Annotated in this window: 54 protein-coding genes, 1 tRNA gene and 1 pseudogene (2 of these 56 only partly in view); 29 read left to right on the plus strand and 27 right to left on the minus strand. The window is 38.5% G+C overall.

The features are described from left to right. Positions 1-518 carry the 3' end of a helix-turn-helix domain-containing protein gene (locus tag J576_RS04910; protein ID WP_025467921.1) on the plus strand. 538 nt of this gene lie to the left of the window's left edge, so 518 of the gene's 1056 nt are visible here — the last part of the coding sequence; the start codon falls outside the window, past its left edge; it ends in the stop codon at positions 516-518. Positions 519-550: 32 nt separating this feature from the next. Here J576_RS04910 and J576_RS04915 read toward each other — a convergent pair whose 3' ends face one another. Beyond that, entirely contained in the window at positions 551-1531 is a 981-nt protein-coding gene (locus J576_RS04915; protein ID WP_002051380.1) for a fatty acid desaturase family protein, read from the minus strand. 107 nt (positions 1532-1638) lie between these two features. Beyond that, on the minus strand, positions 1639-2439 hold the full coding sequence (locus tag J576_RS04920) for a PaaX family transcriptional regulator C-terminal domain-containing protein (protein WP_002051306.1): 801 nt from the start codon (positions 2437-2439) through the stop codon (positions 1639-1641). Positions 2440-2783: 344 nt separating this feature from the next. On the opposite strand from J576_RS04920, the gene J576_RS04925 reads away from it, so the two are divergent. From J576_RS04925 to hchA, 4 genes are all read left to right on the plus strand, one after another. Beyond that, positions 2784-3602 carry an undecaprenyl-diphosphate phosphatase gene (locus J576_RS04925; protein ID WP_002051555.1) on the plus strand — a complete coding sequence of 273 codons (819 nt, stop codon included), beginning with the start codon at positions 2784-2786 and terminating at the stop codon, positions 3600-3602. Positions 3603-3760: 158 nt separating this feature from the next. Further along, entirely contained in the window at positions 3761-4654 is an 894-nt protein-coding gene (locus J576_RS04930; RefSeq protein WP_025467922.1) for an AraC family transcriptional regulator, read from the plus strand. 46 nt (positions 4655-4700) lie between these two features. Next, on the plus strand, positions 4701-5699 hold the full coding sequence (locus J576_RS04935; protein WP_002051532.1) for an NAD(P)H-quinone oxidoreductase: 999 nt from the start codon (positions 4701-4703) through the stop codon (positions 5697-5699). A gap of 201 nt (positions 5700-5900) precedes the next feature. Then, positions 5901-6776: a glyoxalase III HchA gene (gene hchA, locus J576_RS04940; protein WP_002051103.1), complete on the plus strand. Its 876-nt coding sequence runs from the start codon at positions 5901-5903 to the stop codon at positions 6774-6776. Positions 6777-6789: 13 nt separating this feature from the next. On the opposite strand, the gene J576_RS04945 is transcribed toward hchA, so the two are convergent. Continuing rightward, a tRNA-Arg gene (locus J576_RS04945) sits at positions 6790-6862 on the minus strand. Positions 6863-7175: 313 nt separating this feature from the next. Here J576_RS04945 and J576_RS04950 point away from each other — a divergent pair. Continuing rightward, positions 7176-7430, plus strand: a complete 255-nt coding sequence (locus J576_RS04950) for a TIGR03643 family protein (RefSeq protein WP_004705831.1) — start codon at positions 7176-7178, stop codon at positions 7428-7430. Positions 7431-7515: 85 nt separating this feature from the next. Here J576_RS04950 and J576_RS19540 read toward each other — a convergent pair whose 3' ends face one another. Further along, on the minus strand, positions 7516-7698 hold the full coding sequence (locus J576_RS19540; protein ID WP_416201988.1) for a DUF2256 domain-containing protein: 183 nt from the start codon (positions 7696-7698) through the stop codon (positions 7516-7518). Next, positions 7661-9184 (minus strand): cryptochrome/photolyase family protein, encoded by a 1524-nt coding sequence (locus tag J576_RS04955; RefSeq protein WP_033855521.1) that lies wholly within the window; start codon positions 9182-9184, stop codon positions 7661-7663. Before J576_RS04955 ends, J576_RS19540 begins: the two co-directional genes overlap by 38 nt. A 288-nt stretch (positions 9185-9472) precedes the next feature. On the opposite strand from J576_RS04955, the gene nudC reads away from it, so the two are divergent. Then, positions 9473-10252: an NAD(+) diphosphatase gene (nudC, locus tag J576_RS04960; RefSeq protein ID WP_002051231.1), complete on the plus strand. Its 780-nt coding sequence runs from the start codon at positions 9473-9475 to the stop codon at positions 10250-10252. Positions 10253-10348: 96 nt separating this feature from the next. On the opposite strand, the gene J576_RS04965 is transcribed toward nudC, so the two are convergent. Then, positions 10349-11704: an amino acid permease gene (locus J576_RS04965; protein WP_004885437.1), complete on the minus strand. Its 1356-nt coding sequence runs from the start codon at positions 11702-11704 to the stop codon at positions 10349-10351. A 379-nt stretch (positions 11705-12083) separates the two neighbouring features. On the opposite strand from J576_RS04965, the gene prpF reads away from it, so the two are divergent. From prpF to J576_RS04980, 3 genes are all read left to right on the plus strand, one after another. Continuing rightward, positions 12084-13271 (plus strand): 2-methylaconitate cis-trans isomerase PrpF, encoded by a 1188-nt coding sequence (gene prpF / locus J576_RS04970; protein ID WP_002051115.1) that lies wholly within the window; start codon positions 12084-12086, stop codon positions 13269-13271. A gap of 159 nt (positions 13272-13430) precedes the next feature. Then, on the plus strand, positions 13431-14342 hold the full coding sequence (locus tag J576_RS04975; protein ID WP_002051424.1) for a polyprenyl synthetase family protein: 912 nt from the start codon (positions 13431-13433) through the stop codon (positions 14340-14342). A 59-nt stretch (positions 14343-14401) separates the two neighbouring features. Beyond that, a complete protein-coding gene (locus J576_RS04980) occupies positions 14402-14770 on the plus strand; it encodes an MmcQ/YjbR family DNA-binding protein (protein WP_002051278.1) in 369 nt (122 codons plus the stop codon). A gap of 69 nt (positions 14771-14839) precedes the next feature. On the opposite strand, the gene J576_RS04985 is transcribed toward J576_RS04980, so the two are convergent. The 4 genes from J576_RS04985 to J576_RS05000 form a co-directional block, all read right to left on the minus strand. Then, complete coding sequence (locus tag J576_RS04985) at positions 14840-15694, minus strand: SPFH domain-containing protein (protein ID WP_002051299.1); 855 nt, start codon at positions 15692-15694, stop codon at positions 14840-14842. A 28-nt stretch (positions 15695-15722) separates the two neighbouring features. Further along, positions 15723-16184 (minus strand): NfeD family protein, encoded by a 462-nt coding sequence (locus J576_RS04990; RefSeq protein WP_002051439.1) that lies wholly within the window; start codon positions 16182-16184, stop codon positions 15723-15725. 105 nt (positions 16185-16289) lie between these two features. Then, positions 16290-17207, minus strand: coding sequence for a patatin-like phospholipase family protein (locus tag J576_RS04995; RefSeq protein WP_002051298.1), 918 nt, complete (start codon positions 17205-17207; stop codon positions 16290-16292). 67 nt (positions 17208-17274) lie between these two features. Continuing rightward, entirely contained in the window at positions 17275-17901 is a 627-nt protein-coding gene (locus J576_RS05000) for a lysophospholipid acyltransferase family protein (protein WP_004885444.1), read from the minus strand. Positions 17902-18028: 127 nt separating this feature from the next. Here J576_RS05000 and J576_RS05005 point away from each other — a divergent pair, with 127 nt between their 5' ends. The 5 genes from J576_RS05005 (at position 18029) to J576_RS05030 (ending at position 25011) form a co-directional block, all read left to right on the plus strand. Further along, positions 18029-19276 carry an MFS transporter gene (locus J576_RS05005; protein ID WP_002051301.1) on the plus strand — a complete coding sequence of 416 codons (1248 nt, stop codon included), beginning with the start codon at positions 18029-18031 and terminating at the stop codon, positions 19274-19276. Positions 19277-19818: 542 nt separating this feature from the next. Then, positions 19819-21129 carry a DcaP family trimeric outer membrane transporter gene (locus tag J576_RS05015; RefSeq protein ID WP_002051240.1) on the plus strand — a complete coding sequence of 437 codons (1311 nt, stop codon included), beginning with the start codon at positions 19819-19821 and terminating at the stop codon, positions 21127-21129. Positions 21130-21312: 183 nt separating this feature from the next. After that, on the plus strand, positions 21313-22962 hold the full coding sequence (locus J576_RS05020) for a phosphoethanolamine transferase (protein WP_031951196.1): 1650 nt from the start codon (positions 21313-21315) through the stop codon (positions 22960-22962). Between the two features lie 14 nt (positions 22963-22976). Continuing rightward, positions 22977-23651 carry a DNA-binding response regulator PmrA gene (locus J576_RS05025; RefSeq protein WP_002051287.1) on the plus strand — a complete coding sequence of 225 codons (675 nt, stop codon included), beginning with the start codon at positions 22977-22979 and terminating at the stop codon, positions 23649-23651. 25 nt (positions 23652-23676) lie between these two features. Next, the gene (locus tag J576_RS05030; protein WP_025467925.1) at positions 23677-25011 is read left to right on the plus strand and encodes a two-component system sensor histidine kinase PmrB; all 1335 of its coding nucleotides are present in this window, start codon (positions 23677-23679) and stop codon (positions 25009-25011) included. Here J576_RS05030 and J576_RS05035 read toward each other — a convergent pair. The 3 genes from J576_RS05035 to J576_RS05045 form a co-directional block, all read right to left on the minus strand. Beyond that, positions 25008-25706 carry a phosphatase PAP2 family protein gene (locus J576_RS05035; protein ID WP_004885453.1) on the minus strand — a complete coding sequence of 233 codons (699 nt, stop codon included), beginning with the start codon at positions 25704-25706 and terminating at the stop codon, positions 25008-25010. The two genes, J576_RS05030 and J576_RS05035, sit on opposite strands and share 4 nt — an antisense overlap. Positions 25707-25965: 259 nt before the next feature. Next, on the minus strand, positions 25966-27153 hold the full coding sequence (locus tag J576_RS05040; protein WP_002051335.1) for an ammonium transporter: 1188 nt from the start codon (positions 27151-27153) through the stop codon (positions 25966-25968). A gap of 306 nt (positions 27154-27459) precedes the next feature. Beyond that, the gene (locus J576_RS05045) at positions 27460-28344 is read right to left on the minus strand and encodes a LysR family transcriptional regulator (RefSeq protein WP_002051515.1); all 885 of its coding nucleotides are present in this window, start codon (positions 28342-28344) and stop codon (positions 27460-27462) included. A 116-nt stretch (positions 28345-28460) separates the two neighbouring features. Here J576_RS05045 and J576_RS05050 point away from each other — a divergent pair, with 116 nt between their 5' ends. The 3 genes from J576_RS05050 to J576_RS05060 all read left to right on the plus strand — a co-directional run bounded on the left by J576_RS05050 (position 28461) and on the right by J576_RS05060 (position 31194). After that, positions 28461-29366 carry an AEC family transporter gene (locus J576_RS05050; RefSeq protein ID WP_002051200.1) on the plus strand — a complete coding sequence of 302 codons (906 nt, stop codon included), beginning with the start codon at positions 28461-28463 and terminating at the stop codon, positions 29364-29366. 95 nt (positions 29367-29461) lie between these two features. Next, entirely contained in the window at positions 29462-30478 is a 1017-nt protein-coding gene (locus J576_RS05055; RefSeq protein ID WP_002051526.1) for a hypothetical protein, read from the plus strand. A 137-nt stretch (positions 30479-30615) separates the two neighbouring features. After that, the gene (locus J576_RS05060) at positions 30616-31194 is read left to right on the plus strand and encodes a methyltransferase domain-containing protein (protein WP_002051270.1); all 579 of its coding nucleotides are present in this window, start codon (positions 30616-30618) and stop codon (positions 31192-31194) included. Between the two features lie 65 nt (positions 31195-31259). Here the strand turns inward: J576_RS05060 and J576_RS05065 are convergent, their stop codons facing one another. Then, positions 31260-34157 carry a valine--tRNA ligase gene (locus J576_RS05065; protein WP_002051174.1) on the minus strand — a complete coding sequence of 966 codons (2898 nt, stop codon included), beginning with the start codon at positions 34155-34157 and terminating at the stop codon, positions 31260-31262. A 196-nt stretch (positions 34158-34353) separates the two neighbouring features. Between J576_RS05065 and J576_RS05070 the strand changes: the two genes are divergently transcribed. Genes J576_RS05070 through J576_RS05080 form a run of 3 tightly spaced genes read left to right on the plus strand, consistent with a single transcriptional unit; the run spans position 34354 to position 36352 of the window. Then, positions 34354-35031 carry a hypothetical protein gene (locus tag J576_RS05070; RefSeq protein WP_002051408.1) on the plus strand — a complete coding sequence of 226 codons (678 nt, stop codon included), beginning with the start codon at positions 34354-34356 and terminating at the stop codon, positions 35029-35031. 25 nt (positions 35032-35056) lie between these two features. Further along, positions 35057-35863: an SDR family NAD(P)-dependent oxidoreductase gene (locus tag J576_RS05075; protein ID WP_002051112.1), complete on the plus strand. Its 807-nt coding sequence runs from the start codon at positions 35057-35059 to the stop codon at positions 35861-35863. A 54-nt stretch (positions 35864-35917) separates the two neighbouring features. Next, entirely contained in the window at positions 35918-36352 is a 435-nt protein-coding gene (locus J576_RS05080) for a nuclear transport factor 2 family protein (RefSeq protein WP_002051296.1), read from the plus strand. On the opposite strand, the gene J576_RS05085 is transcribed toward J576_RS05080, so the two are convergent. From J576_RS05085 to J576_RS19555, 9 genes and pseudogenes are all read right to left on the minus strand, one after another. Then, on the minus strand, positions 36349-36783 hold the full coding sequence (locus J576_RS05085; RefSeq protein ID WP_002051467.1) for a YbjQ family protein: 435 nt from the start codon (positions 36781-36783) through the stop codon (positions 36349-36351). The two genes, J576_RS05080 and J576_RS05085, sit on opposite strands and share 4 nt — an antisense overlap. 7 nt (positions 36784-36790) lie before the next feature. Beyond that, on the minus strand, positions 36791-37141 hold the full coding sequence (locus tag J576_RS05090; protein ID WP_002051367.1) for a YbjQ family protein: 351 nt from the start codon (positions 37139-37141) through the stop codon (positions 36791-36793). Positions 37142-37250: 109 nt separating this feature from the next. Next, positions 37251-38705: a multidrug efflux RND transporter outer membrane channel subunit AdeK gene (gene adeK, locus J576_RS05095; RefSeq protein ID WP_002051147.1), complete on the minus strand. Its 1455-nt coding sequence runs from the start codon at positions 38703-38705 to the stop codon at positions 37251-37253. Then, positions 38705-41881 (minus strand): multidrug efflux RND transporter permease subunit AdeJ, encoded by a 3177-nt coding sequence (adeJ, locus tag J576_RS05100; RefSeq protein WP_002051282.1) that lies wholly within the window; start codon positions 41879-41881, stop codon positions 38705-38707. Before adeJ ends, adeK begins: the two co-directional genes overlap by 1 nt. A 12-nt stretch (positions 41882-41893) precedes the next feature. Further along, complete coding sequence (gene adeI / locus J576_RS05105; RefSeq protein ID WP_002051558.1) at positions 41894-43144, minus strand: multidrug efflux RND transporter periplasmic adaptor subunit AdeI; 1251 nt, start codon at positions 43142-43144, stop codon at positions 41894-41896. Positions 43145-43168: 24 nt separating this feature from the next. Next, complete coding sequence (locus tag J576_RS05110; protein WP_002051172.1) at positions 43169-43795, minus strand: phosphatase PAP2 family protein; 627 nt, start codon at positions 43793-43795, stop codon at positions 43169-43171. A gap of 184 nt (positions 43796-43979) precedes the next feature. After that, the gene (locus tag J576_RS05115; protein WP_002051352.1) at positions 43980-46040 is read right to left on the minus strand and encodes a site-specific recombinase; all 2061 of its coding nucleotides are present in this window, start codon (positions 46038-46040) and stop codon (positions 43980-43982) included. 14 nt (positions 46041-46054) lie between these two features. Beyond that, positions 46055-47032 (minus strand): All-trans-nonaprenyl-diphosphate synthase, encoded by a 978-nt coding sequence (gene sdsA, locus J576_RS05120; protein WP_002051259.1) that lies wholly within the window; start codon positions 47030-47032, stop codon positions 46055-46057. 46 nt (positions 47033-47078) lie between these two features. After that, positions 47079-47378 (minus strand): annotated as a pseudogene (locus J576_RS19555) (hypothetical protein). Between the two features lie 96 nt (positions 47379-47474). Here J576_RS19555 and rplU point away from each other — a divergent pair. The 7 genes from rplU to J576_RS05155 all read left to right on the plus strand — a co-directional run bounded on the left by rplU (position 47475) and on the right by J576_RS05155 (position 53300). After that, complete coding sequence (rplU, locus tag J576_RS05125; RefSeq protein WP_000271409.1) at positions 47475-47786, plus strand: 50S ribosomal protein L21; 312 nt, start codon at positions 47475-47477, stop codon at positions 47784-47786. 18 nt (positions 47787-47804) lie between these two features. Continuing rightward, positions 47805-48062, plus strand: coding sequence for a 50S ribosomal protein L27 (gene rpmA / locus J576_RS05130; RefSeq protein WP_000201632.1), 258 nt, complete (start codon positions 47805-47807; stop codon positions 48060-48062). 240 nt (positions 48063-48302) lie between these two features. Beyond that, a complete protein-coding gene (gene lolA, locus J576_RS05135) occupies positions 48303-48998 on the plus strand; it encodes an outer membrane lipoprotein periplasmic chaperone LolA (RefSeq protein ID WP_002051355.1) in 696 nt (231 codons plus the stop codon). Between the two features lie 132 nt (positions 48999-49130). Beyond that, positions 49131-49919 (plus strand): RsiV family protein, encoded by a 789-nt coding sequence (locus J576_RS05140; RefSeq protein WP_002051437.1) that lies wholly within the window; start codon positions 49131-49133, stop codon positions 49917-49919. A gap of 118 nt (positions 49920-50037) precedes the next feature. After that, positions 50038-51309 carry a serine--tRNA ligase gene (gene serS / locus J576_RS05145; RefSeq protein WP_002051529.1) on the plus strand — a complete coding sequence of 424 codons (1272 nt, stop codon included), beginning with the start codon at positions 50038-50040 and terminating at the stop codon, positions 51307-51309. A gap of 67 nt (positions 51310-51376) precedes the next feature. Then, positions 51377-52750 (plus strand): siroheme synthase CysG, encoded by a 1374-nt coding sequence (gene cysG / locus J576_RS05150; protein ID WP_002051284.1) that lies wholly within the window; start codon positions 51377-51379, stop codon positions 52748-52750. 76 nt (positions 52751-52826) lie between these two features. Next, entirely contained in the window at positions 52827-53300 is a 474-nt protein-coding gene (locus tag J576_RS05155) for a tRNA (cytidine(34)-2'-O)-methyltransferase (RefSeq protein ID WP_002051239.1), read from the plus strand. 59 nt (positions 53301-53359) lie between these two features. Here J576_RS05155 and J576_RS05160 read toward each other — a convergent pair whose 3' ends face one another. Further along, entirely contained in the window at positions 53360-53740 is a 381-nt protein-coding gene (locus tag J576_RS05160; RefSeq protein ID WP_002051473.1) for a winged helix-turn-helix transcriptional regulator, read from the minus strand. Positions 53741-53855: 115 nt separating this feature from the next. Between J576_RS05160 and J576_RS05165 the strand changes: the two genes are divergently transcribed. Continuing rightward, complete coding sequence (locus J576_RS05165; RefSeq protein WP_002051305.1) at positions 53856-54416, plus strand: flavodoxin family protein; 561 nt, start codon at positions 53856-53858, stop codon at positions 54414-54416. Positions 54417-54453: 37 nt separating this feature from the next. Here J576_RS05165 and J576_RS05170 read toward each other — a convergent pair whose 3' ends face one another. The 3 genes from J576_RS05170 to J576_RS05180 form a co-directional block, all read right to left on the minus strand. Beyond that, complete coding sequence (locus tag J576_RS05170) at positions 54454-55839, minus strand: APC family permease (RefSeq protein ID WP_002051356.1); 1386 nt, start codon at positions 55837-55839, stop codon at positions 54454-54456. Positions 55840-56104: 265 nt separating this feature from the next. Further along, positions 56105-57289, minus strand: a complete 1185-nt coding sequence (locus J576_RS05175) for an iron-containing alcohol dehydrogenase (protein ID WP_002051212.1) — start codon at positions 57287-57289, stop codon at positions 56105-56107. 1 nt (position 57290) lies between these two features. Next, positions 57291-57671: the 3' portion of a hypothetical protein gene (locus J576_RS05180; protein WP_002051257.1), read on the minus strand. Its footprint extends 153 nt past the window's final position; only the last 381 of its 534 coding nucleotides appear in the window; its start codon lies beyond the right edge, outside the window; its stop codon occupies positions 57291-57293.

The following is a 57671-nucleotide window of genomic DNA, read 5'->3' on the forward strand; positions in this document are numbered from 1 at the left end:
GTGTAGATTGTTTATTTAATGAAAAACAGAATGTCTGGATTTTTCCAAAAGAATATTTATCGCAGCCTATCCTAACGGCCGACCCGATGCTTGCACCTTTACTGAAAGCACAGTGTAAAAAAGATCTCGATAAATTGAAGTTACGCAGCGGATGGAAAGCAGAAGTTAGCCAAGTCATAAAAAAATTATTGATCAATAATCAGGGAGAAATATTAAAAGTTAAACAAGTCGCTCAAATGATGAATATGTCAGAACGTAGCTTACAGCGGTACTTGGCAACCGATAATACAAGTTTCTCAGCATTAGTTAATTTAACTCGAAAGCAATATGCACATCATCTTTTAGAAAATAGTTCGACATCAATTGAAACTGTGGCTTTAAGTTTAGGTTATGCAGATACATCCCATTTCACTCGCGCTTTTAAACGCTGGATGGGAGTGACACCTAAGTATTATCGAACTCAGCTAAAACTAAAAAATTTAGATATAAGTGAATCATCAAGAAGACCACAAAATTGAAAGTGATCTTCTAATATGCCTTAAATTGATGATTATGGTTTCGATGAAAGTGAGTGAATCACTTCAAAATAGCTAGGCGGGACTGGAACATGCCCTCGTTTTCTTAAAACTTTGTGCATACGCGGTAATTTAAAATATGGTACAGAAGCCATTAAATGGTGTTCCATATGGTAGTTTACGTGGATTGGTGCAACAAAACTTCTCGCAATCCATCCAGCTTTGGTTGTTCGAGTATTGGTTAAAGCAGTATTACTGGTTTGCATACCAGCATGTTCTGCCATAGAGCGAATACGTAAAAAAAGTGGAAATGGGGTTAAGTAAGCTAGAGGCCATAACCAATAAAAATGTTGTTGACCAAATGCTTTTAAAACGCCATAAAGTGCTAAATTCGTTGCAATAGCACCTGTACTGTTTTTTGCAATACTCTTTGCATAGTCAACGAAATTTTTATGACTGCGGTCTAGCCAGATTTGATCATTGGCAACAGTCCATTTCATGACATCCAGATCCATTAAAACTCGACCTAAGCTAAACTTTAAGCCAGTCATACCTGTTAAGTCGCGTAAGAATTTACGAGTCAGAGACTTTTTACTGACAGGAAAACCAGCAACTAAAGAAAGATCTGGGTCATCTGGAGTAGAGGTTTTTGCATGGTGACGAACATGGTGTACACGATATTTTTGAAGATCATTCCAAATGGGGCGGGCGCATAGCCATTCACCTACGAAATCATTTATTTTTTTATTTTTGAATAAACTTTTGTGAGATGCGTCGTGCATTAAAATTGCGAGGCATAACTGACGACCAGCCAAGATTGCTAAGGCAAGCATACATGCTAATAATTTACCCCAACTCGGTAAATAATCCCACATCATGATTAAGCTGGCGAATGTTCCGCCAATAACAGCCCATGTGCTGGCAACCGCCCAAGCACCATATGCATCTGAAGGTTCTGTAAGCTCTTGTATTTCTTCTTTGCTAAATAGGTCCGTAACACTTACCTGCGTATTCATTGTTATTCTCCCAAATTAGAGTTCGGTATCTATATTTTTATATTACAAATATAGTCATAAAAAATTAAAAAGTGAAATATTTGTTTGTAAAAAAATAAATCAGATGATTATAGATTTAGTTCTTGTTCATATATTTTTTTCCAAAGTTTTTGGCCGATCGCGTCTAATTGCTGTACATCTTGAGCAAATTGATTACGTGCAGACTCACTTACAAATGGTGCTGGTAATAGGGGATCATTCATGAGTAAAGCAATCGTTTCCCTACCTAAAAGAAGGGCTTTAACTGCGGCATCATTCAAGGAGAGATGAGTATAGTTTTCAAGCCAGTGTGTGATATCTCGACTATACATTTCATAATTTTTTTCGAGTTGTTTGGTATCCCATAAAGAAAAAATTTGCTTAAGCGTTGAGGGTTCGAAATGCTGAATAATACAAATTTTTGCTTCTTTCTCTAGCCCAGCTAAAACAAGCTCCTCACAGGTTTTTTCAAAACTATAAGCTAAATTGTCTGGGCGGATGTAAATACCAGTTTCTAATTCTTTAAAACCAAATTGGCGCAGTACACGTTCACGTTTTTTAAGAGCAGTTCGGTCTATACGGCCCAGTGTGCCTGTAAATACAGCAAGATAATGTTGCTGCCATTCTTTAGTTTGTTTAATACCATTTTTACGATTGAGTATTACTTTTGCCCAATCTTTCGTAGAAGGTGAAAGTTGATAAATTCCGCGTTCTACGCTTTCAATCATACCTTCATTTAATAAACGGGTTGTCGCAACTCGAATACCGTTTTCACTTAAGTTAAACAGTTTGGCAGCCACCAAAATTTGTTTAATCGTAAGTTGAGGGTAAGCAGAGGAAAGAAAGAGATCGATAATCAGATGACGTGCGTTGATTTTAGTATTTTTCATTCTGTTTAAATTTTAAATATAAATGACATATGCTTGAAATAATATCATGTTTGTTTGATGTTTTAAGATGGTTTCTTGGCTTGCTTAAGTTTAAGAGCTTTTATTTATAACTAGAAGACGATTTGTTTTTGATTAGATTTTATCTTTTTACGATAGTTAACCTAAGTTTGTCATAATGATGTGATACATTATTGCACTTTAAATAATCGGTCTTTAATTAAAGGCAATAACCAAAATGCTAGAAATGATCTGATATTGAACATGAGCTTGGCCAAAATGTTGGTTCGTTCATGATATAAAACAAATTTTTAGACCTTTCTAGTGATTAACTTTTTGAGCAAGTGATGGAAAATTTTGAAGTTATAAAAGCACTATTTCTAGGGTTTGTTGAAGGTTTAACTGAATTTTTACCAATTTCCAGTACTGGCCATTTGATTTTATTTGGTCATATTATCGATTTCCATTCAGATGGTGGTCGTGTATTCGAAGTAGTGATCCAGTTAGGTGCTATTTTGGCAGTATGCTGGTTATATCGACAAAAAATTATTAACTTGATTAAAGGCTTCTTTAGTGGCGATGTAGAGTCGCGTCATTTTGCTTTTAGTGTATTAATTGCTTTTTTCCCAGCAGTGATTATTGGTGTTTTAGCCGTCGATTTTATTAAAAGCGTTTTGTTTAGCCCAATTGTGGTTGCGATTGCCCTCATTGTTGGTGCACTGATTATTTTCTGGGTTGAATCTAGACAGTTTGAGCATAAAACACTAGATGCGACAAAAATCACGTTTAAGCAGGCACTTTTAGTCGGTCTTGCTCAATGTGTTGCGATGATTCCGGGAACTTCTCGTTCAGGTGCGACAATTGTAGGCGGGATGTTTGCAGGTTTATCACGTAAAGCCGCAACAGAATTTTCGTTCTTCCTTGCAATGCCGACCATGTTAGGGGCAGCGACATTTGACTTAATTAAAAATGCTGATGTGTTGACCTCAGACAATATGATTAATATTGGTGTTGGTTTTGTTGCAGCATTTATTGCAGCTTTATTTGTAGTAAAGGCACTGGTACTTTTTGTTGAACGTCACACTCTACGCGTATTTGCTTGGTACCGTATTGTGCTCGGTGTCATTATTTTGATTGCAGCAATGTTCTTTAACTTATCTGCTTAATCATCAGATTGAATGTAAAAACCTAGAATCTTCTAGGTTTTTTTATGCCTAAAAATAGCTTTAACTTGCTTATTTATACAAAGTACTACCAAGAAACGCTTTTTCCTTTTAGTTTGATTGATATAGTAAATCTTAAATAGCCTGTAAAAAATAAAGCAATGCAACAGAATGATCTGATGAAAAGTTTGGTAGAGGCTTTTTTATATTTAGCTCCTCAAGAAGGGCTATATCCCACCTATATTTCAAATATCACTCTTATGAGGGTTGATCATTCCACACAGCCTGTTGCTGTATTACAAGAGCCTTCAATTGTTTTAGTCATACAAGGCGTAAAGCGTGGTTATATCGGAAAAGAAACTTTTCAGTTTCAACAAGGCCAGTGTTTACTCATCTCGATTGCTATTCCTTTTGACTGCGATACATGGGTTGAAAATGAACCGATGCTGGCAATTGCAATTAAGTTTGAAGCGCAAATGATGGCTGATTTAGCCACTAAAATGAACAAAGAGCAGCATTTATCTATAGATGAACTTGAAAAAAGAGATATAAAGCTCAGTTGTGGTTTAAATATTATAGAAATGAACTCTGTTATATCTGAAGTTGCTTTACGTTTGTTGCATTTACTTCGTTCTAAACAAGACACCGCAATATTAGGAGAGCAGATAAAACGAGAACTCATTTATCGGGTTTTGCAGGCGGGGAGCCGTGATTTAATCGAAAATCTTTCGGCTATGATAAGTCGAAATAGTGTGATTTATACAATTTGTGAAATTATTCAAAGAGATTACTATCACAATTTAACGGTTCAGGAACTTGCTAAACAAGCAGGAATGAGTGTCTCTCTTTTTCATCAAGCGTTTAAGAAAGTCACGAACTATTCTCCATTACAGTACATTAAGATTACTCGATTACATAAAGCACGTGATTTAATCCTAAATAATCAAATGGGTGTTGCGGAAGCTGCCTATCAGGTAGGGTATGTAAGTGCCTCACAGTTTAGTCGAGAGTTCAAACGGCTGTTTGGAGTTCCCCCTAAATCTTCAATGAATTAAAGTAAATCAATACATTTAAAATATAAACCAAACATGGAGCATATCAATGAGTCTTCCAACAACCATGAAAATTGTTGAAATTACGGTTCCTGGCGGACCTGAGGTCTTAAAACTTCAAGATTCAGATGTTCCAGTTCCTCAAGCAGATGAAGTGTTAATTGAGGTAAAAGCTGCTGGAATTAACCGCCCAGACGTATTGCAGCGTATGGGCTTATACCCAATGCCAAAAGGTGTTACGCAAATTCCGGGTCTTGAAGTCGCTGGGGTCGTAGTTGCTGTAGGTGATCAAGTGCAACACTTCAAAGTTGGAGACAAGGTTTGTGCTTTAACCAACGGTGGTGGTTATGCAGAGTATTGTACTGTCACTGCAACGCAAGTACTTCCCATACCTGAAAATCTAACATTTACTCAAGCTGCTGCAATTCCGGAAACATTCTTTACAGTTTGGGCAAATCTGTTTGATATCGGCCGTTTAAAAGAAAATGAAACAGCACTGATTCATGGTGGGGCAAGTGGTATTGGGACCACCGCTTTAGCGATTTGCCATGCTTTAGGGATTAAAACTTTTGCTACAGTTGGAAGTGAAGATAAAGTTGAAGCACTCTCTAATTTAACAACTGCAATTAACTATAAAACCCAAGATTTTGAGCAAGAAATTTTGAAACACACCCAAGACCAAGGTGTTGATGTGATTTTGGATATTGTGGGTGGTTCGTATTTCTCGAAAAACTTAAATCTATTAAAGCGTGATGGTCGACTGGTCATTATTGGTTTTATGGGAGGGCGAATTGCAAAAGAATTTGATTTACAAAAACTGATTTTAAAACGTGCAACGATTACTGGCTCAACCATGCGAGCACGTAATAGCCAAGAAAAAGCACAGATTGCTCAGTCCTTACATGAACATGTATGGCCGCTCTTAGCTCAAGGCAAGTGTTTACCGCAAATCTATAAAACCTATGATTTTTCAGATGTACAAAGTGCCCATGCATGTATGGAGCAAGGTGACCATATTGGAAAGATCGTTTTAGAAATCAATACCTAATTTAATCTGTGACAGTTTAGGTGAACGGCATGTTTGCCTAAACTGAAATTTATAATTATTAATTGTGCCTATTTCTATATAAAAATTGCCAAATTCTATTGGCGTGTTGCATCAGTTTCTTGATCTAAATATACATGTACTAAGAAATAATAACTGGCTTAAAGCTGTTATTTCGTTCTTCAATTCTAAAGGATGGTAACAATGAATACCCCAGCATCAAATGATAAAAATCCAACTCCAGATTTGGCTGAAGATAATGCGTTCTTCCCATCACCATATTCACTGAGTCAATATACTTCTCCTAAAACAGATTACGATGGCACAACCTATCCAACGCCGTATGCGGGCAATAAAAAGGTTTTAATGATTGCAACTGATGAACGCTATATCCAGATGCAAAACGGTAAGTTCTTTTCTACTGGAAACCATCCAGTAGAAATGCTTTTGCCAATGTTCCATTTAGATAATGCCGGATTTGAAATTGATGTTGCGACACTTTCCGGTAATCCAGCCAAACTTGAAATGTGGGCAATGCCAAAGCAAGAGCAGGTGGTATTAGATACTTTCCATAAATATGCAGATAAACTAAAAAATCCACTAAAACTTGCCGATATTTTAGAAAATGTAGTAGGGGAAAACTCACCATATGCAGCTGTATTTATTCCGGGTGGGCATGGTGTTTTAGCTAAGATTCCACATAGCTTAGATGTCAAAAAAGTTCTGAAATGGGCAGTTGAACAAGACAAATTTATTATTACGTTATGTCATGGTCCAGCTTCGTTATTGGCTGCGGCAGTAGATGAACAACCTGAGAATTATATTTTTAAAGATTATCAAATTTGTGTATTCCCTGATTCATTAGATAAGGGGGCAAATATTGATATCGGTTATATGCCGGGAACTTTACCGTGGTTAGTCGGTGAGAACCTTGAAAAATTCGGTGTAAAGATTCTGAACACTGGTATTACAGGTCAATGTCATAGAGATCGTAAATTATTAACGGGGGATAGTCCGCTTGCTTCTAACAATTTGGGCAAGCTTGCAGCTGAAACATTGTTGGCTGAAGTGAAGGATTAATTTATTCAATATGTGCGCCCTGCGGGACTCGAACCCACGTCGGTCGCTTAGGAGGCAACTGCTCTATCCAGTTAAGCTAAGGGCGCATAATTTTATGATTATAAACAAAAAAGCTATTGCTAAGGCAATGGCTTTTTTCATGTTTTAGGTACTAAAAATTTTGTCATAGTGGTTAATAAAAAGTTAAACCAATCAAAGGTTTTATAATTATTCATGTCTTATATAAAAAATAGAGTTTATAAAGCTAAAAAATCACAAAAAATTCATGTTTGCCTTTTTATGATCTGAAGCAAAACACGAAAACATTCAAGGCAAGCGATCGGGTAAGTGAAGCTATTTTCAGAAGGTTGTTTGTTAAAGAATCAGATTTGGCTACAACATAATTTAAAAGGGCATAACATGAAAAAAATTGATGAACAGGACCTATCTAGAATTATTGAAATGGCATGGGAAGATCGAACCCCATTTGAAGCAATTGAGCGAGAGTATGGCTTACGTGAAAGTGAAGTTATTCGTTTAATGAGATATAACTTAAAATCGAGCAGTTTTAAACTCTGGCGTAAGCGTATGGCAGGGCGTAAAACCAAGCATCAGCAATTACGTTCACCAGAAGTTGAAAGAGCTTACTGTTCTCGTCAGTATAAATATGCTTAAGACCATCAAATATAATCCATTGAAAGACAACTGATTCAACAATGAAGAGTAGTGTTGAATCAGTTAAAACAACCCGGTGAAATATTTACTTATTCGAGCGAGCCTGTCGTTTACATCTTTCAGAGCAATATTTTACTTCTTCCCAGCAACGCTCCCATTTCTTTCGCCAGTTAAAAGAGCGTTGACAAGAAACACATATTTTCTGGGGCAGATGCTGTTTTTTCATGATCTTAAAGCTCATCAAGTTGATGAATAAGTAACTTTGCATGCTTCATGACAGAAGCTTTATCTTTCATACGATCAAGGTTTTTGTAGACCATCGACATTCTGGGATTCTGACGAAATATGGGCTCATACTGGCTCATAAAATACCAATACAAACTGTTAAATGGACAACTGTCTGGTTCAGTTTTGGTTTTGACGTTATATGTACAGTGCTGACAATAATTTGACATTTTATATATGTAATTACCTGATGCAGCATAGGGTTTACTTGCCATGATGCTGCCATCTGCATACATGGCCATGCCTAACGTATTCGGTAATTCGACCCATTCATAAGCATCTACATAGACAGCTAAATACCATTCGCAAATTTCTGATGGCTTTACACCTGCTAAAAGCGCAAAGTTGCCTGTAATCATTAAGCGCTGAATATGGTGGGCATAGCCATGTTCAAAGGTATTTCTGAAACACTCGGCCATACATGCCATTTTTGTGTTACCCGTCCAGTAATATTGTGGCAGCGGCGTGGTGGCATGAAGGGTATTTTGATTGCTATAGTCAGGCATAGATAACCAATAGATTCCACGCACATATTCCCGCCATCCTAAAATCTGTCGAATAAATCCTTCTACTGCATTTAAGGGGGCCTGTCCGTTGTAATAGGCTGTTTGAGCAGCGTCACATATCTCTTTAGGTAATAATAATCCACAATTTAAATAAGGCGAGGGCAGACTATGAAACATAAAGTCTGAACCATAAACCATAGCATCTTGATAATCGCCAAAGTGGGGTAGGTTGTTAGAAATAAAATCATCTAAAGCAAGCAAGGCATTTTGACGGGTAGTTGCCCATTGAAAGGAATTGATATTGCCGATATGTTGAGAAAATTCTTTCTCGACCAGTCGAATAACATCTATATCAATTTGATCATGCTCAAACGCTAATTTTGGTGGCAAAGGTGGATCGCCTGACCATGCTTTTCGATTGGCTTGATCAAAGTTCCATTGCCCGCCTATGGGTTGTTGGTCATACATTAAATATTGAGTTTGCTTGCGCATTTCTCGGTAAAAGTATTCCATTCTTAGCGTTTTATATTTCTTTGCCCATTGCTTGAATTGTTCTACGGTACAAAAGAAGCGATCATCTTCTAAACAAATAACAGATAGTTTTAGTGAGTTAGCCCATGAACTTTCGATTTCATGCTGCAAACGATATTCACCACATTGGGTAATGACGAGAGCATTTGCCGAGAAGTGTTGCTGCTGCAAAGCAATAAAGTCGACTAACTTTTTTATATGACTTTCGCGCTTAAATGTGTGATAACGGATTTTCCAGCCCTGTGCTTTTAATTCTTTTGCAAAGTGCCGCATTGCACTAAAAATTAGCGCTATTTTTTGTGGATGATGGGCAACATAAGATGTTTCCTCAAGCACTTCAGCCATCAAAATAATGTCTTCATTTCGGTTTAAATACTTGAGCGTTGCGAGTTGGTGATTTAATTGATCACCCAGAATTAAACCAAATCGCATATTTTTGCTTCATGAGATGGAACTAAAACTAGTCTAAATTTTCAGAGATCAATTTTATGTGAAGCAGTGCTTCTAAGTTCATCACTGGTCAGTTAGCTATAAAGTCATAGATATAACTTAAAAACATAGCATGCGTGAATAAAATGTGATTTTAATCAAAAAGATACAAATTAAATAAATTGAAAATGTTTGTCAGTATGCGTAAGATTTTTGAAAAATATGTTTTAAGTCTGATCCTTTTGAAGGAGCTATAGAGGCCGTCGAAAGGTTCTTCACTCGAGTATATAAATGGATACCGACAACCTTTCTATTGCTTATATTTTTCAGCAGCAACAACTTTTGGTTGATGCGAATTTTAATCTGCCTTGCCTTAAACAGCAGGAACATGATTTACATATACAAGCAGACCCTCAAGTAATAGCAAGAGATTTCCAAGAAGGTGAACCTATACCAAATGGATATCAATTCATATCTATTCGCCAACTCTTGCAGTATTGGACTAAACCGCAATTTGAACAAGCGAGTCGTGCTTTTCAGTTACTCGAGTGGCGTCGTAATCATCAGTTTTGTAGCCGTTGCGGACATAAAACCCAGCAGCATAAGACCGAATATTCTATGACTTGTCCTCTATGTAATTTCAGTCAATATCCTAGAGTTAACCCTTGTGTGATTACTATTATTACACGTGGAGAGAACGAGATTTTGCTGGCTAAAAGTGCCAGAAATACGAGCCAGATGTACAGTTTAATCGCTGGCTTTGTAGAGGTAGGGGAAACCTTAGAAGATGCTGTGCGACGTGAAACATTAGAAGAGGTTGGATTACACATTAAGAATATTCAGTATTTGGCGAGTCAACCATGGCCATTTCCGAGTAACCTAATGTTGGCCTTTAAAGCCGAATATGAAGCGGGCGAAATTGAAATTCAGGAGAAAGAGCTCAGTGATGCTCAGTTTTTCAAATTTGATCAGTTACCCGAAATACCATTTAAAGGTAGTATTGCGCATGCAATGATTATGCACGCTATTCATGGCACACCTGTGGCTGATGATACGAAACATTGGCTCTAAACAGATATCACTATAAAACTTTAATCTTATCGTCTTACACAAAAAAGCCATTGTCTAGACAATGGCTTTTTTGTGTTTTAAGTACAAGCGTTCAGATTATTGTTCTTTAGCATTAAGTACTTTAAATAAAATAAACATAAGAACGATCCAGATCGGAATCATCATCACAGACTCTTTAAAGCCTTGGCTCCACATGATGTAGAGGACAACAGCAATAAAACCTAAAACCAAATAGTTACTAAATGGTGCCCAAAGTGCAGGGAAGTGAGTTTTTTGACCGAGTTTTTTCATTGCTGATTTAAACTTAAGGTGAGTCATACTGATCATCGCCCAGTTTAATACCAATGCGCCAACTACAATGTACATTAAGTGGCTTAGTGCGTTTTCAGGTACAAAGTAATTTAAAAGAACACAGCCAAAAATGAGTAATGCAGATAATAAAACTGCTGGTACAGGTACACCTTGTTTATTTACTTTCTTGAAAATTTTTGGCGCATTACCTTGTTGAGCTAAACCGTAAAGCATACGGCTATTGGCAAACATCCCACTGTTATAAACAGAAAGGGCAGCGGTTAAAATAATAAAGTTAAGTAAGTGTGCAGCCCAACCAATACCCATTTGACTAAAAATCATAACAAATGGACTTTTATCGAGACCGCCAAGGTCTAATTGGTTCCATGGCACTAAAGAAAGTAAAATTGCCAATGAACCGATATAGAAAATCAAGATACGGAAAACAACTTGGTTAATTGCTTTTGGAATGGTTTTTTTCGGATCTTTTGCTTCTGCCGCAGCCATACCAATCAGTTCAATACCACCAAAGGCGAACATCAAGAAAGCCAACATGTAGAACAGGCCACTAAAGCCATTTGGAAAGAATCCACCATGTGTCCAAAGGTTGCTAAATGAAATGCTTGAACCTACATCTGCTGTAAATAGCAAATACAGTCCAAAAACAATCATTGAGATAACCGCAACAACTTTAATAATAGCGAGCCAGAATTCGGACTCACCATAAAATTTGACGTTTGTTAGGTTAATTGCCGTAATCACGACAAAGAAAAATAAGACAGAAGTCCACGCTGGAATATGAGGCCACCAATAATTAATATATTTGGCTACCGCAGTAAGTTCGCTCATCGCGACCAGAACGTAGAGTATCCAATAATTCCATCCAGCTAAAAATCCGGGAAATTTACCCCAATATTTATAAGCAAAATGGCTGAACGATCCTGCAACAGGTTCTTCAACAATCATTTCTCCCAGGTGGCGCATAATTAAAAAAGCAATTAAGCCACCAATGGCATATCCTAAAATAATGGATGGTCCCGCAGATTGAATCACTTGCGCCGAGCCTAAAAATAATCCGGTACCAATTGCTCCACCCATAGCAATTAATTGGATATGTCGATTTTTTAGTCCTCGTTGCAGTGTAGAAGATTCGTTGGTCAAAGGTCTTCACTCACTATGAATAAGTAAATTATTCTAATAGATGGATTTATTTTAGCCTAGACTACAAATTAACAAGCAGTGACTGAAAAGTAACACTAAAAAATATTTAAAATCATTAACTTGCTTTTAATAATTCAAAAATGATTGAAAAATATTCTAAAAATATATTTTTTGATAGACTCTTTTTTTCATGATTTTGCTGAATTCGGTCATTGCGAGCATTAATCTAAATTCTCAAAATAAGTCTGCGTCAATACGATTGATGTATAAAAGCATAACGCTATCTCTAGATCATAAAACGATTTAAGATGAAGTGGATGACTAAACAAGTCTGTTTGTTTCGAGATATAAAAACACAATAGTAAGGATAACAGTTGATATGAGCTCAGTACCGCAAATTAAAATTCCAGCAACTTACATGCGTGGTGGAACCAGTAAAGGCGTATTTTTTAAACTTGATGATTTGCCGGAAAGAGCTCAGGTGGCAGGTCAAGCAAGAGATCAACTCTTACTACGTGTCATTGGTAGCCCAGATCCTTATGGAAAGCAAATTGATGGAATGGGTGGAGCGACTTCAAGTACCAGTAAAACCGTTATTCTCGCTAAAAGCACACAGCCAGATCACGATGTAGACTATTTATTTGGACAGGTTTCAATAGATCAGCCTTTTGTGGACTGGAGTGGTAACTGTGGTAATTTAACTGCTGCGGTTGGCTCATTTGCGATTTCAAATGGTTTGGTCGATGCAAATCGAATTCCTGAAAATGGCCTCTGTACTGTTCGAATTTGGCAAAAAAATATTCAAAAAACCATTATTGCTCATGTACCTATCACCAATGGTCAAGTTCAAGAAACTGGTGACTTCGAACTGGATGGAGTGACTTTCCCTGCTGCTGAAGTTCAAATTGAGTTTTTAGACCCAGCCGATGATGGTGAAGAGGGCGGTGATATGTTCCCGACAGGGAATATTGTTGACCAATTAGATGTGCCTGAGATTGGCAGTTTTCAAGCCACATTTATTAATGCCGGTATTCCAACCATTTTCTTAAATGCAGAAGATTTAGGATACCAAGGTACAGAACTGCAAGATCATATTAATGGTGACGCAGCAGCACTAGCACGTTTTGAAAAAATTCGTGCATATGGGGCGGTACAGATGGGTTTAATTAAAGATATTTCAGAAGCAGCTGCACGTCAGCACACACCAAAAATTGCTTTTGTTTCTAAGCCGAAAAATTACACAGCTTCAAGCGGTAAAAACGTTTCAGAAAATGATGTCGACTTACTGGTTCGTGCGTTGTCGATGGGTAAATTACACCATGCCATGATGGGAACAGCAGCGGTAGCAATTGGTACGGCTGCTGCTATTCCGGGCACATTGGTAAATTTAGCAGCTGGTGGTGGCGAGCGTGAAGCAGTGCGTTTTGGACATCCATCGGGAACATTACGTGTGGGTGCTCAAGCTGAACTTACAAATGGTCAATGGGTAGTGAAAAAAGCCATTATGAGCCGTAGTGCACGTGTCTTAATGGAAGGTTGGGTACGCGTTCCGGGTGACAGTTTCTAAAAGTCATTTAAATGAAAAGTCTCTCTACCATGGAGAGGCTTTTTTACTTCTGACATCCATAACTCATCACGCACTTTTTACAGTGAATCGTGTATGATGTAGCACATGAATGTTTCATCACATTCAATAAAATTTCTCTACTGATTTTACGAGGCGACTGTGTCATCACTCTCTCAAGTTAATGCGGATGTTTTAAAACAAGCTCAACAACGTATTCAACAAGATTTATTGACAACACTCGCCGCATTTTCAATTCCTGAACCTTTAAAAAGCGCAGTACACCATGCAGTTATGCTTGGTGGAAAACGTGTGCGCCCAGCTTTGTGTTACGCTACAGCTTCTTTACAAGACAATCCAAATTTTGCTGCGGCTCGCCGTGCTGCAGTTGCGGTTGAACTTATTCATTGCTACTCGCTAGCGCATGATGATTTGCCTTGTATGGACAATGATTTACTTCGTCGTGGTCAGCCAACTTGCCATGTAGCATTTGGTGAAGATACCGCTTTACTTGCAGGCGATATTTTACAGTCGATGGCTTTTGAAGTTTTAGGGAGTCGTTTGTTTGATGAACAAGGACAGGGAACTGATACTGCAATTGTCTTAAAGCAAATTCAAATTTTAGCAACAGCCAGCTCTAAAATGGTTTGTGGACAGGTGTTAGACCTACAAGCTGAAGCTAAACAAATTTCTCAAGATGAACTAGAAAATATCCATCGTAATAAAACGGGAGCGCTTATTCAGGCTGCCATTATGATGGGTGCAGTGACAATTTTCTTTGGAACAGATCAGGCAATTCCGAAATTGCGTCAATACGGACAAGCGATTGGACTGGCTTTTCAGGTGCAAGATGATATTTTGGACATTACCTCAAGCACTGAAACTTTAGGTAAAACTGCGGGTAAGGATGAACAAGTACAAAAGTCGACTTATCCTGCTTTAATGGGACTTGAGCAAGCACAGATTTATGCAAAAGAGTTGCATGACCAAGCTTTTGAGGCTTTAGCGCATTTTGGTGAAAATGCAAAAGAATTAGTTGAGATTTCACAATTCCTTTTAGCACGTACCAACTAATATAAAATCAAATTAATAATCCTGCTTGTATTCATATTCAATGAATAAAGGAGATAAGAATGAATGGTGATCAGCTCCATCAATTTGCAATAGAGCTTGCGTGTAATCTTCCTTTTAGTGAGCAAAGCCAACCCTTTGGACCAGAATGCGACGTCTTTAAAATTTTAGAAAAGGTGTTTTTATTAGTAGGGGAAGGAACGGGCACAAAAATGATTACTGTTAAATGTGATCCATATAAAAGTCAGGAATATCAGGAGCTTTATTCATTTATTATTCCGGGTTACCACATGAATAAAAAACACTGGATTTCCATTACTCCACATAAAAACTTAACTCGGGATTTGCTTCAAGATTTGATTCGCGATTCTTATGACTTGGTTGTAAAAAAGCTCCCTTTGAAAGATCAGAAAAGATTAAACAACCAATAATACTCAATATAAAAACGGCGACCATCAGGTCGCCGTTTTTATTTCAATGACTTATTGAAAGCAGTTAAATTAATTATGCTTTCCCATAATGCCACGGATTGTATTTAAAACATCGGCAGGTAATACAACAGTTTTGGCATTACTCGATTTAGCCATGTCTTGCATTGCTTTAACGTACTGTTCACCTAATAGATAAGCGACAGGTGTTTCTTTATCGCCGACTGCGCTTGTTACCATTTCAATCGCTTTTTGAGATGCTTCTGCTAAGACAACTTGTGCTTCTGCATCACGGCGAGATGCTTCTAAACGACCATCTGCTTCTAAAATTGCAGCTTGCTTTTCACCGTCAGCTCTAGTCACTGTAGCACGACGTTGACGTTCAGCAGCAGCTTGAGCTTCCATAGCAGCTTGCATGGTTGAAGATGGCTGAATATCTTGAATTTCTACAGTTTTTAAAGTGATACCCCAATCCGAAATATCATCAGAAATTGCAGCTTTTAGTTTAGCTTTAATGTGATCTCGAGATGATAAAGCATCATCTAGATCCATTTCACCCACAATAGAACGTAATGAAGTCTGTACAAGGTTTTGAATGGCCCATGTATAGTTTTCAATACCGTACACTGCTTTTTCAGGGGTTGTTAAATTGATATAAGCTACTGCATTCATAAGCAATACAGCATTGTCACGGGTAATCACTTCTTGAGATGGAATATCAAGCACAATATCTTTAGTCGTGACTTTATAAGCTACGTCATCAATATAAGGAATAACGAAGTTCAACCCTGGATTAAGCGTGGAATGATATTTCCCTAAACGCTGAACAATCCATTTATAACCTTGAGGAACAATACGTACCCCTTTAAAAATAGTAACTGCTACAAAAGCCAAAAAGGCTAAAACAATAATGGTACCAACTGGCATGAAAATAACCTCTCTTTATCTTTAATGTTTATGAAGTACTGTGGGGCTGGACAATTAAGTCATTGCCCGAAATATCAATGACACGGACTCGATCACCGACTTTCACAGGGCTAGTGCTGCGACAGTTCCATTCATCGGCCCCTAAAATAGGCATAGGGAAACGGACAATAATTTGGTCATGAGCAAGTCTGGTTTGAATCACCATACCAATTTGTCCAATGGTCGCCTCACGAGGTAAACCTGCTTTAGTTCTATCAATCGACAAGGGTTTAATAAATTTGAACCAAAGAATGGTGCATAACACCGATAAAATAATCCACAATACAATTTGGGTTGTAAGGCTAATATCTGGAAATAACCAATAGAGAAAGCAAACCATAATGGCTGCAATACCAAACCAGAGAGCGGCAAAAGCAGGGATAATCAGCTCAGAAAGAATAAGTAAGATACCCAATACAAACCAGTGCCAAGGTTCTACAACAAACTCCATAGATCTGCTCTTTTATATATCTTTATGATGGGTAAAAGTGATCTCATATCACTTTTACCACTGTAGCAGATGATAGTAAGTGTGGATAGAAAAAAACCACCTCAATTAAAATTTAGGACGTGGAGCTGGCTTAAATGCGGCTGGAGATTTTTTGAAATTCGCTATTGCAGTTTCAATTTGACGAATTTGGCCTTGAGCAGCTTTCTCACCCTCTAAAATAGCTTCATTACTTGATTTTAAATCGAGTGTACCTAAGTGCCCAACTTTAGGTTGGATGACTACGTTTGCTAGTTTTAACTCTTCATTAATACTTTGTTGACCCATAATATTAATGGTTTGATCAAGTAATCCCCACATATTCGCTGGGCGATTTCCTGCTGGACGTGCTGAAATATCAACCGCAATCACAATATCTGCACCCATATCACGTGCTGTTTTTACAGGAATTGGGCTAACTAATCCGCCATCTACGTACTTTTGATTGCCAATAGTGGCAGGGACAAACACGTTTGGAATACTACAAGACGCACGTACTGCTTGACCTGCATTACCTTTAATAAAGTCAGCTTTTTGACCATTATCAAGACGGGTTGCTACTGCTGCAAAACGAATTGGGAATTTCTCAATAGGCTTATTGCCCACGTTACGGTTCACATAATCTTGTAGCTTTTGCCCAAGAATAATACCTTGGCGATTAAGCGTTAAATCACGAATATCCGATTCTTGTAATTTAAGTGCAAGATTTTGGAGCTGATAAGGTGTTTGCCCACTGGCATAGATACTTCCTACAAAACTACCGGCACTTGTACCCGTAACAATTTTAGGTTTAATACCATGTGATTCTAAGACCTTGATAACACCAATATGTGAAAATCCTTTTGCTCCACCGCCGCCTAAGGCAAGTGCAATAATTGGTTCGCGTGCTTTAACTGAAGTGGTCGGTGTTGGTGTTTTGCTGAATTTATCACAGCCGAATAGGGCTAAAGAGATAAATCCGATACTGGCAAATTGAGCAATTTTCATCTTTGAAAAACAATCTATAGCAAGATAAATTAAGATGGCCCATCAGACCAGATTCGCTCAATTTTTGCTAGGTTTTTTTCACAAGATTTTGTAAAGGTTCTGCAAGCCAATTACGATTTTTCGGTGATATTTTTCCATCATAACGCTCAAAAATTTTGGCGAGATCTTCATCATAATTTCCGCTAGGAGTTAAATAGCCTAAGCAGTGAATAGTCTTGCGATCATAATCAAAAGAGAACATCACAATCGGGATATTAGCCTTTGCAGCAATATGGTAAAAGCCACTCTTCATTTTTTTTGCTTTCTTACGTGTGCCTTCTGGCGCCATTCCAATCCAGATTTTGTCATAATCCTGAATGGTTGCAACCACCTGTTCAGTCAGTCCATTGGCAGAGTCACGTTTTACCGGAATAACACCTGCCCAATCTAAAACACGTTTAAAAGGAGGCTTAAATAAGCTGTCTTTACCTAGTACTGTAATTTGAATGCCAAGCCCAAAAATAGCTAAAAAACCATACCAGCCATCAATATTGGATGTATGAGGAGAAATAATCGCTACAGCCTTGGGAAAGTTAGGAACTTCACCTTCTATGGTCCAGCCTTGAGCCAAAAAAAGTTTTTTAAATAATGCTCGACTTAAAGCATTACCACGTTGAGGGACCTGTGGAGGTAGTTTAGGGAAATGTTGTTCCATATTTTTAAGTTTTAAATCATCCTTTGTTTTATCTTAATCTTTTGAAATCTATGCTTCATTGGCAAAATGTAAGACTACGCATGGTATTTCATGTTATTACCGCACAAAGAAATAAAAGTAGGTATATATGTTTCGACAGCAAAATCTTTATCTTTTGCTATTTTCCTTATATTGGGCGCAAGGTTTACCTGTGGGTTTTATGACCCATGCTTTGCCCGTAATATTAAGAGCTCAAGGTGTATCACTCGCGCATATTGGTGGTTTTGGGCTGCTTATGTTGCCTTGGTCAATCAAAATATTTTGGGCACCGTGGGTGGATCGACACGCAATTTCCCATTTAGGTCATTATCGTAGCTGGATTTTACCCACTCAGCTTTTGACGGTGGCAGTACTTTGTATTTTATCTTTTTTTCCTATTCAGACTTTAGATCAGCCTTTGTACTTATTTATATTTTTTATTGCACTGTTATTTATGAACTCGACGGGCGCAACTCAAGATATTGCAACCGATGCTTTAGCTGTCAATTTATTACAACATGATCAGCAACATTGGGGAAATACATTTCAAGTTGTAGGCTCTCGGCTTGGTTTTATTGTAGGTGGGGGAGCTGTGTTATGGTGTTTAGATTGGTTGTCATGGCAGCCAACTTTTTTATTATTAGCTGCTTTAGTATTTATCAATACTCTACCTGTTTTACTATTCAAAGAACCTCCTCATACTTCTCATTCTGACAATCAATCTAGCCAGCCAAATTTATTGATAAAAATTAAGTCTTATTTGAGTTATTTTTCTCAAAATAAAGAACTTCGTTCTTGGTTAATGGTACTCATCACTTTTAAAGTGGCAGATGGCTTAGCTGGGCCTTTACTCAAACCCTTAATGGTTGATATGGGATTAAGTTTTACCCAAATAGGTGTTTATATCACTATGCTAGGCGCTGTAGCTGCTTTAGTGGGAGCATTTATTGCAGGATGGGTATTAAAGTATTTTTCTAGAACAAATACATTAATTAGTTTTTCAATATTAAAAATCATGAGTTTAGGTGCGTATGTTTACTTGGCCTATGCTTATGAGCAAAAGATAAAAATAAATGCATGGCTTATTTATACTATAAATGCTTTAGAAGATGCCTTTGCCGCCATGCTACTCGTTGTAATGTTAACCTTAGTCATGCATTACAGCCGAAAGAACTACGCAGGCACTGATTTTACTTTCCAAGTTTCGGTCATGGCGACAGTAAGTGGTGGTCTTTATACCTTGAGTGGTGTTATTGGAGATGCGCTTGGTTATTACCATTATTTGATATGTATTGTCAGTGTCGGAGTACTCTTTTTAATTCCTATGTACATATGGAAAGGAACAAAGACTGTATAAAAAATGACATTAAGTTGATGAAATAAAGAGACTTAAATTAGGTTGAGTCGTGCTGAAAAATTGTACTTATGCCTTTAGTCATTCTTTTAAAAATGTATATTTTTAGCTATTCAAATGGTTTATTAATTGTGCCATCTTGTTTGGGTAGCAAATGGAAGCTAGAAGGAGAAAAAGGGATGCGAATAACAAGAAAAATCATGTGAAACCATCAGGACAGCAAAAGAATCTTTAATTAGATTGTATATTAGCCTAAAGTCTAAAAAAGAATAATGAAATAATGATTTAATCATTCTATAAGATAAGAGAGTTGTGTAGGATTCGTTACAACATGAAGTCAAGGTAAAAGTTCTGTAAGCAAAAGTCTGTTTTAATTCTTTTGATTTGGAAATTTTAATCTTACCCAGCGTTAAAATTGGTTTTGATTGCGGTAATAAAATTAATGCAATCAAATTTGGAGGATAGTTGGTTTTTTTGTGCTCAATGGTCACACGAATCAACTTGGCATGGACAAGCAACATAAAATATATTTTTAGGAGTTTTTGATGGATCTATTCCTTAATCGTAAATCGTTTGTTGTTAAAAGTTTAGCTATTACAGTAACAGCTTTAATGATGAGTGGGGCAAATGCGGCAACCTCTGAAAAAGAGGAAATTCAAAAACTTCGTCAAGAAGTTGAAGCTTTAAAAGCATTAGTTAAAGAACAGCGCCAAGTTCAACAGCAACAGCAACAAGTACAGCAACAACAGCAAGTACAGTTAGCTGAAGTTAAAGCACAGCCTCAGCCTGTTGCTGCACCAGCTTCTCCATTAGCAGGTTTTAAATCTAAAGCTGGTGCTGATGTGAACCTTTATGGTTTTGTTCGTGGTGATGCTAACTACATTATCGAAGGTGCGGATGACGACTTTAATGCTGTAAATAAAGTAGGTGGTACAGGTGGTACAGCTAGCACACAGGATAAATTACGTGCGACAGCTAAAACTACACGTCTTGGTTTAGATTTTAATACACCTGTGGGCGATGCTAAAGTAGGCGGTAAAATCGAAGTTGACTTTGGTGGAACAAACGATGCATTCCGTATTCGTCATGCTTATGTAACATATAATGACTGGTTGTTTGGTCAAACGACATCTAACTTCTTATCAACTCATGCACCAGAAATGATCGATTTCTCGACAAACATTGGTGGCGGTACGAAACGTGTTCCTCAAGTACGTTATAGCTATAAATTAGCACCTGCAACTCAATTGTTTGTTTCTGCTGAAAAAGCTGATAGTTCATCATCTGCTACAGGTGATAGCCTTAAATATCGTCTACCTGCATTAACTGCTAAAATCACCCAAGGTTATGCAGAGGGTAAAGGTTCTGCATCAGCTCGTGTTTTAGTAGAAAACTACAAATCACAGCTTGCTGATGATAATAAAACTGGCTGGGGTATTGCTGCAGGTACAGACTTCAAAGTTTCTGATCCTTTAAAAGTATTTGCTGATGTTTCATATGTAGTAGGTGATAGTACTTATTTATATGGTAGTAATGCTGCGTATGCTGTAGCTGCTAATAAAGATATTGAGCAAAATAAATTTGTTGCTGTACAAGTAGGTGGTACTTATAAAATCTTGCCTAACTTGCGTTCAACTTTAGCGTACGGTGCACAGTTTGCAGATGATGGTACAGATTTTGCCCGCTTAAATGCATCTGCTAACGAAAAAGTTCAACAAGCATGGATTAACTTTATCTATTCGCCTGTTAAACCAATTGATTTAGGTCTTGAATATATCAATGGTAAGCGTGAAACGTTTGCTGGCCAGTCTTACAAAGATAACCGTATTGGTTTAATGGCTAAGTATAGCTTCTAATTTTTCAAAGATTTAAGTCTGAAAAAGTCGAGGTTCAAGTGAATCTCGACTTTTTATTTGTAGTTGAGTTAAATGACACTAAGCGCTTAAAAATGGTTTATACCGATCATTCTAGTATTTAAGTCATTTTTAAGTTTCAATTTTTACATTAGAAGATCATAAAAAAGGTCGTAGTAACCAGAGATGCTGAGTTTTTTTTCTAAATTAAGAAATAAGCAGATTTCCCTGTTTATGTTCAACGTCATTATAGCCATTTGGTTAGGTGCAATTCTAAATATTGGTTTTTATAAGAAAGTTCACCTGTTAACACCATATTTAGGTATAAAAGCAACCTTATTCTTAGCAGCTACTGTAGTGATTGTTGTTGCTACCTATTATGCAGCTTTACAAATTTTAAACTGGAAATGGACCGCCAAAATTTTTGCCATTCTGTTAGTATTCATTGGTGGGTTTAGCTCGTATTTTGTAAATACTTTAGGTGTCATTATTTCACCTGACCAGATTCAAAACATTGCTCAAACAGATGTCGCAGAAGCCACAGATTTACTCTCTTTGCGTTTTGTGCTCTGGACGATTTTCTTTGTTGTTTTACCTATATTTTTGATTACTCAGGTAAAACTCAAATCAGAAAAAATACTTCCGCTTTTGCTTAAAAAAGTCCTTTCCATCGCCCTTGCATTTGCCGTTGTGGGCGGATTGTTGTTTGCTTACTATGTTGATTTTGCAGCAATATTTAGAGAACATCGTGATTTAAAAGGGATGATCTCTCCTCAAAACACTATTTCTTCGGTGATGTCTTATTATCGTAAAAAAGCGCCTAAGAAAAATCTTCCTCTTGTGAAGTATGGTGAAGATGCCCATCAAGTTCAGCAAACTCAAAAAGATTTACCTAAACTCATGGTACTTGTAGTGGGCGAAACTGCACGTGCAGAAAGTTTCTCGCTCAATGGGTATGCTAAAAATACAAACCCAGAGCTTTCTAAACAAGATATTTTAAATTTCTCTCAAGTGAGTTCATGTGGTACGGCAACAGCAGTTTCTGTGCCATGTATGTTCTCTGGTATGCCACGTGCTGATTATGATGAGCAATTGGCAAGCCATCGTGAAGGCTTACTAGATATTGCAAAACGCGCAGGCTATCAAGTGACTTGGATTGATAACAACTCGGGTTGTAAAGGTGCATGTGATCGTGTTGAACAATACCAGATTCCAGAAGACTTAAAGCAAAAATGGTGTAAAGATGGTGAATGTCTTGATGGTATTCTCATTGATAGCTTAAAGCAGTATTTGTCCTCTATTCCGAAAGACGATAAACGTCCACGTTTAGTTGTATTACATCAGATGGGTAGCCATGGGCCAGCATATTACAAACGGGCACCTGAGGGATATCAACCATTTAAACCAACTTGTGATACTAATGCGATACAGGGTTGTTCACCAGCTGAGCTATTAAATAGTTATGATAATACAATCGTGTATACAGACCATGTATTAAGCCAAATGATCAATACTTTAAAAGAAGTATCGAATTATCAAACAGGTTTATGGTATTTATCTGATCATGGAGAGTCGACAGGTGAGCATGGTATGTATTTGCATGGTTCGCCTTACTCAATCGCACCGAGCCAACAAACACATATTCCAATGATTATGTGGTTCTCTGATGGCTGGAAACAACATAATCTTGCTCAAGTAAATTGTTTAAACCAACAAACTAAACAAAAGTTAAGTCAGGATAATCTATTCCCAAGTTTGTTAAGTTTATTGGATGTACAAACTCAGGTCATCAACCCTCAACTGGACATGTTGCACTCCTGTGCCCATGTAAACTAAAGCGAGCCTAGAACATGACAAAAATCTTGATGATTGAAGATGATTTTATGATTGCAGAATCAACAACGACGTTGCTGCAATATCATCAATTTGAGGTGGAATGGGTCAATAACGGTTTAGATGGTTTGGCCCAATTAGCAAAGAATAAGTTTGATCTCATTCTTTTAGACTTGGGATTGCCAATGATGGATGGTATGCAAGTTTTAAAGCAGATTCGTCAAAGAGCAGCAACACCAGTCTTGATTATCTCTGCACGTGACCAACTGCAAAACCGTGTTGATGGTCTGAATTTGGGAGCAGATGATTACTTAATTAAGCCTTATGAGTTTGATGAATTACTCGCTCGTATTCATGCTTTATTACGCCGTAGTGGCGTAGAGGCTCAACTTGCAAGCCAAGATCAACTACTAGAAAGCGGTGATCTGGTTTTAAATGTTGAACAGCACATTGCAACGTTTAAAGGGCAACGTATTGATTTATCGAATCGTGAATGGGCAATCTTGATTCCGCTTATGAGTCATCCAAATAAAATTTTCTCAAAAGCTAATTTGGAAGATAAGTTATATGACTTTGATAGTGATGTGACCAGCAACACGATTGAGGTATATGTCCATCATTTAAGGGCTAAGTTGGGTAAAGACTTTATTCGAACTATCCGAGGACTGGGTTACCGTTTAGGGCAATCATAATTTAAGATTTCGGGACTTCATGAACGTGCATTATTCATTAAAAAAACGACTGATTTGGGGCACCTCAATTTTCAGTGTCATCTTAGGTTGTATTTTAATTTTTAGTGCTTATAAGGTTGCACTTCAGGAAGTCGATGAAATTCTAGATACTCAAATGCAGTATTTAGCGGAAAGAACGGCTGAGTATCCCTTAAAAACAGTAAGTAGTAAGTTTGATTTACATCGGACTTACCACGAAGAAGATTTATTTTTAGATATTTGGGCTTATAAAGACCAAGCGAATTTATCTCATCATCTACATTTACTGGTTCCTCCAGTGCAACAAGCTGGTTTTTATTCACATAAAACCGCTGAAGGTGTAGTCCGAACATATGTTTTACCGTTGAAAGACTACCAAATTCAGGTCAGTCAACAAGAGCGAGTTCGTGAAGCTTTCGCATGGGAGCTTGCCGGCAGCATGTTCATTCCTTATTTAATTATTTTACCTTTTGCGATATTTGCCTTGGCTGCCATTATTAGTCGTGGTTTAAAACCAATAGATGATTTTAAAAATGAGTTAATGGAGCGTGATTCTGAGGAGTTAACACCAATTGAGGTGCATAATTATCCTCAAGAGCTTTTGCCTACCATTGATGAAATGAACCGTCTGTTTGACCGTATTTCTAAAGCACAAAATGAACAGAAGCAATTCATTGCTGATGCTGCTCATGAACTAAGAACACCTGTTACTGCATTGAACTTACAAACCAAGATTTTGTTAAGCCAGTTTCCTGAGCATGAATCGTTGCAAAATTTAAGCAAAGGTTTAGCTCGTATTCAGCATTTAGTGACGCAGCTTTTAGCGTTGGCAAAGCAAGATGTAACTTTAAGTATGGTTGAACCTACTGGCTATTTCCAGCTCAATGATGTGGCTTTAAATTGCGTTGAGCAGTTGGTTAATTTAGCCATGCAAAAAGAAATTGATTTAGGCTTTGTTAGAAATGACCCTGTCGAGATGCATAGTATTGAACCTACCGTACATTCGATTATTTTTAACTTAATTGATAATGCAATTAAATATACACCACATCAGGGGGTAATTAACATTTCAGTTTATACCGACCCAGATAATTTTGCTTGTATTCAAATCGAAGATAGTGGCGCAGGTATAGATCCTGAAAATTACGATAAGGTGCTTAAACGTTTTTATCGAGTACACCATCATCTTGAAGTGGGAAGTGGTTTAGGTTTATCAATTGTAGATCGTGCAACTCAAAGACTTGGTGGAACTCTAACTCTCGATAAAAGTTTAGAACTTGGTGGTCTTTCAGTTTTAGTGAAGTTACCTAAGGTTTTACATTTACATGAAACAAGAGCTTAACTAAGCTCTTGTTTTAATTGTTTTTCGAACTCAAAGCGATGAATACAAATCGCATAAAAGAAAATGTTCACTGCCCAAACAACCCAACCTGTCCATAAGTTATGACTTAGGAAATGTGCTCCTCGCATCATTTGTGCCCAACCCATCATAAATCCTAATAAAATGCCTGAAAATAAATAAAAATAAGCTCGTTTTGGTTGTTCAAGACGATAAACAAAATAACCGGTCATTATGATAAATCCAGCACTGGCATGACCACCTGGAAAACAATGACCATGTTTTGCTGTAAAGTCCCAAATATAGCCACCTAAACTATTAGGATGAACCATATTCCAAGGGCAGGCATGAGCAGATTGTGATTTTAATAAACCAACAACACCGCTACCAATCATGCTGACAAAAAACATATAACCATATTGCCAGCGATAGATTTTTAACTTTTCTACTTTAAATGAAGCAAGCCACAGACCAAAAAAGATGACATAAACCGCAGTGATAATGTCTTTTACGATTTGATGATTAAGCCTTTCGAGATACCAATTTTCCCGATTAAAAAATTGACCAGTTGAATCAATCCAAGGTTGGATGAGGTACATATCAATTTTTCCTCCCACTGGGAATACAAATAAAAGTATAAAAAAGCTGATAGCAAGAAAAATAAGCTGAAGCTGAAAAAAATGTTTTTGTTGATTCATTGTGTTTTAACATCAATTTAAGCGTGAATTGAAGGCATTACATAAAATAAAACTTAAATTGTTCTTAAACTAAACAGGATTTCATCTTTAAATCTTAGAAAAATATTCAATTTAATATATTTTTCAATATATTAAATTGAATGTATGGAAAACTAAAAGTGTAGTTTTTAATCAAGGAAAGTTATTTTTAAACTAAAAGGTTTTATTTGTACAAGGCATATGAAGCAGTATATTTAAATCCTGCTTCATAATCATTGAATTAAAACATGCCTTCTTCAGAGTTGGCAGAGATTTTATGAATAGACAAATCTGCACCACGAAACTCATCTTCTTGAGATAAACGAATACCAATGGTCGCTTTAAGGATGCCATAAACAATAAAACCGCCAGCAAGTGCAATAGCAATCGCGAGTACTGTACCAATGAGCTGTGAGGCAAATGATACACCGCCTAAACCACCTAGCCATTTTTGACCAAATAGTCCCACTGCAATACCGCCGAATGCACCGCAAACGCCATGTAAAGGCCATACACCTAGTACATCATCTACTTTGAGTTTATTTTGAGTATAGGTAAAGAGGTATACGAACATGGCACCAGCTATACCACCAATAACAAGTGCACTCACGGGATGAACAATGTCAGACCCAGCACAAATAGCAACTAAACCGGCAAGTGGACCATTATGTAAGAAACCTGGGTCATTTTTCCCAATTGCATTTGCTGTAATCGTTCCGCCAACCATTGCCATAAGTGAATTAATAGCAACTAGCCCAGAAATAGCATCAAGACGTTGAGCACTCATTACATTAAAGCCAAACCAGCCCACAATTAAAATCCATGAACCAAGTGCTAAAAATGGAATTGAAGAAGGAGGGTGAGCACTTACGCGACCATCTTTCTTATAACGACCAGAGCGAGCACCTAATAAAATAACCGCAGCGAGTGCAATCCAGCCACCCATTGCATGGACTACAACTGAACCAGCAAAGTCGTGAAAAGCTGCGCCAAAAGTTGTTTCTAACCATTTTTGTAAACCATAGTTACCATTCCAGACCATACCTTCAAAAAAAGGATAGACCAGACCAACTAAAGCGAGCGTTGCTATTGCTTGTGAACGCATTTTGGCGCGTTCTGCAATACCACCTGAAATAATTGCAGGAATTGCCGCAGCAAAAGTCAGTAAAAAGAAGCAGCGCATTAAGTTGTAACCATGATCACTTGCGAGGCTTGTACCATCATGGAAGAAATGCTGGCCATAAGAAATGTAATAACCAACAAAGAAATATGCGATTGCGGAGAGGGCAAAGTCAGTCAGAATTTTACTAAGCGCGTTCACCTGATTTTTGTGGCGAACTGTACCAAGTTCCAAGAATGCAAAACCTGCGTGCATGGCAAGAACCAAAACTGCACCAAGTAACAAGAAAAATAGATCTACATTTTGCATAGCATGCTCGAAAAAAGTGCTAAATTCCATTTTGGAACAAATCTGGGTCTGTAAATTGCACCAAAATAGATTTAAGGAATCTAAAAACCTAAGTTTGTCGAAACAAACTCAATTGCATAAAAGTGAATATGCAATAAGCGCACCAATTTGGATTGTGAAATTAGTTTTTGGCGATAAATGGTGCGTTAATTTGCTTAAAATAGGCTGTTATGGCACATTTTTATGATAAAAGTCATCTAATTTGTTTATAAATTGACCTAAAAGAGTTCGTTATTAAAATATAAAACGAATTAAATTCTGACTAAATTATTTATTAAACCAAACCTCTTGAGCAATTTGTATGAATGCTTTTACGGCTGGACTGATGTGTTTCTTATTTTTTACTGCAAGACCAATAGAACGTTTAAGGTTCGGTTTAAATGGGCGTTTAACTACGTTTGGATAAAGTGAGAGTAGCTCTTTGGTGATCACCATATCAGAGACTATTGAGATTCCTAACTGGTTGTGTACCATACTAACGATACTTAGAATTTGGGAAACATAAAATTTGATATCTGGTTTCACATTAAAGTTTTTTAAAATTAATTCGACCTGATGTCGACTACCAGCCATTGTCATAATAAAAGGGCAGTTTTCTAGTTGGGCTGGATCAATATAGAGTTGCTGCGCCAGCGGGTAACCACTCGGAATTAAGGCAACAAAACGATCTTCGATTAAAGGGAATGTATCGAATCGCTCATCTGGCATAATTAAAAAACCAACCTCTATGCGCCGTTCCAATAACCACTGAGCAACTTCTTTATCTTCACCTTCATCAATATAAATTTCGATTTTAGGATAGCGCTGCCGAAAGGTTTCTAAAATTTCAGGCAGTAGATAAATAGAGGATGATGCCCCAAAAGAACCAATTCGTAATGTTCCTTCATTTAAACCGTGGATGGCAGCCACTTCTTTTTCTAAGGTATTGGAAATACTCAATAACTCTTTTACATGGGTCAATAACTGCTGACCTGTCGTGGTGAGTTCAATATCGCTTTGAGTTCTTGAAATGAGGTTAATACCCCATTGTTGTTCTAATGATTTAAGCGCATGGGAAACTGCCGACTGTGAAATGCCCAACTTTTCAGCGGTCGCAGTGAAACTTTTTAGTTCAGCAATGAGTGCGAAAATTTCAAGTTGGGTAAAGGTCATGTTGTATTTGTTATGAGTAAAAACTCATTTTATCATGAGTTTTCATTATCTTTAATATATGAGTAAGCCAAGCTAATTGCCAAAGCAGCAAGCCCTAACAAAACTCGAGTAAAGAAATGAATAGCATTGTTTTATCTCTTTTTCCTTTAGTTGCATTAATTGCATCGGGATACTTATTTAAAAAATATCATTTTTTCAGCGATGAGTTTTGGGTTGGGACAGAGAAGCTTAATTACTATATTTTGTTTCCCGCTTTGCTTTTCAGTACGCTATCGACCGCAAAAATTGACTTACAAAGCTTGAGTACAGCCATTATTGCGATGTTGATTGTGGTCTTAGCTGTAACCGCCTTTTTATACATACTCCGAATGTTTTGGCATATACCGTCTGCACGTTTTGGTGTGCATGTACAAAGTATGGTTCGCTTTAATACTTATATTGGTTTGGCCTTAGTGACTTCACTTTTTAAAAGTGAAGGAATGGCAATACTGGCAATTTTATTGGCACTTTGCATTCCACTGGTAAATGTTATTTCGGTGCTTGCTTTAACTTCTAAAGAACATATGGCAATTAAACCTGTTTTGATTGCACTGCTTAAAAACCCTTTAATTGCATCATGTGTGGTCGGTGCAGCAGTTAATGCACTTCACATCCCGATTTGGGACGGCTTTACTCAGTTTATTAAGCTTTTTTCTGTTTCGAGTTTGCCATTAGGTTTGTTATGTGTTGGCACAGCTTTGCAGTTTATGCAAATTAAAAAAGACATTGTGGTATTGGCAGCAGACACGTTTGCTCGACTTTTAGCAGTACCTGCTTTGGCTTACGCGGTCTGCATGTGGTTTGGTTTACCAAGCTTACAAACACAAATTTTAGTCATTTTCTTTGCGCTACCGACTGCTTCTGCTTCATACATTTTAACCAAAGTTTTGGGTGGCGATAGTCAGCTTATGGCAGCCGTGATTAGCTTTCAAACTCTATGTGCTGCCGTGACTTTACCACTAGTGATTTGGTGGATTTCTTAAGATATAAATTTTTGGCCTCTTAACACTTAAAGAATGCTTGGCTACCTTCCTCATCTGATTATTGCTACACTTTTTTCTTTTTCAGGTGGATGAGTATGTCCTTTGATCTCAAAGTGAGCTTGCAGCAAAGGTCTGAACCGTCTGCACAGCAGAAAAAATTGAATCGCCTGATTGATAAAATAGAGCAGCAAAAAGTTAGCCTGAGCACTTGGCAAAATGCAAAAGCTGAGATTCAACAGCACATACGGCAAAAACTGATGCCTGTGTATAGCGATTTGCATGCAGTGCTATTTCAACAGTTAGAGCAACTTTGGAATATGCTGCATAGCCATGAGTTTTCTAAAGCAGATATGCAACAACTAGATGGAAAAATTGTCCAGCTTGCACAAATGTTGAAGCGATCCAAAATGCTATCTACTGAACAATTGGATTTAGTGAAGCAGATCGATACCTTTTATCAGCAACATACTCAAGATTCGGTAAAAAAGAATAAAAAAACTCAGCCAATAAAATCTGAATACCAAGAAAGCGTTGATCAGGGTTCAGAGTTTGAAGAAGACTTTGAACAATATGCTGCCGAGCAACAACAAGCGCGTGAACAAGCCAAACGGCAAAGACAGCAGCAGAAACGTGAACAAGCTGAGCAAATGGCAGCGCAGTCGTTAAAAACAGTTTATTTAAAAATTGCCGCGATGATTCACCCAGACCGTGAGCAAGATGAAACTAAAAAATTAGAAAAAACCGAGCTGTTTCAACAGGCAAGTCAGGCCTACGAAAAGCAGGATTTGTTTTATTTACTCAAACTCCAGTTACAGCTTGAACAGAATAAAGGGCTAGGTGCTAAAGACTTATCTGCCGAGCAATTGAGGTTTTATAAACTGGCTTTAGATGCACAAAGTCAGCAGCTTGAAAGTCAAATAGCTGAGATTTTAGATTCTTTTCAGTTAGTGAAGAACGTGAAAGCAGAGCATGTACACATTAGTGATGTTTATAAAGCTGTCGATGCCGACTGTGCTGAGCTAAAGCAGCAGTTGAAATGGGAGAAAGAACGTTTAAAGTATATGAAAAAGGTGAGTGGGGTAGAAATGTTGTTGGGGCATGGGGTGCTTTAATTAGCTTCTAGGCTTTATATGCAGCCATGAGGCTACCGATGATTTGATAAGGAATAAATTCTGAAATAAGAAATCGTTGAGGTTATATTCTTTATAAAATATAGTGTGGAAATTATAAAAATTAAAAGATCGGATTTATGAATGAAAAATTTATTCAATTATCAAAAGAACTTAAACATAGACCTATTTTAGAGAAGGCTTTAGGTTATTTTCCTAACTTACCTTTAGTTGCTATCGATTGTGGCTGTGGCGCTGGCAATGAATCTGCTTATCTACTCTCAAAGGGATTTAATGTTCATGCTTTTGATATTTCAATTGATGCGCAAAAAGTTTGTACTGAGCGATTCAAAGATGACTCTAAATTTATTTTCTATCATGAATCTTTTGAAGACTTTAATTTCCCGTCTGCAAGCTTAATTATTGCTTCATCAAGTCTATTCTTTTGCGATCCAAGTTATTTTTATAGCGTAATTAAACGAATGATAAATGCTCTTTCTGAAGGCGGAATTCTGATAGTTGATTTATTGGGGACTCAAGATGAATGGGTTACTAGAGAACCTGCAAAATTTATAGGTTTTACTTATCAAGATATAGCCGACTTATTTTTATGTGACTTTAATTTATTGTTTCATAAAGAAATGAATGAAAATTTACCTTTATTAAATGGTTGCATAAAATCATGGCATCTCCATATGCTGATTCTACAAAAAAAGTAATTTTGAAATATAGAAAAACCCAGAACCTGTTTGCACAGATTCTGGGTTCGTTTAACTAAAAAAGCTTAAAGCGCAGCAATTTGCTCCATATTCGCTTTAACTTTATCTAACTGCGCAGCAAACTCAGCAAGTTTCGCTTTTTCACCTTCAACAACCGCTGCTGGTGCTTTAGATACAAAGCCTTCATTTGCAAGTTTATTTGCAATTTGATCATGTTGCTTTTGGATTTTATCCAAGTCTTTTTGCAAACGAGCAAGCTCAGCTTTAGGGTCAATTAAGCCTTTCATTGGTACAAATACTGATGCATGACCTACAACACTTGAAGAAGAAAGCGGTGGTTCTTGGTCTTTACCTAAGAACTCAATGCTTTCGACTTTAGCCAATGCTTTGAACAACGCTTCAATACGAGTAATTTGCTCACGTTCAGCATCAGAAATGTTTTGAAGTAATACTGGTAATAAACGCGCATTACCTAAGCCCATTTCACCGCGAATATTACGAACCGCACCAATCAAACCTTGAAGCCATTGCATATCTGCTTCAGCTTGTTCATTGATTTTTGCTTGCTCAGGAATAGGGTATTGAGCAGTCATAATCGTTGGGCCGCCTTGACCAAGCATTGGTGCAAGTGTTTGCCAGATTTCTTCTGTCAAATACGGCATTAACGGATGAGCCAAACGTAATGAAGCTTCCATCACAGCAAGCAGTACACGGCGTACTTCAGCTTTACGCTCTTCTGAAACTTCTGCATCGTTAAGAACCGGTTTAGTTAACTCAACGTACCAGTCACAGTATTCATTCCAGATAAAGTCATAAATTGCTTGAGCAGCAAGGTCTAAACGATAAGTTGCAAACGCTTGGTGTACAGCAGCTTCTGCTTTTTGCAGACGGCTGATAATCCATTGTTCTGGAAGTTCCCAAAGATCAGGACGAGCTTGTTGACCAACGGTTTGGCCTTCAACATTCATCAGAACGAAACGTGTTGCATTCCAAATTTTGTTACAGAAGTTACGGTAACCTTCAACACGTTTTAAGTCGAACTTGATGTCACGACCAGTGTTTGCAAGGGCACAGAACGTGAAACGAACTGCGTCAGTACCATAAGCATTAATGCCTTCTGGGAATTCTTTACGCGTTGATTTTTCAATCTTCGCAGCATCTTTCGGGTTCATTAGGCCAGTCGTACGTTTTGCAACTAAGCTTTCTAAATCAATACCGTCAATCAAGTCTAATGGGTCAAGTACGTTACCTTTAGACTTCGACATTTTTTGACCTTCACCATCACGTACCAAGCCGTGAACGTAAACAGTCTTAAATGGAATTTGAGATGAACCATCTTCATTTTTCATGAAGTGCATGGTCATCATGATCATGCGGGCAACCCAGAAGAAAATGATGTCAAAACCAGTCACTAACACATCTGTTGGATGGAAGGTTTTAAGGAAATCATTTGTGGCATCTTTTTGTGCGTCGCCAGTCCAACCTAATGTTGAGAATGTCCAAAGTGCAGATGAGAACCATGTATCAAGTACGTCTTCGTCTTGTTTAAGTTCAACGTCAGCAGCGATGTTATTTTTCGCGCGTACTTCTTCTTCGTTACGGCCAACATAGATGTTGCCATTTGCATCGTACCAAGCTGGAATACGGTGACCCCACCAAAGTTGACGTGAAATACACCAGTCTTGAATGTCACGCATCCACGCCATGTACATGTTGCTGTACTGCTCTGGAACAAACTTAATACGGCCATCTTGAACTGCTTCAATTGCAGGCTCAGCAAGCGGCGCAATTTTTACGTACCATTGGTCAGTCAGTAACGGCTCAATGATTACGCCTGAACGGTCGCCACGTGGCGCTTTTAAGTCATACGGTTGGATTTGATCTAACCAGCCTTCAGCTTCCGCTTGAGCAACTAACTTTTTACGTGCTTCAAAACGTTCTAAACCAGCGTATTCCGCAGGTGCAGTAATAGTTTTAGAAATCTGTTCGCCAGCTTTTGCAATATATTCAAACTCACCTAAAACTTCGGCATTTTTGTTGAAGATATTGATGATTGGCAAGCTATTGCGTTTACCTAACTCATAGTCGTTAAAGTCGTGAGCAGGCGTGATTTTTACACAGCCAGTACCGAAGTCTTTTTCAACGTAGTCATCGGCAACGATTGGAATTAAACGACCAGTAATTGGCAATACAATATTTTTACCAACAAGGTGTGCATAACGCTCATCTTCAGGGTGAACAGCAACAGCAGTATCACCAAGTAATGTTTCAGGACGAGTCGTTGCAACTACAAGATAGTCTTTGCCATCTTGAGTTTTAACTGATTTGTCTTCAAAGAAATATTTAAAGTGCCAAAGTGAGCCTTTTTCTTCTTTGCTTTCTACTTCAAGGTCAGAAAGAGCAGTTTGAAGTTTAGGGTCCCAGTTTACAAGACGCTTACCACGGTAAATTAAACCGTCTTCGTGCAAACGAACGAATACTTCTTTAACTGCGTTTGATAAACCTTCATCCATCGTGAAGCGTTCACGTGACCAGTCCACAGACGAACCTAAACGACGAATTTGTTTGGTAATTGTGCCGCCAGATTGTTCTTTCCATTCCCAAACTTTTTCGATGAACTTTTCACGGCCTAAGTCGTGACGAGTTACACCTTGTAAGCCAAGTTGACGCTCAACAACCATTTGAGTTGCAATACCAGCATGGTCTGTACCTGGTTGCCACAAAGTGTTTTTACCCATCATGCGGTTATAACGGGTGAGGGCATCCATAATGGCATTGTTAAAGCCATGGCCCATGTGCAAACTACCAGTGACGTTTGGTGGTGGAATCATGATACAGAATGATTCACCGTGACCAGAAGGTTTGAAGTAACCTTGTTCTTCCCACGTTTTGTACCACTTCTTTTCGATCTCGGTTGGATCGTATGTGGTTGCAATATTTTGAGCGGTTTGAGCGTCAGTCATAGTAGCTTAGATCGAATATGCATAAAAAATTGCATCTATTGTAGCAAAAAAATGCCTCGAAATTAATGTGCTGAAAACAGATAAACGGTTTTGTATTTTTTTCAAAAAACGGTAGATTTATGAAGCATGGATCACAATTTAATCGTGTAGCGGCACGGCAGAAAAATTACAAAAGAATTGATAAGGGATGCGATATATGAGCTACAAAGTTTTTTTAAAGATTTCCGATTCAACCTATACCCAATTTGCTTCAATTCGAGAGAAATTACACGCAGGGGTAAAAGAAAGCCAATCTAAAGCATTAGGTAGTGTTCTTTCCGATTTATCTTGTGAAATTATTGAGCAAGTTTTCTCAGTATTGTTAAAGGATGAGCAAGACAACTCTACCATGACTGAAAAACAGCGCCATGAGTCCGAGAAAGTTCTTCAACAAATTTTAGATACTTTCCGAAAATATATGCCTTGGTCAGTCTCTTTTTTCGGCAATGAACGGCTATTACCTTTAGTTGATTATATGACATCACTTATGAAAGAACGTGAGCAAGATGTTTATATTACTTACCCAATCACACCACAACTTGTGCAACAGGCCCAAACACTGACTGAACAAATACGTGCGGGCAATATGCAAAGCGTAGAAGAAGCTTTTCAGACCTTGATTCAAATTGTGGATTTAGGTGTAACAAGCCTAGTACGTGAACCTAAAAAACGTTTAAAATTTAATTTGGTTGTCGACAAAACCCTAAATGGGGTCATTAATATGACAACGCATTTGGGCTATAAACGTTTGGAAAAATTGGGGACGCAGGTTGATCAGACCACAGCAACTCATTATATCAATCACTTTTTGGCCTTCATGCATCAAGCAGCATAATTTAAAAAGATAATAGGAAGTCAAAATGGCCAAACTTGATACTTTGCAAAATAAAGTGGTGTGGATTACTGGAGCATCTTCCGGTTTAGGTAAAGCTTTAGCTGGTGAGTTTGCTTTGCAAGGGGCTCAAGTGATTTTAACTTCGCGTCGCTTTGAAGAGTTAGAAGAAGTTCGCGTTGGTTTACTCCATCCGGATCAGCACTTATCGGTAGTTGCAGACATTACCAATCAAGAGCAAGTTCAAGAGGCTTATGAGCAGATTTTAAAAGCAAAAGGACGAATTGACTGGCTTATTAATAATGCAGGTTTAAGTCAACGTGCTCTTATTCAGGACACCACAATGGCAACAGAACGCGCCATTATGGAAGTCGATTATTTCTCACAAGTGGCACTAACTAAAACTGTGCTGCCGATTATGCTTAAACAAAAGTCTGGCCGAGTCGTATTTGTGTCGAGTGTGGCAGGCCTTCTAGGTACGCAATACCGTGCAAGTTATTCGGCTGCTAAAGCTGCTATTCACATGTGGGCCAACAGTTTACGTGCCGAAGTTGCCGATCAGGGTGTTGAAGTTTCGGTTATTTTCCCGGGCTTTGTAAAAACTAATGTTTCGTTTAATGCGTTAAATGGCGCAGGGCAACCTCAAGGCCATCAAGACGAAGCAATCGAAAATGGACTAGAAGCCGATGTTTTTGCAGAACATTCAGTTAAGGCTTTAATGCAAGGACAAGAATATATTGTGGTAGGTGGTACTAAAGAAAAATTAGGTGTGATGGTTTCCCGTATGTCGCCGAAATTACTCTATAAAATGATTCGAAAAACAAAAGTGAAATAAAAAAGAGATTTTGCCGTGGTAAATTGATGGAAAAACCCACATAGAAGGTTCACCATGGATCAAGACTATCATCGTATCTTAGACGTTGTTACGCGTTTTCAATTGGTCTTTGACCAGAAAAATTGGGATGCGTTTGATGAGTTGTTAGCCGATCAACTTGAGGTGGACTATTTCCAGTTTAGAGGAGAACCTTTATGTGTGGTGTCTTGTCATGAATTTAAAGGTTCGCGGCAACAGGCTTTGTCGCATTTACGACTACAGCACAATTTGAGTAATCCTCTTGTTCGGATTGAACAAGACCGAGCATGGTTAGAGTGTAATTATCAAATTTACCGTTTTTCTGAAAATGATTATTTTCATTCTTTTGGTCGCTATTATTTTACTTTGGCAAAACAACAGGACAAATGGAAAATTACCGGAATTTGCCAACATTTAACCAAAAATATTGGCAATCCACGTATTCACTTTTCTGCTATGGGGCAGTGCTAGTCTTTGACTGCTGTACCATAAGCAAAAACTTCAATCATTCCGCCTTGCATACCGAGTTCGGTTGTACTCAACCGAACTCCCATAATATGGTTAGCACCCACATTATGGGCTTGCTGTTTTAAACGAATAATCGCTTCACGGCGAGCTCGTTCAACAATGCTTTCATAACTGGTCAGCCGACCCCCTAAAACATTTTTTATAGAAGCCAGCACATATTTAAAGTAGTCGTGAGAAATGACTACATTACTGCTAATAAAATGGCCTAATTGATCACTCGTTGCAAAACGATTGGTATCAATTCTGATATGTGCAAATTGTTGCTCTTTTTCTAGAAGTTCATTTAAATGTTTTCGTTCAATATGGCGGCCAAAAGCCCAACCAATACTGAAGAGAATGAGAAAAATAACAAGCTGAAAAATAAGATTGTCCATTTTCTACCTATGCATTAAATGGATCGGGTAGATGAGGTGCTTGGGGCTGCACAACGACTGCTGTGCCATATACAAATAACTCGGAAGCACCTTGGGCAATGTTTGAAGTTGAAAAACGAATGCCAACAATTGCGTTAGCACCAAGTTGCTGTGCCTTAGCAATCATGCGATCCATTGCTTCTTGGCGGGATTCTTCTAAAAGTTCGGTGTAGCCTGTGAGTTCTCCACCTACAATATTTTTTAAACTTGCCATGAGGTCACGGCCTACATGTTTACTACGAACAGTGCTGCCATATACAACATCAAGTTGTTTTAAAATTTGATGGCCTGGAACGCTTTCTAAATTACTTAATAACATTGTTTTTTATCAATCAAAATTTATTAAGGTTTCAAGATAAAAAATATTCACATTGGTTGCAATAAAAAAGCCCACCGAAGTGAGCTTTTATAAGAATGTGATTTAAAGCTTATTGCTTTTTCAGTTCAGCACTTGATGGTTGATGTACCACTGTATCTGAAGTGTTTGCTTTTAAACCGCCACCTAGAGTTTTATATAACTCGATTTGGTTGTTTAAGTTTGCTTGTTGAAGCAATAACAAACCTTGTTCAGCTGAATAAGATGAACGTTGTGCATCAAGAACTGTCAAGTAACTATCAATACCTGCACGGAAGCGGGCATTTGAAAGTGTGTAGTTGCGGTTAGTTGCTTCTACTAAACGTTGTTGAGCTGTTAAACGTTCACCAATGTTGGCACGTGTCGCAAGTGCATCATTAACTTCACGGAATGCAGACTGAACTGATTTTTCATAATCAGACAATGCAATTTTCTGATCGGTTTCAGAAATTTTTACATTGGCACGACGAGTACCCCAGTCAAAGATTGGTAAATCTAAGCTTGGACCAATTGACCATGCAAAACCACCAGACTTAAATAGATCACTTAAGTCAGTTGATGCATAACCTGCTGAACCCGTTAAGCTAATGGTTGGGAATAAACGTGCTTTTGCTGCACCAATATTCGCACCCGCAGCGCTTAAGTTATATTCGGCCGCTTTTACATCTGGACGGTTATTTAACAAATCACTTGGTAAACCAGCAGTGAATACATTTTGCTGAGCAATACGTTTCACAGGCTGTGTCGGTAACAAGTTTTGTGCAACTGGTTGGCCTACAAGTAAGTTCAACAAGTTTTGTGCTTGAGCAATTTGAGTTTTGTAGTTCGCTACATCGTTACGCGCAGTTTCTACAGAAATCTGTGCCTGACGTAATGGAACTTCACTGTCGATACCTACATCAAAACGTTTTTTGTTGAGATTGTAAGAATCTTGCTGCGCTTTAAGTGTTTGCTCTGCAAGTCTTAAATTCGCCGTTGCAAACGAATAGTTTAACCATGCTTGAGCAACTTGACTGATTAAACTGATTTGAGTCGAATCACGTGCACTTTGTGTTGAAAGGTAATTATCTAAAGCAGCGTCTTTTAGACTACGAACACGGCCCCAGAAATCAAGCTCATAAGCAGTTACGCCCAAACCTACTTGGTAAGTAGAGTAGGGGTTATTCGGGTCACGACTTGGCGTAACCTGACGAATTGCACTACCACTTGCTCCGATTGTTGGAAGCTGGTTGTTCTTCGTAATCTGATACTGCTCTTGAGCACGTTCAATATTGAGCGTTGCTTTACGTAAATCACGGTTATTCGCAAGAGCCAAGTCGATTACTTCAAGCAAACGTGGGTCAGCAAAGAACTGTTTGTAGCCCTGTTCAGCAATAGATGTACCAGAAGCGCTGTTATATGCATAGCTCTGTGGAATATCGGTTTTCACGACTGGTTCTGGGCCGCGCATGCTTTGACAAGCTGCCAAAGCAAGCGCAAGTGCAGATACCGCAATGCTACGACCTGAAATAGACCATACTTTTTGCATCACGATTTATGCTCCTGAGTGTTTATGGTTTTTGGTTTGTACTTAAAGATACTACGAATCCACACATAGAATACAGGGATAAAGAAGATACCTAAGAATGTCGCGCTGAGTACGCCACCAAGTACACCGAAGCCTACCGAGTGCTGACTTCCTGCACCAGCACCTGTTGAAAGTGCAAGCGGAAGTACACCAAAACCGAAGGCAAGGGTTGTCATGATAATTGGACGTAAACGCATTTTTGCAGCATGTAAGGTTGCGTCAAGTAGATCTTCACCTTTCTCTTGCAGCTCTTTTGCGAACTCAACAATCAAGATCGCATTTTTTGCAGAAAGACCAATTACCGCAATAATCGCTACCTGGAAGTAAATGTTATTCGAGAGATTTGGATCTCCTTTAATAATCATACCCAAGTAAGTCAATACGATCGCACCAATGACACCAAGCGGTACCACAAGTAAAACCGAGAACGGAATTGACCAGCTTTCATACAATGCAGCCAAGCAAAGGAATACGATTAACAATGAAAGCGCATATAAGAATGGCGCTTGAGCACCAGACTCACGTTCTTCAAGTGATAAGCCTGTCCATTCATAGTCGAAACCTTGTAAGCCCATAGATGGTAACTTACCAATAATTTCTTCCATTGCTTTCATGGCATCACCAGAGCTCACGCCAGGTGCAGGTGTACCTTGAATGTTAACCGATGATACGCCGTTATAACGTTCAAGACGTGGAGAACCATATGTCCATTTGCCAGTAGCAAATGCGGAGAATGGAACCATCTCACCTTTGTTATTACGTACATACCACTTGTTTAAGTCTTCAGGCATCATACGGCTACCCGCATCACCCTGAACATAAACTTTTTTCACACGACCGCGGTCAACGAAATCGTTAATGTATGAACCACCCCAAGCAATACGCATTGTATTGTTGATGTCAGCAATGCTAACACCCATAGCACCAGCTTGAGCCTGATCTACATTAATTTGATATTGAGGCGTATCTTCTTGGCCATTTGGACGTACACCCATGAGGCGTTTATCTTGCGATGCCAAGCCTAAAATAGTGTTACGTGCTGCAATTAGTTTCTCATGGCCTTGACCACTTGAATCTTTAAGCTGCAAGTTAAATCCGGCAGTTACACCCAATTCAGGCATTGCAGGAAGCTGTAACGGCATAACATATGATGCATCTTTAATGATCATGTTTAATGCCATACCACGCTTAATTAATGCGCCGATTTGAGTTTCCGGTGAAGTACGTTTGCTCCAGTCTTTCAACTTAACGAAGCCAATACCAGCGTTTTGACCCACACCTGTGAATGAGAAACCAGAAACAGTGAAAATTGATTCTACTGTGTCTTTTTCATTCATAAAGAAGTTTGTCATGGTGTCAATCACTTTACCTGTACGGTCAAGCGTTGCATTTGGTGGTAATTGAACAAGTGTCATTACAACACCCTGATCTTCTTCTGGTAAGAATGAAGATGGGAGTTTTTGGAACAAGAAGACTAAAAGGGCAACTACAACAGCGTACAGCACGCCAGAGAAGATTTTGCCTTTAAGCATGCGGCTAACACCATTTTGGTAGCTGTGCGACATGCGGTCAAAACCATTGTTAAAGCTTCTAAAGAAACGAGCGAAGATATTATTGCTTGGTGCTTTATTTGGATCATGCTGTTTTAGAATAGTCGCACAAAGTGCAGGTGTGAACGTCAACGCTACAATTAACGACAGTACCATTGCAGTTACAAGGGTAATCGAGAACTGGCGGTAAATTACACCTGTTGTACCACCAAAGAAGGCCATTGGTACGAATACCGCTGTCAATACACTGGTAATACCCACTAACGCACCAGAAATCTGCTGCATTGAGCGTGAAGTAGCCGTAACCGGATCAGTATGATCTTCACTCATTACACGTTCAACGTTTTCCACTACAACAATAGCGTCATCGACCAGAAGACCGATTGCCAATACCATAGCGAACATGGTTAAGGTGTTAATTGAGAAGCCAAAAATATTAATAACAGCAAATGTACCTAATACAACCACTGGAACTGCAAGCGTTGGAATAATCGTTGCGCGCCAGTTTTGTAAAAATAGGAACATGACAATGAATACCAAAATCACGGCTTCAATTAATGTGTGTACTACACTTTCAATTGAAAGACGGATAAATGGAGTCGTGTCATAAGCTAGTTTATCTTGTAAACCTGCTGGATAGTTCTTACGTAATTCAGATAAACGTTGTTCAACAGCAGCTGCCGTATCCAGTGCGTTAGCACCTGTAGCAATTTTAATTGCAAGACCACCTGCTGGTTTACCATTAAATTTCGAGTCGAACTGATAGTTATCCGAACCTAACTCTACGCGAGCTACATCTTTTAAACGAACTTCAGCACCAGATGCTGTGTTCTTTAAAAAGATATTTCTAAACTGCTCAGGAGTCTGTAACAAACTTTGAGCATTCACTGTTGCGTTAAGTACTTGACCTTGTACAGCAGGCGCACCACCTAACTGACCTACAGCAACTTGCGAGTTTTGTGCTTGAAGCGCAGTTGCAATATCACTAGGAGTGAGTTGGTAACTTGTTAACTTGGCTGGATCGAGCCAAATACGCATTGCATATGAACCACCAAAGACCTGAACTTCACCAACACCAGCAACACGGCTAAGCGGCTCTTTAATTGAAGAGTTTACGTAGTCTTTAATGTCTGAGTCTGAAAGGCTGTTATCTGGTGAATAAAATGCAATAACTTGTAGGAAGCTTGCACCAGATTTAGTAACTGTTACACCTTGACGTTGTACATCTTCAGGTAGAAGCGCAGTTGCAGATTGCAATTTATTCTGAACCTGAACTTGTGCGATATCAGGGTCAACACCTTGTTCAAAGTTTAATTGAATAGATGCTTGTCCGTTACCAGCACTGTTAGAAGAAATATAACGTAAACCATCGAGACCATTCATTTGTTGTTCAATGATCTGGGTTACGGTGTTTTCAACTGTTTCAGCCGATGCACCAGGATAAGTCGCAGCAATGGTGACTGTCGGTGGTGCAATCGTTGGATACTGTGCAATAGGCATTTTTGTTAGCGTGAGAATACCCGCCAACATAATGACTAATGCAATCACCCACGCAAATATGGGGCGATGAATAAAAAATTGTGCCATTCAATCTACCCCTTATGCATTTGAAGCTGCTTTCTGTTCTGCTTGAGGTTTACCTGATTGAGCCGGTTTCGCAGCATTTGGCGCTGCACCTTGAGGATTTGCTGGTTGAGCTTGATAAGGTTTTGCTGTTACTTGTTGCCCTTCTTTGACTTTGGCAACGCCATCAACAATGACTTTATCGCCAGCTTTTAAGCCGTTAGTCACAATCCAGTTTTGTCCTTGAACACCTGAGGTTTCAATTGGACGACTCTCAACAGCCCCTTTGGCATTAACAAGCATTGCTACAGCTTGACCTGTAGGTAAACGTGTAACCGCAGCTTGAGGAATCAGATAAGCGTTTGGAACAACACCCTGAACAATTTGTGCAGTGGTATACATACCCGGAAGCAATAAATGATTCGGGTTAGAGAATACGGCACGTAAAGTAATTGTTCCTGTATCTTGGTTTACAGAAGCGTCAGAGAAAGCAAGTTGGCCTTCGATCGGGTAGGTAGAACCATCTTCAAGCTTTAATTTTACTTTCGTATTGTTACTGTTGTTCAAACTGCCTTTACTTAATTGTTGACGTAAACGTAACAACTCAGCGCTAGACTGATTAATATCAACATAAATTGGATCTAACTGTTGAATCGTCACTAACGCATTAGTCTGATTTGCAGTAACTAAAGCCCCAGCCGTTACTGATGAACGTCCAGATTGTCCAGAAATAGGAGAGCGAATTGTAGAATAACCAAGATCTACATTTGCATTTGTTACTTGAGCCTTAGCTGCTGCAACTTGTGCTTCTGCAACATTAACTTGACCAAGTAAGTCATCATATTCCTGTTTAGACACAGCATTACTAGAAACAAGTTGTTTATAACGATTTAACTTGGTACGTAGTGAAGCTAGATTTGCCTGTTGTTGTAGGAGTGATGCTTTTGCATTTTCTAACGTTGCACGGTTCGTTCTAGAGTCGAGCTCATAGAGTGCCTGACCTTCACGAACATAACTTCCTTCAGCAAATAAGCGCTTTAAAATCACGCCACTTGTTTGAGGACGAACTTCAGAAATTTGATATGCTGAAGTACGGCCTGAAAGCTCAACGCTTTGTTCAACACTTTGTGGTTGAGCAACAATAACACCTACTTCTGCAGGCGGCATTTTCTGAGCAGCAGCAGCTTGCTGTTTCTCATCGGAGCCTTTGCTACAACCAACAAGTGCGATACTTGTTGCTAATGCGCAAGCAGTAAGGGCTGGTGCCCAAAGCTTAGCCGACATCATTGTTCCACCTCGTTTAGATAAAATCTAAAAATATATTTGTTTTCTACTTAACCTACTTTGTGTTTGTAATAACCAGAGCCAAAGCAGTGCAATCCAAATAAAACCAATGCCCCAACCAGCGAGTACGTCTGTTGGGAAATGAACTCCTGCATATATTCTTGAAAGCCCCATACACACAAACCAAAGACAGGAGATCAAAACAATATAAGGAGAGTTAATGTTGTGCTTACGGCATAACATAATCATTGCCAGACAAGCTAGTGTTGATGCATAAACACTATGTGCACTTGGGAACGATGCACCATAACTTTCAACAATATGATATGCCTCAGGAGGTCTAGGCCGGTTAACACACCATTTGAGCAGCCAACCAATGGTGATACTGCCAAAAACTCCCAAGCTAATGAAAATAACAGTAATATATTTTTTATACCATGCTAAATATACACATATTAGAAAGGATAAAAAACATACAAAAGGCATGCCGCCTATGCGTGCAAGAAAGGTGGTTATAGTATTAAGATAATCTAAACGATGGTGACTCAATGTTTGAACGGTGAGCAAGTCCAAAGATTGAAGACTTGGCACAAATAGACCAAGAATACCTAATCCTAAAAAAACGCAACCAATACAAAGCAATAGATAGGGCATATACACACCTTTGCTTATTCATGTAGTTTTCTGCTACTGAACGCCGTTGAAAGTGTACTTGCCAGTACACTTTTTTTCAAGCCTGATAGATCATCGTAAATTCATTTTGAAATTTTTTTAACATTTGGAAAAACAATCACAACAAAATTGACGGATATCACATTTTGTGTACAAAGCAAAACAGTTAGTGTTCTGCTTTTTTTCCACTATTGGCTTGGGCATTTTCTTCTAATTCTAAAGGCTGTTTTGGAGGCCAGAAGAAGTCGCTCGGACGTGTAAGAAAATGGGTCATGACCAGTTTAGCCAAAGGTTTCCATTGTTCAAAGCGAACTCGGCGTGCGCGTAAAGCCACAATAATCGTTAAAGTGAAACTCACAAATAAGTTCGTAAGACCGATACAGAGTACGCCTAAAAACGAAACAATAATCAAGCCAATATCTGGACTACCGTTTATGGTCATTAAACCTTGAATAAAGTTTGCTGATGCAAAGGCAATATGTCGAATATCTAGAGGTAAACCTAAAATAAAACCTATTGTTCCCATACTTCCTAGCATGACACCAAATAGAAAGTTACCCGCAAGTGCACCTAAATTACGTTCAATATATTCTGCAAAACGATTAAGACGTTCTTGTCCAAATAAATTGCGTAGTCGGCGATGAGCTTTTAAACGCGGTCCTACTTTTCGGTAAACTGCCATGTTATCGAAGTAACCAGCAATCAGGCCTGATAAAAACAAGCAGACTCCCGCAATTGCTGCGTGAGGAACAGCTAATGACGTAAAAGGATTTAAGCTATGTAATAAATAGGTTGCTTTGGTATGGGTTAATAAGGGCTCATCAAGATAGAACTGCCAAGCAAAGGTAATGAGGGCAGCGGTAGGAATCGCAATCGAGATATTCCCCAAAATAGCAATAAACTGAGTTCGAATAATATTGATAATAAGCGCTGCTAATTCTGCAATTTGTGCAGTTTTAGAACCTTTACGTTGCTGTACAGTTGCAGCGAGTGCAGCAGCGGTCATTGCTGGCTGTTTTGTTGCAACGGTAAAGTGCAATACGTGAATCAAAATAAAGCCAAGTGAATAGTTCATACTGAACGTAAAGGCTTGCATGAGTGGCGCCATCGTCATTCGTGCAGCAAGAATCTTTAATGTTGCCATACAGGCGATAATGACACCTGCACCGGCAGCGGCTTTATACATTCCCCAAAAGCCTTTAGTGTCTGTACTTACATAGTGCTCACCTGTACGGCTAGCATTTTCTGTGACTTGAAAGGCAATAAGCTCACTAGTCGTGCTAAGTAAAGAACGGACGCTTTTTTCACTATAATGAGCTTTAGTTAAGTCCGAAATTAAGTTTCCTAAAGAAACGTAACGTCCTTCGCTGTTATCAACAACCAAATAGAGCAATAATTCAATACGGTCTAAACATTGTTCAAGTAAGGACAATAGATATGTCAAACTTAAACTAACACCAATTCTTTTTGTGGCTCGACGTATCTTTAAAACGACATCCCGACATTGTTCCAACATTACAAATGCTTGAGATGCATCTGGAGGTACAGTTACCACAGTGTCATCTTGAGAAATATCTTGTTTTTTATATTTTTCGATAAACTCAATAATTTCACGGTTCTGTACTAAAAACGGCGACTCATATTCAGTTAGCTCAGGCTGAGCATTAATAAATTCAGGATAAAGCCCAATACCACTAATACGATAAGATAGAACCGTAATAGCCTTGATCATTTCTCGCTGAATGGCATGTTTTTCTTCAACATTACTATTACTTTGCCCAATTAGACCGAATAAGGTTGCCCAATCCTTGTCATCAACATTGTTTAACCAGATTGAATCACTTTCTAAATAGAAAATTTTTCCAATCAAAATTTTGAGTTGGCTTGCATCTTCAATAAGCGGTAGAAAATGGCCGCCAAGTCTTTGCCCAAGCTGGTTCCAGAAACCATCTAAAGACAAAATACCGCTATCTGCATATAAGCTCACTTGCTTATATTGATTAATTAAACGTAATAAAAAGGTTTGTAAAAGGGCAGGAGCGGTAGGAGTAAGTAATAAGCTGTCAATAAATGCTTGTATTTTTTGCTCTATCTCATTCGTATCGTGAGGATCGGATGGCCGTAAGGCATTGACTAAGTCAATGAGGATATTTTCGTCGATAACAGCTTGAGGGTTTTCAAGCTGTTTCTGGATTTTTAAAAAATGATCTGAAAAATTTATATGCATAGGCAAAATAATATCTACTGTATTCGATGTAATGCAAGCCGAGTGAGGTTAATCAATGCTTGGCGATAAGGTGTATCAGGCAAGATTGATAAGGCTTGCAGTGCTGCTTCTGTTTCTTCTTGGGCACGGCGCTGGCAATAATCTAAAGCACCAGACTTTTGCACAATTTCAATTACTCTGGTTAATTGGTCAACCCCACCTGTCGCAATACTACGACGAATAATAGCGTGCTCTTCACCAGTTGAATGTGCTAATGCTGAAATTAACGGTAAAGTCGGTTTACCTTCCATTAAATCATCACCAATATTTTTACCTAATGTTTCAGCATCTGAAGTGTAGTCTAAAATATCGTCAATAATTTGGAATGCATTTCCGAAATGACCGGCAAATAATCTTAAAGGTTCACGATAAGCTTCTTGTCCCGCCAAAATGGCAGCACCTTCAGTTGCAAGTTCAAATAAACGAGAAGTTTTCCCGTGAATAATTTTTAAATATGTTTCTTCGGTTGTATCTGGTTGATGCTGAGATTGAAGCTGTAATACCTCACCTTCTGCAATTTCACATGTACCTGTTGAGAAGTCTTTTAATAAGGTCATGTTGTTTAAATCAACCAATAAGTCAAAAGCACGGGCAATAAGGAAGTCACCCACTAGCACGGCAGTTTGATTATTCCATGTTGCGTTGGCAGTAGGGCGGCCACGGCGAAGACCTGATTCATCGACTACATCATCATGCACTAAAGTTGCGGTATGAAGCATTTCAATAATGGCAGCCAGACGCTGTGCATTTTGCATGTTGTCCAGACCACAAGCTCGTGCTGCAAGTAAGCACATGATTGGGCGCATACGTTTGCCGCCAGCTTCAACAACATGCTTACTGACCGACATGACCAAGCCGACTTTTGAGCTAATTCCTTCATTAATCAAGTGATCCATCGCAGCAAAGTCTGTAGCAACAGGAGCGAGAATGTCTTGCTTAAAATCGATGACCATATGAAGAAAAACCCCGTATTGGTGATAAGTGGCGTTAGTGTATCAATTAAAAGTGCATTAAACAGGGAAACAAGCAATTGATATGAATCATTTGTAGGTTCATGAAGAGTTCTTTGTTCTTTATTTCGGCAAAACGGTGTGTTTCCGACAAAACAATAAATTTTAATAACGTCAACATGAATACAGCTTGTTCTTGTTGCAAGTTGTGTTTGGAACTGTATTTTAAATTTCATTCAGAATCAATGAAAAGTACTAAATTCGAATTTAAGCTGTTTTTATTATGTAAGAATAGCGGTCTCTATTGCCCAGATAAAGATAAAGCACTTGTCGTTTGATCAAATTTCACTTAAAATCTGTCGCCTTGTATAACCCCAGTGGCGTTCGTTTTAAGATCGATATATCCCTTTATCGGCACGACGACACGGGCTGATTGGAGTACGTTATGTACGCAGTAATCCAAAGCGGTGGTAAACAGCACCGTGTAGTTGAGGGTGAAACCCTTAAAGTTGAATTATTGAAGGCTGAATCTGGCGCAACTATTACATTTGATGATGTATTAATGGTTGTAAACGGTGACAACATTCAAATCGGTGCTCCAGTTGTAGCTGGCGCTAAAGTAACTGCAGAAGTGATTGGTCATGGTCGTCACGACAAAATCCGCATTATCAAAATGCGTCGTCGTAAACACTACCGTAAGCAACAAGGTCACCGTCAATGGTTCACTGAGTTGAAAATTACTGGTATTTCAGGCTAATCACGAGGAGTAAGAGACATGGCAACTAAAAAAGCCGGTGGATCGACGAAGAACGGTCGTGATTCAAACCCAAAAATGTTAGGTGTTAAAGTTTACGGTGGTCAAACTGTAACTGCTGGTAACATCATCGTTCGTCAACGTGGTACAGAATTCCACGCTGGTGCAAATGTTGGTATGGGCCGTGACCATACTTTATTTGCTACTGCTGACGGCGTAGTAAAATTCGAAGTGAAAGGTCAATTTGGCCGTCGCTACGTAAAAGTTGAAACTGTTTAAGTTTTAGCTTAAGAAAAAGCCCACATTTTGTGGGCTTTTTTTATGGAATTTCATTAATTTTATCTTCATCATGATGAATGAAATTCTACAAACTATATGAACAACATAACAAAATATCTTATTTTCTCAATGATTAGCACAGAGTTTGTCGGTTAATATGAGTCTTGAATGAAGAGCTTGTTTGGCTGAGTTAAATTAAAAGCGAACAAGTTATCTTACAGCAACTAAAAAGGTGATGACATGAATATGCTTCGTAAAACCATGTGTGCTATTACACTCAGCGCCTCAGTGCTTGCTCCTGTAATGAGTACTACAGCGTTTGCTGCACCAGTAGCAGCACCGGAGCAACAGGCAATTGGGAACCTGGTAAATCAGTTATCAGGATTACAGCGTTTAACTGCTGATTTTGAACAAACAACCAAAGCAAATACAAAAGCTGTAGCACAGAAAAAAGGTCTAGGTGCTCAGCATATGAACCAGACATTTAAAGGTTCAATGAAAGTTGAACGTCCGGGGAAATTTTATTGGGAAACTGTGAGCCCGTCCAAACAAACTATTGTGACAAGTGGTAAAACAGTATGGATTTATGATCCTGATTTACAGCAAGCTGTACGTCAAAGCTTAGATTCGCAAGTAGCCGATACTCCAGCTTTATTGCTCTCTGGTAATACTAGTCAAATCATGAAGTCTTACCGAGTGACTCAGCCAGATAAATCTAAATTATATTTCACTTTATTCCCGAAAAAAGAAGATGGAGCTTTCCAAAGCTTAACTATTAGTTTTGGTGCCAACAAAGCACCTACGTTAATGGTATTACAAGATTCTTTAGGTCAAACCACTTACGTGAAATTTAATAATGTAAAAGTGAATGCCTCAATTCCAGCTTCAACTTTTAATTTTACACCACCAAAAGGCACAGATATTATTGATCAATAATTATTGTGCTTCGTTGAGAAAGCCACCTAAAAGGGTGGCTTTCTTTTTATATATCAATCCTAGATACATTTTTTAACCCCGTCTTATTCCTACGCTTTGTATAGTGATAAAACAGATTACACGGGGATTAACATGCGACTTTACGATAAGAAAATTATTTTCATTCTTCCTATGGTGGCTGCCATGGCGGCAGTAAGTGGTTGTCAGCCAAAATCTGCAGCTAAAGATGAGCAACCTGCATCTAGTGCTTCAGTAAAAGAACAAAAACAAGCAGAAGTTCCAGTGATTCAAGCAAAAGTAATTCCAGTAAAATTACCAAAATCTAAAGTTTGTCTTGAAGATGGCTGTACTGAATATGATTTTCAGACAGTACAAACCAACCAAAAATGGATTAATGATTATTTTACGAACCGTATAAAAAAAGCAGATCCGAATGCTTTTGCAAACTTGGCTGATAAACCTGTAGAGGTACCAGAAGGGGAGCCGAGCTCAAGTCAAAGTGCAATTTATGTCCGTTATTTGGGACAAAATTATAATCTTGCAACCTTTGCCTTACAGACATACTCATACTCTGCGGGTGCAGCACATGGCATGTCTCATCAAGAATTTGTAAATTTTGATTTATTAAATAAAAAACACATTACTGTTGCGGAACTCCTTAAGCCAGATGTTGAAAAGCAACTCGTTGACGCACTTTTTGATGCGAATACGAACTGGCTTCAAGACCACAATATTAGCCGTGAAAAACTGCAACTAAGTGATAATTACTATTATGGTGCCAATGGGATTGTTTTTGTCTATCCTGTCTATGAGTTAGCTTCTTATGCAGAAGGAATGACTGAATTAATACTGTCATATTCTGAGGCAGCCAAGTTCATTAAACCTGAGTATTTACCGAGTGTGCCAAACTACAACATGTAAAATATGAGGTCTCTTCTTAGAATTGTGTGAAAGCTATTCGATATGAAGATGATCACTATATTTTTTAGTGTTAAGGGCTTACACTATAGCCAGTTTTTTACCCATATTATGATTAATTATGATCGACCCTAAGTTACTCAGAAATAATATTGAAGTCGTTAATGCAGCTTTGGCAAAACGTGGTGTTCAGTTAGACGTTCAAGAATGGGCGTCTTTAGAGACTCGCCGTAAAGACTTGCAATCAAAAACTGAAAAGTTACAGGCAGAGCGAAATGCCGGTGCTAAACAAGTGGGTCAGATTAAAAAATCCGGTGGCGATGCTTCTGAAATCATGGCACGCATGCAGGCGATTGGTGATGAGATTAAAGCAGCTGAAGTTGCTTTATCAGAACTACAAAACAAGATTGAGCAAAAAGCACTTAGCATTCCAAACTTACCGGATGAATCTGTGCCAGCTGGTAAGGATGAGAGTGATAACGTTGAAATCTCAAAATGGGGTACACCTCGTCAGTTCGATTTTGAAATCAAAGATCATACTGATTTAGGCGAGTGGATGGGTGGACTAGAGTTTGAAACTGCGACCAAACTCACTGGTTCACGTTTCAGCGTATTGAAGGGGCCTTTAGCGCGTCTACAACGTGCTTTAACTCAGTTTATGCTTGATACCCATACTCTAAAGAATGGCTATACTGAAGCATACGTGCCTTATTTGGTTAATGCTGACTCACTTCGTGGGACAGGACAATTACCAAAATTTGAAGAAGATTTATTTAAACTTCAAGGTGAAAAAGAATACTACCTTATTCCTACAGCTGAAGTTCCAGTCACTAACTTTGTTCGTGATGAAATTATTGACGCAGAGCGTTTACCATTAAAATATGCAGCGCATACACCATGTTTCCGTAGTGAAGCTGGTTCTTATGGCCGTGATACACGTGGTTTAATCCGTCAGCACCAATTTGATAAAGTTGAAATGGTGCAAATCGTTAAACCAGAAACGTCTATGCAGGCCCTTGAAGAACTTACTGCACATGCTGAGGGCATTTTGCAGGCACTTGGTTTGCCATACCGCAAAATTTTGCTCTGTGGTGGTGATATGGGCTTTGGTGCGATGAAAACTTACGATCTAGAAGTATGGGTTCCAAGCCAAAATACATATCGTGAGATTTCAAGCTGCTCTAATATGGGTGATTTCCAAGCGCGTCGTATGAAAGCACGCTTCCGTATGGATCAGAAGAAGACTGAATTAGTGCATACGCTAAATGGTTCAGGTCTTGCAGTAGGACGTACTTTGCTTGCAGTAATGGAAAATTACCAACGTGAAGACGGCTCAATCGAGATTCCAGAAGTATTACGCCCATATATGGGTGGTGCAACTTTTATTGACTAAACTTTGCATCTAAATTGTGCACGTTTTTTGCTTAAACATAATCAGATGATTGATGTAGAGGTTTAAGGTGGATATTTTTCCAATCTCTTTGAAGTTGCAGCAGCAACGTTGTCTGATTGTGGGCGGAGGGCATATTGCTTTACGCAAGGCAACCTTATTAGCTAAGGCGGGGGCAATAATAGATATTGTTGCTCCTGAAATTGAAGAGCAGCTTCTGCAATTAGTAACAGCAATAAGCGGTCAGCATTTTGCTGAAGTTTTCTCTGAGAAGTTTTTAAGTACACCCTATCGTTTAGTCATTGCTGCGACTAACGATCCGCAAGTCAATAAAACAGTCTTTGAGCAATGTGAAGTACGTAATTTACTTGTAAACAGTGTTGACGATATTCCACATTGCCGCTTTATGGTTCCTGCGATTATTGACCGTTCACCTTTAGTGATTTCGGTTGCTTCAAATGGGACGTCTCCTGTTTTATCTCGTCAAATCCGTACACAGTTAGAGACATCCATTCCGCATGGAATGGGGAAGTTAGCGGAATTTTCTGGAAAATGGCGAAATCAGGTTAAAGAAAAAATTTCTAATCCTGATGAACGCCGTATTTTTTGGGAAAACTTGTATGCAAGTCCCTTAAAAGAGCAGGTTTTTAACGATAATCGTGATGTTGCAGATAGCATGCTTGAACAAGCATTGTTGGAGTGGAAAGCACCTAAAGGTGAAGTTTATTTGGTGGGTGCAGGTCCAGGTGATCCTGAACTGCTTACCTTAAAAGCTTTGCGTTTAATGCAACAAGCTGATGTAGTTATTTATGATCGTTTGGTATCTCAACCCATTTTAGAATTATGCCGTCGAGACTCGATAAAAATATATGTTGGTAAAGCTCGCTCAAATCATTCTGTTCCTCAAGACGGCATCAATGCTTTACTCGTTGAATATGCTCAACAAGGAAAGCGTGTTTGTCGTTTAAAAGGCGGTGATCCGTTTATTTTTGGGCGTGGTGGCGAAGAGATCCAAGAATTGTTCCAAGCTGGTGTACCATTTCAGGTGGTTCCAGGCATTACGGCAGCGTCAGGCTGTTCAGCTTATGCTGGTATTCCGCTCACTCATCGTGACTATGCTCAGAGTGTACGTTTTCTAACTGGTCATTTAAAAGAAGGTTCTCCTGAGCTTCCTTGGAATGAGCTGGTATATGAGAACCAGACTTTAGTTCTTTATATGGGCTTGGTGGGCTTGGAACGTATTTGTGAGCAACTGATTGCACACGGACAGCGTCCAGATATGCCAGTCGCATTAATTTCAAAGGGTACAACCCCTGAACAAAAGGTTGTGGTGGGGTCACTTGCTGATATTGCATCTAAAGTGACAGAACATCAAATTCATGCGCCGACTCTCACAATTATTGGTGAGGTCGTACGTTTGCGCGAACAGTTACAGTGGAATTAGTAGGCCAATTACTATCTACAAAAGAGATGTAACTATTGCCTAAGCTAACCAACAAGTAATTTAAGTGAGTAATTAAGTGATTCATGTTGTTCTATACGAGCCTGAAATCCCTGCAAACACAGGGAATATTATTCGACTATGCGCGAATACAGGGGCTCAATTGCATTTGGTTAAGCCTTTAGGTTTTGAGCTTGATGATAAAAAGCTTAAACGTGCGGGGCTTGATTATCATGAATGGGCAAGAATGCAGATTTGGGACAATATTGAAGCATGCCTCGCAGACTTAAAGTCAAAAGGTGTTGAGCATGTCTTTCCTCTAACGACGAAGGGTTCTGCAACTCCGCATACAGTTGATTTGAATCGACCTGTGGCTTTACTGATGGGGCCAGAAACACGCGGCTTGCCTGAGCATGTTCGCTTGATGTTCCCTCAAGAGCAGTGGATTCGGTTACCCATGGCTGAAAACTCTAGAAGTTTGAATTTGTCTAATGCAACTGCAGTGATTGTTTACGAAGCATGGCGTCAGCAAGGTTTTAAAAATTTAGGTTAGTTTCCTAAATACAAAAAATGAGGCCCTAGGTGGCCTTATTTTTTTGATCTAATTTTAATTTAAGCTTGTTCTAGTATTTTTTCGTCATACATGATTTGTGCTGCTAAAACTTGCTCAATGTTTGTTTCAGCCCATTCTTTTAACTGGAATGCCATTGAAGCGACATTTTGGCCTAATGGTGTAAGTGAATAGTCAACACGAATAGGTGAAGTGTCTTGAATCTTTCGTTCGATAAAGCCATCTCTTTCTAGCATTTTTAACTTTTGTGACAAGACTTTAGGTGAAATACCTTGAATGTTCTTTTTGAGTAAATTGAAATGCTGAGTTTCTTCCTCAAGAATATTTAAGATGAGTAAAACCCACTTATCTGCAATTTTTTCAAAAAATAAACGAGCAGGGCAATGTTGTTGAAAAATATTATATTTTAGACATTCACTCATACCATCTACCTACTTATTTCTAAAAAAATATACTAGTTACCATGTGGTAACTAATTGACACCTAGTTTCTAAAATATATCATAAAACAGAATTTAATAAAACACAGGTTTCTACCATGTCTAATTCTAATATTGCGGTTGTATATTTCTCTGGTTATGGCCACACGAAAGTAGTTGCTGAAACTTTTGCTAATGAAATTAATGCTCAACTTATCCAGATTGATCAGGAAGGTAATATTACTGAGCAAGATTGGGAAACATTAAACAATGCAAAAGGTATTGTTTTCGGTGCTCCGACTTACATGGGTACAGCACCATGGCAGTTTAAAAAATTTGCTGATGCAACTTCAAAAGTTTGGTTTACACGTGGTTGGGAAGATAAAGTATTTGCAGGCTTTACCAACAGTGCAAGTCTAAATGGTGATAAGCAAGTTACGCTTATCCAATTACAAACTTTAGCATCACAACACGGTGGTATTTGGGTGAGCTTGGGTCTGTTACCAGCAAATACTAAAAATGCAAAACGTGAAGATGTTAATAACCTAGGTGGTTCAGTAGGTTTACTTGTTCAGTCACCATCAGACGCAAGTGTAGATGAGATTCCAACAGGGGATTTGGAAACAGCAAAACTTTATGCAAAACGCGTACAAGGTATTGTAAATAAAATATTTGGATAATAAGTCCATAAAAAAGGCGCTTTAAGCGCCTTTTTTATTATTCATGCTCGTTGTGTTGAGGAGCATTGTATTTAAAGCCTTTGGTTTTGTAAGCAAGATAACCTACACCAACCACTGCCCAAGCCAAGCCGATTTGTAAAGCAAGCTTGTCGATCTCCAACCACATTAGGAACACGCTGGCAAAGCCAAGCGTTGGTACGATAATGTAATTAATAATATCTTTAATAGATTTGTTTTTACCATCTCTAAGCGCATAGCGCGAAATTACTGAGAAATTCACAAAACTAAAAGCAGTTAAGGCCCCGAAACTAATTAAGTTAACAATATGTTCAAGGTCTAAAAAGCCAGCAGATAATGCAACTATACCAACAATAAGAATGTTGTAAGTTGGTGTATGTAGTCTTGGGCTAATATGACCAAATAACTTTTTATTGATAACCCCATCACGACCCATTACATACATTAAGCGAGATACGCCAGCGTGTGCTGAAATACCCGATGCCATAACTGCAACTACAGCAAAATATAAAACTAACGTTTTAAAGGCAATACTGCCAATTGCTGCAACCATCACAGGTTGTGATTCATCTAATGGCTTAAAATAAGTATTTGGGTTACTTGGAAAATATAACTGGATAAAGTAAGTACTTATAATAAAGATGACACCAGCAAGCAATGCTGTTGAAAAAATCGCTTTTGGAAGTGTTCTTTCAGCATCTTTTGTTTCTTCGGCGAGTGAAGATAAAGCATCAAAACCTGTGAAAGAGAAACAAAGTACCGTTGCACCACCAATCAAAGCACTAATAGAAGTCATATCATTCCAAAAAGGAGTGAGTGACCATAATTCAGCTTTATCCGGATTTAGCGTACCATCGGCATATACACCTTGGGAAAGCAAGGTATACACTTGATAAACAAAGTAAAATATAACACCAAGTTGAATAACTACGATTGTACTGTTAAAACGAGCAACGAAACGTGCGCCGAATAAGTTAATAACAGTCATTAATGCAGTTAGGCCAATTACCCATAACCAATTATTTACTTCCGGAAACAATGCTCTTAAATAAATATCGGCCAAAATGATATTGACGAGTGGTGAAAGTAAATAGTCTAGCCAAGATGACCAACCCACCATAAAACCAACATTAGGGTGAATTGACTTTTGGGCATAGGTGTATGCTGACCCTGAAGAAGGATAGCGTTTGATCATGTGTCCATAACTGATCGACGTCAATAAAATTGCAACTAAGGCAAAAATATAAGAAGTAGGTACATGACCACCACTTCGTTCTGATACTAAACCAAAAGTATCAAATAAAGTTAATGGCTGAATATAAGCTAAACCAATAATAATGATGTGCCATAGCACAAGATTCTTTTGAAGTTTAGCTGTTGGTTTAGTCCCAGATAAGTTTGTCAACGGCGTTATCCTCATAATCGTTGATCAAGGATCAGCTTGGTGTTAAGGATCGTTTGAGACGAACGATCCCCCCTACATAAAAGATAAAGTGCGCCAATCTATCCTAAATTGATGCAAATTGTCAGTACTTTCGTGGAATTTTTAGCAAATTTTTTGCCATATTTCCAAATAAAATGATGAATAAAAATTCATAGATATAAAAAAGGTCTGATTTATCATAAAAATCAGACCTTTAAGTTTTTACTTGAGCTAGCTAAAACTTAAATTACCAAGCTTTTTGTAAGATCTCCCGGATATCTTTTAAGCTTGCTTCTTTAGGGTTGTAAATAATAGAGCCATCATTTAGTGCTTTTTCTGCAACTTCATCAAGTTGTGCTTCAGTAACCTTACCAGTTTCGCGCAAAGTACGTGGTAATTTAGTTAAACTAAATAAGCGATCACGCATCGCTAAAATAGTTGTAATTGCTCTATCTGCACGTTGGGTTGCTGGAGTTTGTGCATAGATATCTGCACCAGCTAGAGGTAATAGTAACTCACCAATTTTCTGACCATTGACTTGTTTGTTGTATTCAAGCACATATGGTAAGAATAGGTTCATACATAAACCGTGGGGCAGGTGAGCAACTGCACCTAATGCATGCCCTAATGAGTGTACAAGGCCTACCATCGAGTTAGAAAATGCAATACCTGCCATTGTGGAAGCTTGTGCGAGTTCTAAACGGCCTTGTGAGTCATTTGGATTTTCTAAAACGTTAAATAAATTTTCACTAATCTTTTTAATACCCGCACTTGCATAAGCATCACTGAGTGGATTAGCTGCCATGCAGGTGTATGCTTCCACACAGTGTGTTAACGCATCCATACCAGTCATTGCCGTCAAGTGAGGTGGCAAAGTCAATGTCATGCGTGGATCTAAGATTGCAGCATGTGGCATTAAATAATATGAAGCAAATGCCAATTTCACATTCTTTTGTGTGTCAGAAACCACAGCAACCATAGTCACTTCTGAACCTGTACCTGAAGTGGTCGGAATCACAAAAAATGGCTTTAATGGTTTTGGTAAGTTATGAGCACCAGAATATTGAAGAAGGTCATTTCCACCTTCAGAGACTAAAATATTGGTTGCTTTAGAGGTATCAATAACAGAGCCACCGCCAACAGCAATAATCGCGTCACACTTATTTGTGCGATAAGCTTCTGCTGCAAGGCGAACGACTTCAAGACTTGAGTCTGGTGGAACATCATCAAAAACATGACCAATCACAGCATCAGTCGTACTAAAAGCAGCTTCAATAGGGTTGAGTAAGCCATTCGCGCGAACGCCTTTATCGGTAATGATAAGAGGACGCTTTGCACCCAAAGTCGCGAGTTCAAACGGAATATGTTCTAAAGCAGCATTACCGGCAATGATTTTTACAGGACAAAAGAATTCGTAATATGGTTTAGCCATGTTATGCGCTCCGCTTGAAGTAAGACTTAGCTACTTTTAAATAAATATTTGCAGCTTCGTTGAATTTTTCTTTTAGGGTGAGTTCGGTTGGGTATTCTTTAACTGCGAGTGAAGCTACCAATTTCGGTAAAATGAGAGATTCCATTTTGTTTAGGCAGCGTACTAGACGAATTGCTGCGGATACATCACCATCGGCAATCATTCGATCGTTTGCAAATGCTTGAGCAGTGCTTTCCTGAAATGAGAAAACCAAAAATGCATGAGTTACATGCTTAAATGTAATGGTTAAATCAGGTTTTTTTTCCGCTCTTTTTAGCAGCTCTAATTGTTTGTTCTCTGTCACTCGGGCAAAAAATGCTGGTCCATTTGGGAAGACATTCAT

Source organism: Acinetobacter sp. 766875 (genome assembly GCF_000582055.1).
In the GTDB taxonomy this organism is placed as follows: domain Bacteria; phylum Pseudomonadota; class Gammaproteobacteria; order Pseudomonadales; family Moraxellaceae; genus Acinetobacter; species Acinetobacter nosocomialis.

Coding starts and splice junctions, on each gene's coding strand:
- J576_RS04915 (WP_002051380.1), bottom strand. CDS start 1,531: ATGAATACGCAGGTAAGTGTTACGGACCTATTTAGCAAAGAAGAAATA.
- J576_RS04920 (WP_002051306.1), bottom strand. CDS start 2,439: ATGAAAAATACTAAAATCAACGCACGTCATCTGATTATCGATCTCTTT.
- J576_RS04925 (WP_002051555.1), top strand. CDS start 2,784: ATGGAAAATTTTGAAGTTATAAAAGCACTATTTCTAGGGTTTGTTGAA.
- J576_RS04930 (WP_025467922.1), top strand. CDS start 3,761: ATGCAACAGAATGATCTGATGAAAAGTTTGGTAGAGGCTTTTTTATAT.
- J576_RS04935 (WP_002051532.1), top strand. CDS start 4,701: ATGAGTCTTCCAACAACCATGAAAATTGTTGAAATTACGGTTCCTGGC.
- hchA (WP_002051103.1), top strand. CDS start 5,901: ATGAATACCCCAGCATCAAATGATAAAAATCCAACTCCAGATTTGGCT.
- J576_RS04950 (WP_004705831.1), top strand. CDS start 7,176: ATGAAAAAAATTGATGAACAGGACCTATCTAGAATTATTGAAATGGCA.
- J576_RS19540 (WP_416201988.1), bottom strand. CDS start 7,698: ATGCAAAGTTACTTATTCATCAACTTGATGAGCTTTAAGATCATGAAA.
- J576_RS04955 (WP_033855521.1), bottom strand. CDS start 9,184: ATGCGATTTGGTTTAATTCTGGGTGATCAATTAAATCACCAACTCGCA.
- nudC (WP_002051231.1), top strand. CDS start 9,473: ATGGATACCGACAACCTTTCTATTGCTTATATTTTTCAGCAGCAACAA.
- prpF (WP_002051115.1), top strand. CDS start 12,084: ATGAGCTCAGTACCGCAAATTAAAATTCCAGCAACTTACATGCGTGGT.
- J576_RS04980 (WP_002051278.1), top strand. CDS start 14,402: ATGAATGGTGATCAGCTCCATCAATTTGCAATAGAGCTTGCGTGTAAT.
- J576_RS04985 (WP_002051299.1), bottom strand. CDS start 15,694: ATGCCAGTTGGTACCATTATTGTTTTAGCCTTTTTGGCTTTTGTAGCA.
- J576_RS04990 (WP_002051439.1), bottom strand. CDS start 16,184: ATGGAGTTTGTTGTAGAACCTTGGCACTGGTTTGTATTGGGTATCTTA.
- J576_RS04995 (WP_002051298.1), bottom strand. CDS start 17,207: ATGAAAATTGCTCAATTTGCCAGTATCGGATTTATCTCTTTAGCCCTA.
- J576_RS05000 (WP_004885444.1), bottom strand. CDS start 17,901: ATGGAACAACATTTCCCTAAACTACCTCCACAGGTCCCTCAACGTGGT.
- J576_RS05005 (WP_002051301.1), top strand. CDS start 18,029: ATGTTTCGACAGCAAAATCTTTATCTTTTGCTATTTTCCTTATATTGG.
- J576_RS05015 (WP_002051240.1), top strand. CDS start 19,819: ATGGATCTATTCCTTAATCGTAAATCGTTTGTTGTTAAAAGTTTAGCT.
- J576_RS05020 (WP_031951196.1), top strand. CDS start 21,313: ATGCTGAGTTTTTTTTCTAAATTAAGAAATAAGCAGATTTCCCTGTTT.
- J576_RS05025 (WP_002051287.1), top strand. CDS start 22,977: ATGACAAAAATCTTGATGATTGAAGATGATTTTATGATTGCAGAATCA.
- J576_RS05035 (WP_004885453.1), bottom strand. CDS start 25,706: ATGAATCAACAAAAACATTTTTTTCAGCTTCAGCTTATTTTTCTTGCT.
- J576_RS05040 (WP_002051335.1), bottom strand. CDS start 27,153: ATGCAAAATGTAGATCTATTTTTCTTGTTACTTGGTGCAGTTTTGGTT.
- J576_RS05045 (WP_002051515.1), bottom strand. CDS start 28,344: ATGACCTTTACCCAACTTGAAATTTTCGCACTCATTGCTGAACTAAAA.
- J576_RS05050 (WP_002051200.1), top strand. CDS start 28,461: ATGAATAGCATTGTTTTATCTCTTTTTCCTTTAGTTGCATTAATTGCA.
- J576_RS05055 (WP_002051526.1), top strand. CDS start 29,462: ATGTCCTTTGATCTCAAAGTGAGCTTGCAGCAAAGGTCTGAACCGTCT.
- J576_RS05060 (WP_002051270.1), top strand. CDS start 30,616: ATGAATGAAAAATTTATTCAATTATCAAAAGAACTTAAACATAGACCT.
- J576_RS05065 (WP_002051174.1), bottom strand. CDS start 34,157: ATGACTGACGCTCAAACCGCTCAAAATATTGCAACCACATACGATCCA.
- J576_RS05070 (WP_002051408.1), top strand. CDS start 34,354: ATGAGCTACAAAGTTTTTTTAAAGATTTCCGATTCAACCTATACCCAA.
- J576_RS05075 (WP_002051112.1), top strand. CDS start 35,057: ATGGCCAAACTTGATACTTTGCAAAATAAAGTGGTGTGGATTACTGGA.
- J576_RS05080 (WP_002051296.1), top strand. CDS start 35,918: ATGGATCAAGACTATCATCGTATCTTAGACGTTGTTACGCGTTTTCAA.
- J576_RS05085 (WP_002051467.1), bottom strand. CDS start 36,783: ATGGACAATCTTATTTTTCAGCTTGTTATTTTTCTCATTCTCTTCAGT.
- J576_RS05090 (WP_002051367.1), bottom strand. CDS start 37,141: ATGTTATTAAGTAATTTAGAAAGCGTTCCAGGCCATCAAATTTTAAAA.
- adeK (WP_002051147.1), bottom strand. CDS start 38,705: ATGCAAAAAGTATGGTCTATTTCAGGTCGTAGCATTGCGGTATCTGCA.
- adeJ (WP_002051282.1), bottom strand. CDS start 41,881: ATGGCACAATTTTTTATTCATCGCCCCATATTTGCGTGGGTGATTGCA.
- adeI (WP_002051558.1), bottom strand. CDS start 43,144: ATGATGTCGGCTAAGCTTTGGGCACCAGCCCTTACTGCTTGCGCATTA.
- J576_RS05110 (WP_002051172.1), bottom strand. CDS start 43,795: ATGCCCTATCTATTGCTTTGTATTGGTTGCGTTTTTTTAGGATTAGGT.
- J576_RS05115 (WP_002051352.1), bottom strand. CDS start 46,040: ATGCATATAAATTTTTCAGATCATTTTTTAAAAATCCAGAAACAGCTT.
- sdsA (WP_002051259.1), bottom strand. CDS start 47,032: ATGGTCATCGATTTTAAGCAAGACATTCTCGCTCCTGTTGCTACAGAC.
- rplU (WP_000271409.1), top strand. CDS start 47,475: ATGTACGCAGTAATCCAAAGCGGTGGTAAACAGCACCGTGTAGTTGAG.
- rpmA (WP_000201632.1), top strand. CDS start 47,805: ATGGCAACTAAAAAAGCCGGTGGATCGACGAAGAACGGTCGTGATTCA.
- lolA (WP_002051355.1), top strand. CDS start 48,303: ATGAATATGCTTCGTAAAACCATGTGTGCTATTACACTCAGCGCCTCA.
- J576_RS05140 (WP_002051437.1), top strand. CDS start 49,131: ATGCGACTTTACGATAAGAAAATTATTTTCATTCTTCCTATGGTGGCT.
- serS (WP_002051529.1), top strand. CDS start 50,038: ATGATCGACCCTAAGTTACTCAGAAATAATATTGAAGTCGTTAATGCA.
- J576_RS05160 (WP_002051473.1), bottom strand. CDS start 53,740: ATGAGTGAATGTCTAAAATATAATATTTTTCAACAACATTGCCCTGCT.
- J576_RS05165 (WP_002051305.1), top strand. CDS start 53,856: ATGTCTAATTCTAATATTGCGGTTGTATATTTCTCTGGTTATGGCCAC.
- J576_RS05175 (WP_002051212.1), bottom strand. CDS start 57,289: ATGGCTAAACCATATTACGAATTCTTTTGTCCTGTAAAAATCATTGCC.